A 57671-nucleotide genomic window follows, 5' to 3' on the forward strand; every position below is an offset into this window, starting at 1 on the left:
AACCCGCCCGGGTTCCATCGTTCGCGGTGTTGTTGTTGCTATCGACAAAGACGTAGTACTGGTTGACGCCGGTCTGAAATCTGAGTCCGCCATTCCGGCAGAGCAGTTCAAAAACGCCCAGGGCGAGCTGGAAATCCAGGTTGGCGACGAAGTTGACGTTGCTCTGGACGCAGTAGAAGACGGCTTCGGTGAAACCCTGCTTTCTCGTGAGAAAGCGAAACGTCACGAAGCTTGGATCACGCTGGAAAAAGCTTACGAAGAAGCTGAAACTGTGGTCGGTGTTATCAACGGCAAAGTTAAAGGTGGCTTCACTGTTGAGCTGAATGGTATTCGTGCGTTCCTGCCAGGTTCTCTGGTAGACGTTCGTCCAGTCCGTGACACCCTGCACCTGGAAGGCAAAGAGCTTGAGTTCAAAGTAATCAAGCTGGACCAGAAGCGTAACAACGTTGTTGTTTCCCGTCGTGCCGTTATCGAATCTGAAAACAGCGCAGAACGCGATCAGCTGCTGGAAAACCTGCAGGAAGGCATGGAAGTCAAAGGTATCGTTAAGAACCTCACTGACTACGGCGCATTCGTTGACCTGGGCGGCGTTGATGGCCTGCTGCACATCACCGACATGGCGTGGAAACGCGTTAAGCACCCAAGCGAAATCGTGAACGTGGGCGACGAAATCACTGTTAAAGTGCTGAAGTTCGACCGCGAGCGTACTCGTGTATCCCTCGGCCTGAAACAGCTGGGCGAAGATCCATGGGTAGCTATCGCTAAGCGTTACCCAGAAGGTACTAAACTGACTGGTCGCGTAACCAACCTGACTGACTACGGCTGCTTCGTTGAAATCGAAGAAGGCGTTGAAGGTCTGGTGCACGTTTCCGAAATGGACTGGACCAACAAAAACATCCACCCATCCAAAGTTGTTAACGTTGGTGATGTAGTGGAAGTGATGGTTCTGGATATCGACGAAGAACGTCGTCGTATCTCCCTGGGCCTGAAACAGTGCAAAAACAACCCATGGCAGCAGTTCGCGGAAACCCACAACAAAGGCGACCGTGTTGAAGGTAAAATCAAGTCTATCACTGACTTCGGTATCTTCATCGGCCTGGACGGCGGCATCGATGGCCTGGTTCATCTGTCTGACATCTCCTGGAACGTTGCAGGCGAAGAAGCAGTTCGTGAATACAAAAAAGGCGACGAAATCGCTGCAGTTGTTCTGCAGGTTGACGCAGAGCGTGAGCGTATCTCCCTGGGCGTTAAACAGCTCGCAGAAGATCCGTTCAACAACTGGGTTGCACTGAACAAGAAAGGCGCAATCGTAAACGGTAAAGTAACTGCAGTTGACGCTAAAGGCGCAACCGTAGAACTGGCTGACGGCGTTGAGGGTTACCTGCGCGCTTCTGAAGCTTCCCGTGACCGCGTTGAAGATGCCACTCTGGTTCTGAACGTAGGCGACGACGTTGAAGCTAAGTTCACCGGTGTTGACCGTAAGAACCGTGCAATCAGCCTGTCTGTTCGTGCTAAAGACGAAGCTGATGAGAAAGATGCAATCGCAACTGTTAACAAACAGGAAGATGCAAACTTCTCTAACAACGCAATGGCTGAAGCTTTCAAAGCAGCTAAAGGCGAGTAATATCAGGTTCTCAGCATCATTTGCGTTGTAACGCATTTACAGCGTGAAGGATGAGGAGCAAACTTGACAGATTGCAGGATTCGTCCTGTAATCAATAACAAAGGGCGGCTACGGCCGCCCTTGTTTAATGAGCTGTTCAGCTAATTGGTTTGAAAGGAACCGGAGGAATCATGACCAAGTCAGAATTGATTGAAAGACTTGCCAGTCAGCAACCGCATATCCCTGCCAAGGCAGTGGAAGATGCCGTAAAAGAGATGCTGGAGCATATGGCCTCCACTCTTGCCCAGGGCGAGCGCATTGAAATCCGCGGTTTCGGTAGTTTTTCTCTGCACTATCGTGCTCCACGTACCGGGCGTAACCCGAAAACTGGCGATAAAGTCGAGCTGGAAGGTAAGTACGTTCCACACTTTAAGCCGGGTAAAGAACTGCGCGATCGCGCCAATATTTACGGTAACTGAGTTTAGCCAGCCGGTTAAACTGGGTTCGAAAGAAAGCACCTGCGGGTGCTTTTTTTGTGTCTGTCGCTTTTATTCTGAAGATGTCCCGCATTTTCAGTTTCGTTTTCTGTAAGCCGATAAAAACAACACAGCGCGCGCTGCAAAACGCATTTTTCTCATCTGACATTTCGCACTGCTTGCATACATACTGCCGCTCTGAAACAGGGAGGTAGCAATGGGAATTCCCACGCTTAGTATCTGCGCCATTCTGGCGATAGCCCCGTTACTCTGGTTACCTGAACTGCCATCACCTTACACCGTGTGGGTCATGGTGGCTGGCGGGATAGTGCTTGCTGCATGGCAAAACCATCGAGTGAAGTATGCTGGTATTACGCTGTTATTTTGTGCGTGGGGCATTCTGGCCGCGCAGGAGAGCGTCTGGCCGATGCAGCATTTAACCACGGGGGCTGTGCAGGCTGAGGTAGAACTCACATCGACCGACGGCGCTACTCTGCATCAGGGAAACATTCGCAGCATTGATGGCAAGCGCTGGTGGGCTTCAACCGGCGTAACGCTGTATGGCAACTATCTGCCACAGAAAGCGTGTGCCGGTCAGCGCTGGACCATGGCGCTCAGGCTCAGGCCTGCCCATGGCGAACTGAACGACGGCGGTTATGATTCTCAGCGCAGCGCCTTTGCCCAACATCAAACGCTGAGTGGGCGCTTCACCCGTGCTGAACTCGTCGATGGGCGCTGCAGCCTTCGAGCGCAATACCTGATGTCACTGCAAAACCGACTTTCTGCTTACCGCTGGGGTGCAGTTATCCTCGGACTGGGGATGGGGGAACGTCTGGATGTTCCCCGGGAAATAAAAGACCTGATGCGTGAAACCGGGACGCTGCATTTGATGGCGATTTCGGGCCTGCATATCGCGCTGGCGGCATCCCTCGTCTGGTTACTTGCACGTGGACTCCAGTTTTTATTACCCAGCCATCGGGTCCACTGGCAAATGCCTCTCCTGGCTGGGTTATGCTTTGCCGCCTTCTATGCCTGGCTTACCGGTCTGCAACCTCCTGCGCTACGAACGGTCATCGCGCTTGCTGTGCTTGCAATGTTGCGGATCGCTGCCCGCCAATGGTCTCCCTGGCAGGTATGGGGATGCTGTATCGCAGCGATCCTGATAAGCGATCCCTTAGCCGTACTTTCGCAGAGTCTTGCCCTGTCCGCATTTGCCGTCGCCGCGCTGATTTTCTGGTTTCAGTGGCTGCCTCTTCCTGACTGGCAACGGGCTCGACGTATACGGCCGCTGCTGAACCTGCTCTCTCTGCAGGTCGGTATGCTGATGCTGCTGATGCCGTTACAGGTTCTGATTTTCCATGGCTTCAGCTTCACCTCACTGGTCGCGAATCTCTTTGCCGTTCCTCTGGTGACGTTTGTCTCCGTACCGCTGATCCTGCTCGGCATGCTGCTTCATCTGCTGCCGCTGGAAGCACTGGAAAGCGTTGTCTGGTTTGCAGCCGATAAGTCACTTGCGGGGCTATTCTGGATCCTCATGCGCCTGCCTGATGGCTGGCAGAGTGTAGATCAACGCTGGCAGTACATGACACTACTGCCCTGGCTTATCATCATTGGCTGGCGTTTTCGTGCCTGGAAAACCCTTCCCGCCGTTATTTTTGCAGGAAGTGTCTTACTGACATTTCCTCTCTGGAGAACGGAAAAAAGCGAGAGCTGGACTCTACATATGCTGGATGTGGGGCAGGGGCTGGCAATAGTCATTGAACGGCAGGGGAAAGCCATTCTCTATGATACCGGGCTCGCCTGGCCGGGCGGGGACAGCGGACAGCGGTTAATTATCCCGTGGCTTCGCTGGCATCACCTGCGGCCTGAAGGCGTTATTCTCAGTCATGAGCACCTCGACCATGCGGGAGGCCTCGCATCGTTGCAAAAAGCATGGCCTGACCTGTGGGTAAGAAGCCCATTGCGCCTGGCGGGGCATCACCCCTGTTTTCGCGGGGAGAGATGGAGATGGCAGGGACTCTCCTTCACCGTACACTGGCCCCCTGAAAATTACCCGGCTCAGGGAAACAACCATTCCTGCGTGGTAAAAATCGACGACGGTGAGCAGAGTGTTCTGCTAACAGGAGATATTGAAGCGCAGGCGGAACAGGCTATGCTTAGCCATTACTGGCGTTATCTGACCTCTACCCTCATACAGGTGCCCCATCATGGCAGCATTACTTCTTCTTCCTTGCCGCTGGTACAGCGCGTGGAAGGTAAAATCGCCCTGGATTCAGCGGCCCGCTATAACGCATGGCGATTCCCGTCAGCAAAAGTTGTCCGACGCTATCGAAAAGAGGGGTATATCTGGCACGATACCCCTCATTCTGGACAAATATCGGTGACATTCTCGCAACATCACTGGCAAATCCGGCGCTTGCGAGAGCAATTTTTACCCGTTTGGTATCATCAGTGGTTTGGCGCGCCCGTCGATAACGGGTAGAATATGCGGCTATTTCAACGAATGCTGGTTTTTTGAATGCATAACGACAAAGATCTCTCCACGTGGCAAACCTTCCGCCGTCTCTGGCCGATGATTGCGCCCTTTAAAACAGGCCTGATCGTGGCGGGAGTAGCGTTAATCCTCAACGCAGCCAGCGATACTTTTATGCTATCGCTTCTCAAACCGTTACTGGATGACGGTTTTGGTAAAACGGATCGCTCAGTGCTGCTATGGATGCCTCTGGTGGTTATCGGACTGATGATCTTACGCGGTATCACCAGCTACATCTCCAGTTACTGCATTTCCTGGGTATCCGGGAAAGTGGTGATGACCATGCGCCGTCGCCTGTTCAGCCACATGATGGGCATGCCGGTCTCGTTCTTTGACAAGCAGTCTACCGGGACGCTGCTATCGCGTATTACCTACGACTCCGAGCAGGTTGCCTCCTCGTCCTCAAGCGCACTGATCACCGTTGTGCGTGAGGGTGCGTCAATCATCGGCCTGTTCGTGATGATGTTCTATTACAGCTGGCAACTGTCGCTCATCCTTATCGTTCTGGCGCCGGTAGTTTCTATTGCCATCCGCGTCGTCTCAAAGCGCTTCCGCAATATTAGTAAGAATATGCAGAACACGATGGGGCAGGTTACCACTAGCGCGGAACAGATGCTGAAAGGGCATAAGGAAGTGTTGATCTTCGGCGGTCAGGAAGTCGAAACAAAACGCTTTGATAAAGTCAGCAACAAAATGCGTCTTCAGGGGATGAAAATGGTCTCAGCCTCTTCCATCTCTGACCCGATTATTCAGCTGATTGCGTCACTGGCGCTGGCATTCGTCCTGTATGCGGCAAGCTTCCCAAGCGTAATGGAGACGCTGACTGCAGGTACCATCACCGTGGTCTTCTCCTCAATGATCGCCCTGATGCGTCCGCTGAAATCCCTGACAAACGTCAACGCCCAGTTCCAGCGTGGGATGGCGGCCTGTCAGACCCTGTTCAGCATTCTGGATTCCGAGCAGGAAAAAGATGAAGGTAAGCGCGTCATTGAGCGTGCAAACGGCGACGTTGAGTTTCGCAATGTGACCTTTACCTACCCTGGCCGCGAAACACCGGCCCTGCGTAATATCAACCTGTCCATTCCGGCGGGTAAAACCGTGGCGCTGGTAGGCCGTTCCGGCTCGGGTAAATCGACCATTGCCAGTCTGATCACCCGTTTTTACGATATTAACGAAGGTGAGATCCTGTTAGACGGGCATGACCTGCGGGAGTATACCCTTCAGTCGCTGCGTAACCAGGTTGCTCTGGTTTCTCAGAACGTGCATCTGTTTAACGATACGGTCGCCAACAACATCGCTTACGCGCGCACTGATGAGTACAGCCGCGAGCAGATTGAGAACGCCGCGCGTATGGCCTACGCAATGGACTTTATTAATAAGATGGATAACGGTCTGGATACGATAATCGGTGAAAACGGGGTACTGCTCTCCGGTGGTCAGCGTCAGCGTATTGCCATTGCGCGTGCTCTACTGCGCGATAGCCCGATTCTGATTCTGGACGAAGCGACCTCTGCGCTGGATACGGAATCTGAACGTGCTATTCAGTCTGCGCTGGATGAGCTGCAAAAAAACCGTACCTCGCTGGTGATTGCACACCGTCTGTCGACTATCGAGCAGGCTGACGAAATCGTCGTGGTTGAGGACGGCATCATTGTTGAACGCGGGAGCCATGCTGACCTGCTGGAGCACCGCGGCGTTTACGCCCAGCTTCATAAGATGCAGTTTGGCGAATGATTGCACGCATCTGGTCCGGTGAATCCCCGCTGTGGCTGCTGCTTTTGCCGCTCTCCTGGCTATACGGCCTGGTGAGCGGCATTATCCGTCTGCTTTACCGTCTGGGGCTGAAGCGTGCCTGGCGCGCGCCGGTGCCGGTTGTGGTTGTCGGTAATCTTACGGCAGGCGGCAACGGTAAAACGCCGGTGGTGATCTGGCTGGTGGAGCAATTGCAAAAACGCGGCATCCGCCCCGGCGTGGTGTCGCGTGGGTATGGTGGTAAAGCGGCGCACTACCCATTGCTGCTGTCGGCGGAAACCACGACCGCAGAAGCGGGTGATGAGCCAGTATTGATTTTCCAGCGTACCGGCGCGCCGGTTGCGGTCTCCCCGGTGCGCAGCGACGCCGTGCAGGCCCTGCTTGCTAAACACGCGGCACAAATCATCATCACTGACGACGGCCTGCAGCATTACGCTCTGGCGCGTGATAAAGAGATTGTAGTTATCGACGGCGTTCGTCGTTTCGGCAACGGCTGGTGGCTGCCCGCTGGCCCCATGCGTGAACGTGCTTCGCGACTGAAGTCCGTTGATGCGGTGATTGTGAACGGTGGAGAGGCAAAATCGGGTGAAATCCCGATGCACCTGCAGCCGGGTCTGGCGGTCAACCTGGCGACGGGTGAACGCCGGTCGGTTGCTGAGCTACCTTCACCGGTGGCGATGGCGGGAATTGGTCATCCCCCGCGCTTCTTCGCGACGCTGGAGCAGTGTGGTGCCCGGCTTGAAAAACGCGTTCCGCTGGCCGACCACCAGGCGCTGGTGGAAGGGCAGATTGACGCCCTGACTGTGCCCGGACAGTCGCTGATCATGACCGAAAAAGATGCGGTAAAATGCCGTGCCTTTGCGAAAGATAACTGGTGGTATCTGCCGGTTGACGCTGAACTCAGCGGCGAGCAGCCGGAACACTTGCTCCAGGAACTGATTGCGTTGGTGCAGTAAAGGCTTACGCGGTTCCGGTGGCGCTTAGACTGACAGGAAAACGCATGTCATTACCGCAACTCTCGCTTTCAGCCGCACGTCATTTACACCTTGCCGCGCAGGGGCTGCTCAAAAAGCCCCGCCGCCGCGCACAGCCTGCCGATATTCTCTCTACCGTCCAGCGCATGTCGCTGCTTCAAATCGACACCATTAACATTGTGGCCCGTAGCCCTTACCTGGTCCTGTTTAGTCGACTGGGGAATTATCCTTTGCAGTGGCTGGATGAAGCGCTAAGCAAGGGGGAGTTAATGGAGTACTGGGCGCACGAAGCCTGTTTTCTGCCCCGCAGCGATTTTGCCCTGGTTCGTCACCGCATGCTCGCGCCGGAAAAGATGGGCTGGAAATACCGACAGGCGTGGATGCAGGAGCATGCGGCTGAAATTGAGCAGCTCATCGCGCATATTCAGGAAAACGGTCCCGTCCGCTCTGCCGATTTTGAACACCCGCGCAAAGGCACCAGCGGCTGGTGGGAGTGGAAGCCGCACAAACGTCATCTCGAAGGGCTGTTCACCTCAGGTAAAGTCATGGTGATTGAGCGGCGTAATTTTCAGCGCGTCTACGACCTGACGCATCGCGTGATGCCGCACTGGGACGACGAGCGTGACCTGCTTACCCAGGAGACTGCCGAGGCCATCATGCTGGAGAACAGCGCCCGCAGCCTGGGGATTTTCCGCCCACAATGGCTGGCAGACTATTACCGCCTTCGCCAGCCCGCGCTGAAACCGCTGCTGGACATCTGGCAACGCGAACAGCGCATCATCCCCGTCACGGTGGAAACGCTGGGCGAAATGTGGCTGCATGCGGATCTCCTCCCGCTGCTGCCTCTGGCCCTGGAGGGGAAACTTCAGGCAACCCACAGTGCGGTGCTGTCGCCTTTCGACCCAGTCGTCTGGGACAGAAAACGCGCCGAGCAGCTGTTCGATTTTAGCTACCGGCTGGAATGTTATACCCCGGCTCCAAAGCGCCAGTACGGCTATTTTGTTTTACCGCTGCTGCACAAGGGGCAACTGGTCGGGCGTATGGATGCCAAAATGCACCGCAAGACCGGAACGCTTGAAATCATTGCGCTTTATCTGCAAGAAGGCGTCAGGGTGACGGCGACCCTGGAAAAAGGGTTAACGTCCGCCATTAGCGAATTCGCGCGCTGGCAGGGTGCCCGCGACGTGACGCTGGGCCGGGTACCCGATGGATTGTTTACATCCTGTCGAAGTGGCTGGGAAACAGGCACGCCCTGAAAAGGGAATGTGTTAAGCTTTAGCGATTACCCATACGGAGGAACTATGGATCACCGTTTACTTGAAATTATTGCCTGCCCGGTATGCAACGGCAAACTCTACTACAGCCAGGACAAACAGGAGCTGATTTGCAAGCTGGACAGCCTGGCTTTCCCGCTGCGTGACGGCATTCCGGTACTGCTTGAAAATGAAGCCCGCTCCCTGGTAGCAGAAGAGAGCAAACCATGAGTTTTGTTGTCATTATCCCTGCGCGTTATGCCTCAACGCGTCTGCCGGGTAAACCGCTGGTGGATATCAACGGCAAGCCGATGATTGTGCATGTTCTTGAACGCGCGCGTGAATCCGGTGCCGATCGCGTGATTGTTGCTACCGACCATCCTGACGTCGCCCGTGCGGTTGAGGCAGCAGGCGGTGAGGTATGCATGACCCGCGCCGATCACCAGTCCGGCACCGAACGTCTGGCGGAAGTGGTTGAGAAATGTGGTTTCAGTGATGATACGGTCATCGTAAACGTGCAGGGTGACGAGCCGATGATCCCCGCTGTCATTATCCGTCAGGTGGCCGAAAACCTGGCCCAGCGTCAGGTCGGAATGGCCACGCTGGCGGTACCCATTCACCACGCTGAAGAGGCATTCAATCCGAATGCGGTGAAGGTCGTCATGGATGCGGAAGGCTATGCGCTCTATTTCTCCCGAGCTACGATTCCGTGGGATCGCGATCGCTTTGCGCTTTCTAAAGAGACCATCGGTGATACCTTCCTGCGTCATATTGGGATCTACGGCTATCGCGCCGGCTTTATTCGCCGCTATGTGGCCTGGGCGCCGAGCCCGCTGGAGCATATCGAAATGCTGGAGCAGCTTCGCGTGCTCTGGTATGGCGAGAAAATTCACGTTGCCGTTGCTGAGGAAGTTCCCGGCACGGGCGTAGACACCCCTGAAGATCTTGAGCGCGTTCGAGCCGAATTGCGTTAATCTTACCGGCATCTCTCCGCAGGGAGAGATGCACTCTCCGCTTTATTTTTCACTTTCTTTTTCCTGACTGATCTCTTCCGGGTGACATCTTCATTAAGGACGCTCATTATAAAAGCAGTAGTCTTAATGGGGGTAATCTCATATGGAACAGCTGCGTGCCGAACTTAGCCATCTGCTGGGTGAGAAATTAAGCCGGGTAGAATGCGTGAGTGAAAAGGCCGATACCGCGCTTTGGTCATTGTATGACAGTCAGGGCAACCCAATGCCGCTGATGGCCAGAAGTTTCACCTCGCCGGGAGTAGCCAGGCAGCTTGCATGGAAAATGTCGATGCTGGCGCGGGAGGGGACCGTCCGTATGCCGACGGTGTACGGCGTGATGACCCACGAGGAACACCCCGGCCCGGACGTGCTGCTGATTGAGCGTTTACGCGGTGTGTCCGTTGAAGCGCCTGCGCGCACGCCGGAACGCTGGGAGCAGTTAAAAGACCAGATTGTCGAGGCGCTGCTGGCCTGGCACCGTCAGGATAGCCGCGGGCTTGTTGGTCCGGTCGACAGCACTCAGGAAAACCTGTGGCCGCAGTGGTACCGCCAGCGGGTGGAAGTGCTCTGGGGGACGCTTAACCAGTTCAACAATACCGGTTTAACCATGCAGGACAAACGCATTTTGTTTCGCACCCGCGAATGCCTACCGGCACTGTTCGACGGCTTTAATGACAACTGCGTTTTGATCCACGGTAATTTCACCCTGCGCAGCATGCTCAAAGATGCCCGCAGCGATCAGCTTCTGGCGATGCTCGGGCCGGGGATCATGCTCTGGGCTCCGCGCGAATATGAGCTCTTCAGGCTCAGCGACAGCGGGGCGGCGGAAGGTTTACTGTGGCATTACCTTCAACGCGCCCCTGTTGCGGAAGCATTTCTCTGGCGGCGCTGGCTCTACCTGCTCTGGGACGAAGTCGCGCAGCTGGTGAACACCGGACGTTTTAATCGCGCAAACTTCGATCTGGCAACAAAATCACTGTTGCCCTGGCTCGCCTGACGATCCTTTCAGCCACTGCCAGAGGCGCCCAAGCGTCTCATAGCCGACGCGGTCGCTATGCATCAGCCACGCCGGGGAGGGGATAGCCCGCTCCCACGGGTTGAGCGGCGCGTCGACGGCCATCTGGTTTGCCGGCGCGGGAAGCGGGTGCAGGCCTTGCTTCTCAAAGAAAATCATCGCGCGCGGCAGGTGTGAGGCGGAGGTCACCAGTAAGAACGGGGCATCGCCAATCGCCTGCTTCACAGCGGCAGCCTCTTCTTCGGTATCTTTTGGGCTGTCGAGAGTGATTATTGAAGAACGCGGTACGCCGAGCGATTCCGCGACCCTGGCGCCCGCTTCAGCCGTGCTCACCGGGTTCGTTTTGGCCGCCGCGCCGGTGAAGATCATTCTTGATCCCGGATTCGCCAGCCAGAGGCGAATACCTTCGTTCAGCCGCGGCAGGCTGTTGTTGATCAGGTTTGAACTGGGGGCCCAGTCAGGATCCCAGGTATATCCGCCGCCCAGCACCACGATGTACGCCACTTTCTGCTTTCCCTGCCATGTCGGGTACTTGTTTTCGATGGGGCGTAGCAGACCATCCGCGACCGGTTGCAGGCTTAACAGCAGCAAGACTAACCAGCCGAGCGTGATAAGCGTTTTGCCACTTTTCTGAAAGCGACTGAACCACACCAGCGCCAGCCCCAGCGCGATGATGATGAGCAGCAGCGGAAGGGGAAGCATCATCCCTCCAATGTATTTCTTAAGGGTAAAAAGCATCCTTTTTGGTTCCTTTTTTGACCATATAGCAGGTGATTACCCGTGATATTACACCAGAGAGGTTCATTCTCCGCGCGGGTGTGACAAAATAGCGGTTTTGCAGTTAGCGAGTGGAACTCTCCCAATGCGGGATCGCAATTTTGATGACATCGCGGAAAAGTTTTCGCGCAACATTTATGGCACCACGAAAGGGCAGCTCCGTCAGACGATCCTCTGGCAGGATCTGGACACCATTCTGGCTACGTTCGGTGGTCAAACGTTGCGCGTGCTGGACGCCGGTGGCGGTGAAGGGCAGACGGCCATAAAAATGGCTGAACGCGGTCATCACGTCACGCTTTGCGATCTTTCTGCTGAAATGGTCGCCCGGGCGACGCGTGCGGCAGAAGAGAAAGGTGTGAGCGACAACATGCATTTCATACAATGCGCCGCTCAGGATATCGCACAGCATTTGGAAACCCAGGTTGATCTGATATTGTTTCATGCGGTGCTGGAGTGGGTTGCCGATCCGCAAAGCGTGTTACAAACCCTGTGGTCGATGTTGCGCCCGGGCGGCACGCTGTCGCTGATGTTCTACAATGCTAACGGCTTTCTGATGCACAACATGGTTGCAGGAAACTTCGACTATGTTCAGGTCGGGATGCCCAAAAAGAAAAAGCGCACGCTTTCCCCGGACTATCCGCGCGATCCACAGCAGGTTTATGGCTGGCTGGAAGCGATTGGCTGGCAGATAGTCGGGAAGACGGGCGTCAGGGTGTTTCATGATTATCTGCGTGAAAAACACAAACAGCGTGACTGTTTTGACACCTTAACAGAATTAGAAACGCGGTATTGCCGTCAGGAGCCTTTTATCAGCCTTGGCCGCTACATTCACGTCACCGCGCACAAGCCGCAGATGCAAGGATAACCTATGAGTGAATTTTCCCAGACAGTCCCCGAACTGGTTGCCTGGGCCAGGAAAAACGATTTCTCCATCTCGCTGCCGGTAGACAGACTCTCTTTCCTGCTGGCGGTTGCCACGCTGAACGGCGAACGGCTGGATGGTGAAATGAGCGAGGGTGAACTGGTGGATGCGTTCCGCCATGTCAGTGATGCGTTTGAGCAAACCAGCGAAACCATTAGCGTGCGTGCCAACAACGCAATCAACGATATGGTGCGTCAACGTCTGCTGAACCGCTTTACCAGCGAGCAGGCGGAAGGAAACGCCATCTATCGTCTGACGCCACTGGGCATCGGCATCACCGATTATTATATCCGCCAGCGTGAATTTTCCACGCTGCGTCTTTCCATGCAGCTCTCGATCGTGGCGGGTGAGCTTAAGCGCGCCGCCGACGCGGCGGATGAAAACGGTGACGAATTCCACTGGCACCGTAACGTCTACGCGCCGCTGAAATATTCGGTGGCCGAGATTTTCGACAGTATCGATCTCACCCAGCGCCTGATGGACGAGCAGCAGCAGCAGGTGAAAGACGATATCGCACAGCTGCTGAATAAAGACTGGCGAGCGGCCATCTCCAGCTGTGAACTTCTGCTGTCAGAAACCTCCGGCACGCTGCGTGAGCTCCAGGATACGCTGGAAGCCGCAGGGGATAAGCTTCAGGCGAACCTTCTGCGCATCCAGGATGCGACCCTGGCGCACGACGATCTGCACTTTATTGACCGTCTGGTGTTCGACCTGCAGAGCAAACTCGACCGTATTATCAGCTGGGGCCAGCAGTCGATCGACCTGTGGATCGGCTATGACCGACACGTGCATAAATTTATCCGTACCGCGATCGATATGGATAAAAACCGCGTGTTTGCTCAGCGTCTGCGTCAGTCGGTGCAGACCTATTTCGATGCGCCGTGGGCGTTGACCTACGCCAATGCCGATCGTCTGCTGGATATGCGTGACGAAGAGATGGCGCTGCGCGATGAAGAGGTGACCGGTGAACTGCCGCCGGATCTGGAATACGAAGAATTTAACGAAATTCGCGAGCAGCTTGCGGCGATGATCGAAGAACAGCTCGCGGTCTACAAAACCAGACAAGCTCCGCTGGATCTTGGACTCGTGGTGCGCGACTATCTGGCGCAATATCCTCGTGCGCGCCACTTCGACGTTGCCCGCATTGTGGTAGATCAGGCGGTGCGCCTGGGTATCGCGCAAGCAGATTTCACCGGACTGCCGCCGAAGTGGCAGCCAATTAACGATTACGGAGCCAAGGTACAGGCGCATGTCATTGACAAATATTGAACAAGTGATGCCGGTTAAGCTGGCACAGGCGCTGGCGAATCCGTTATTTCCGGCGCTGGACAGCCAGCTGCGTGCCGGTCGTCACATTGGCTTAGACGAGCTGGATAATCACGCCTTTTTGATGGACTTCCAGGAGTACCTGGAAGAATTTTACGCGCGCTACAACGTGGAGCTTATCCGAGCGCCGGAAGGGTTTTTCTACCTGCGCCCGCGCTCCACGACGCTGATTCCGCGTTCCGTGCTCTCCGAGCTGGATATGATGGTCGGCAAAATTCTTTGCTACCTCTACCTCAGCCCGGAACGTCTGGCGAATGAAGGGATCTTCACCCAGCAGGAACTTTACGACGAGCTGTTGACGCTGGCAGATGAGAGCAAGCTGCTCAAGCTGGTGAACAACCGTTCCACGGGTTCGGATCTTGACCGTCAGAAATTACAGGAAAAGGTTCGCTCTTCCCTGAACCGTCTGCGTCGTCTGGGAATGGTCTGGTTTATGGGCCATGACAGCAGCAAATTCCGCATTACGGAATCTGTCTTCCGCTTCGGCGCCGACGTGCGTGCGGGCGATGACGCGCGTGAAGCGCAGCTTCGCATGATCCGTGACGGTGAAGCGATGCCGGTGGAAAACCATTTGCAGCTCAATGATGAGCATGAAGAGAATCTGCCGGATAGCGGGGAGGAAGAGTAATGATTGAACGCGGTAAATTTCGCTCACTGACGCTGATTAACTGGAACGGCTTCTTTGCCCGAACGTTCGATCTGGATGAGCTGGTCACGACGCTCTCCGGCGGTAACGGGGCGGGTAAATCCACCACCATGGCGGCCTTTGTCACGGCGCTGATCCCTGACCTGACGCTGCTTCACTTCCGTAACACCACCGAAGCGGGGGCAACAAGCGGCTCCCGTGATAAAGGTCTGCACGGTAAGCTGAAGGCCGGCGTCTGTTATTCGGTTCTGGACGTCATTAACTCCCGCCATCAGCGTGTAGTCGTGGGCGTGCGCCTGCAGCAGGTCGCCGGCCGCGACCGTAAAGTGGATATCAAGCCGTTTGCGATTCAGGGCTTGCCGACCTCCGTGCAGCCGACGGCGCTGCTGACGGAAACTCTGAACGAACGCCAGGCGCGCGTGCTAACGCTGCAGGAGCTGAAAGATAAGCTCGAAGCGATCGAAGGCGTGCAGTTCAAGCAGTTCAACTCGATTACCGACTACCACTCGCTCATGTTCGATCTGGGCGTGGTGGCGCGTCGTCTGCGCACGGCATCAGACCGAAGCAAATACTATCGCCTGATTGAAGCGTCTCTGTACGGCGGTATCTCCAGCGCGATTACCCGCTCCCTGCGCGACTACCTGCTGCCGGAAAACAGCGGGGTGCGTAAGGCCTTCCAGGATATGGAAGCGGCGCTGCGTGAAAACCGTATGACGCTGGAAGCGATACGCGTTACCCAGTCCGATCGTGACCTGTTTAAACACCTGATCAGCGAAGCCACCAACTACGTGGCGGCGGACTACATGCGCCACGCCAACGAGCGCCGCGTCCACCTCGATCAGGCATTAGAATACCGTCGCGAGCTGTTTACCTCCCGTAAACAGCTGGTGGCCGAGCAGTACAAGCACGTCGAAATGGCGCGCGAACTCGGTGAGCACAACGGTGCCGAGGGCGACCTTGAAGCCGACTACCAGGCCGCCAGCGACCACCTGAACCTGGTGCAAACTGCGCTCCGTCAGCAGGAAAAAATCGAGCGCTATGAAGCGGACCTCGACGAGCTGCAGATCCGTCTCGAAGAGCAAAATGAAGTGGTGGCCGAAGCCGCCGACATGCAGGAAGAGAACGAAGCCCGCGCCGAAGCCGCCGAGCTGGAAGTGGATGAGCTGAAAAGCCAGCTTGCCGATTACCAGCAGGCGCTGGACGTGCAGCAGACGCGCGCGATTCAGTACACCCAGGCACTGCAGGCATTGCAGCGCGCGAAAGAGCTGTGCCATCTGCCTGACCTGACGCCGGAAAGCGCCGACGAGTGGCTGGATACCTTCCAGGCCAAAGAGCAGGAAGCCACCGAAAAACTGCTGTCCCTCGAACAGAAAATGAGCGTCGCGCAAACGGCGCACAGCCAGTTTGAGCAGGCTTATCAGTTAGTCGTTGCGATTAACGGCCCGCTGGCGCGTAGCGAAGCCTGGGACGTTGCCCGTGAGCTGCTGCGCGACGGCGTGAACCAGCGCCATCTGGCCGAGCAGGTTCAGCCGCTGCGTATGCGTCTGAACGAGCTGGAGCAGCGCCTGCGCGAGCAGCAGGAAGCCGAGCGTCTGCTGGCGGAATTCTGCAAGCGTCAGGGAAAAAATTACGATTTCGACGAGCTTGAGGCCCTGCATCAGGAGCTGGAAGCGCGTATCGCTGCGCTTTCAGACACGGTCTCCAGCGCCAGCGAACAGCGTATGACTCTGCGTCAGGAGCTGGAGCAGCTTCAGTCCCGTTCGAAGACGCTTCTGGAGCGGGCGCCGGTCTGGCTGGCGGCTCAAAGCAGCCTGAACCAGCTCAGCGAACAGTGCGGCGAGCAGTTCGAATCCAGTCAGGAAGTGACAGAATACCTGCAGCAGCTGCTGGAGCGCGAGCGCGAAGCCATTGTTGAGCGTGATGAAGTGGGCGCGCGCAAGCGTGACGTTGACGAAGAAATTGAACGCTTAAGCCAGCCGGGCGGGTCAGAAGATCCGCGCCTGAATGCACTCGCCGAGCGTTTTGGCGGCGTGCTGCTGTCCGAGATTTATGACGATGTAGGTCTTGATGATGCCCCGTACTTCTCCGCGCTGTACGGTCCATCCCGCAACGCGATAGTGGTCCCGGATCTGTCGCTGATTTCTGAGCAGCTTGCCGGCCTGGAAGATTGTCCGGAAGATCTCTACCTGATCGAAGGGGATCCGCAGTCGTTCGATGACAGCGTATTCAGCGTCGACGAGCTGGAAAAAGCGGTGGTGGTGAAAATCGCCGACCGTCAGTGGCGCTATTCCCGCTTCCCTGAGCTGCCGCTGTTTGGCCGCGCCGCGCGCGAAAGCCGCATCGAAAGCCTGCACGCCGAGCGTGAAACGCTGTCTGAACGTTTTGCGACCCTGTCGTTTGACGTGCAGAAAACCCAGCGCCTGCACCAGGCGTTCAGCCGCTTTATCGGCAGCCATCTCGCCGTGGCATTTGACGCGGATCCGGAAGCCGAAATCCGCAAGCTCAATACCCGCCGTGGCGAGCTTGAACGTGCGATTGCCAGCCATGAAAGCGACAACCAGCAGAGCCGCGTCCAGTTCGAGCAGGCGAAAGAGGGCGTCGCGGCCCTTAACCGCATTCTGCCGCGTCTGAATCTGCTGGCGGATGACACCCTGGCCGATCGCGTGGACGAGATCCAGGAGCGTCTGGATGAAGCGCAGGAAGCCGCGCGCTTCGTGCAGCAGCACGGCAATCAGCTGGCGAAGCTGGAGCCTGTTGTTTCTGTTCTGCAGAGCGACCCGGAGCAGTTTGAGCAGTTAAAAGAAGATTATGCCTGGTCACAGCAGGTGCAGCGCGAGGCGCGTCAGCAGGCGTTTGCCCTGACGGAGGTGGTGCAGCGTCGCGCCCACTTCGGCTACTCCGATTCGGCGGAAATGCTAAGCGGTAACAGTGACCTGAACGAAAAGCTGCGTCAGCGTCTTGAGCAGGCTGAAGCGGAACGTACTCGCGCCCGCGAAGCAATGCGCAGCCACTCCGCTCAGCTGAACCAGTACAACCAGGTGCTGGCCTCGCTGAAAAGCTCCTTCGACACCAAGAAAGAGCTGTTAAACGATCTGCAGAAAGAGCTTCAGGACATCGGCGTTCGTGCCGACAGCGGGGCAGAAGAGCGTGCGCGTATCCGTCGTGACGAACTGCATTCGCAGCTCAGCAATAACCGTGCGCGTCGTAATCAGCTGGAAAAAGCGCTGACCTTCTGCGAAGCCGAAATGGATAACCTGACCCGTCGCCTGCGCAAGCTGGAACGCGATTATCACGAAATGCGTGAGCAGGTCGTGACCGCCAAGGCGGGTTGGTGCGCGGTGATGCGCATGGTGAAAGATAATAACGTCGAGCGTCGTCTGCACCGTCGCGAGCTGGCATATCTCTCCGCCGATGAGCTGCGTTCCATGTCGGATAAGGCGTTGGGTGCCCTGCGTCTGGCGGTGGCGGATAACGAACACCTGCGCGATGTCCTGCGCATGTCAGAGGATCCGAAACGTCCTGAACGTAAAATCCAGTTCTTCGTGGCGGTTTACCAGCACCTGCGCGAGCGTATTCGCCAGGACATCATCCGTACTGACGATCCGGTCGAAGCCATCGAACAGATGGAAATCGAGCTGGGCCGTCTGACGGAAGAGCTGACCTCCCGCGAGCAGAAGCTGGCAATCAGCTCCCGCAGCGTAGCGAACATTATTCGTAAAACCATTCAGCGCGAGCAGAACCGTATCCGCCAGCTCAACCAGGGGCTGCAGAGCGTGTCGTTTGGTCAGGTGAACAGCGTGCGCCTCAACGTTAACGTGCGTGAAGCGCATGCCACCCTGCTGGAAGTGCTTTCTGAGCAGCACGAGCAGCATCAGGATCTGTTTAACAGTAACCGTCTGACCTTCTCCGAAGCGCTGGCGAAGCTCTATCAGCGCCTGAACCCGCAGATTGATATGGGGCAGCGTACGCCGCAAACCATCGGTGAAGAGCTGCTGGACTACCGTAACTATCTGGAAATGGAAGTTGAGGTAAACCGTGGCTCAGACGGCTGGCTGCGTGCGGAATCCGGAGCGCTCTCTACCGGTGAAGCGATCGGTACCGGTATGTCAATTCTGGTGATGGTGGTACAGAGCTGGGAAGACGAAGCGCGCCGCCTGCGCGGCAAAGACATCTCCCCATGCCGACTGCTGTTCCTTGATGAGGCTGCGCGTCTTGATGCGCGCTCCATTGCCACGCTTTTTGAGCTTTGCGAACGTCTCGATATGCAGCTCATCATTGCGGCACCTGAGAACATCAGTCCCGAAAAAGGGACAACCTACAAGCTGGTGCGTAAAGTGTTCCAGAACAGCGAACACGTTCACGTTGTTGGGCTGCGTGGCTTTGCGCCGCAGCCGCCAGAATCATTGCCTGAAACCACGGCGGACGCTTCCTGAAGCGTCTTCTGACCCGAAGCGGCGCCCTGGCGCCGCTTTTTTTTAAACTTAACTTGTGCTTAGGGCTGCGTTATCTTTAAACTTCTTTACATAAGGTAAGGCAACAGCTTAGCCGTCTACCTATAATGAAAGAAAGCCCCAACGTGATGGGCATGTCGTGAAAACAGGGGGCAAGGGATGTTGCTTAAGAAAGAATGTGGTCGTCAGCTGTCGGCGCTAAGTTTATGCCTGGCAGTGATGTTTGCTCCACTGTTAACCGCCCAGGCCGACGAGCCTGAAATTGTGCCGACTGACAGCTCGGCAACGACGGGCGTGCAGCCAACGTCGTTGTCCCAGCCTCTGGACCAGTCTCCGGCAACGGCTATCATGGCCGGTATTAAACCGCTGCCGGAAGGCATCGACGCCGAATCGCTCAGCCAGCAGCTGCAGTCGGGGCTGCCGTCCGGGTACGCGCCTGTCTATCTCAATCAGCTCACGCTCCTTTATGCTGCCCGCGATATGAAACCGATGTGGGAAAACCGCGATGCCGTTCGCGCCTTCCAGCAGCAGCTGGCGGAGGTTGCGATTGCAGGGTTTCAGCCGCAGTTTACAAAATGGGTTGAGCTGTTAACCGATCCTGCCGTCACCGGGCAGGCGCGGGACGTGGTGCTTTCCGATGCCATGATGGGCTACCTGCAGTTCGTGGCGGGTATTCCGGTCAACGGCAACCGTTGGCTTTACAGCGATAAGCCGTACAAGCTGGCGACGCCGGCACTGTCGGTGATTAACCAATGGCAGTTAGCGCTGGATAACGGCGAACTGCCGCGCTTTATCGCCAGCCTCGCACCGGCGCACCCACAATATGCCACTCTGCACCAGTCGCTCCTCGCGCTGGTGGGTGACTCGCGCCCATGGCCTCAGATGCGCGGCACCGCGACGCTGCGTCCGGGGCAGTGGAGCAGCGATGTGCCTGCCCTGCGCGAGATCCTGACTCGCTCCGGTCTTCTTGATGGCGGGCCACATATTGCGTTGCCAGGCGACGATCCGCAAAACGCGGCGGTCAGCCCGTCAGCTCCCGTGAAAGAGAAAAAAACGATTGCCGTCAGCAATAAACCCGCAGCATACGATCGCGAGCTGGTTGCGGCAGTGAAGCAATTCCAGAGCGCACAGGGGCTGGGGGCCGATGGCGTCATTGGCCAGACGACGCGAGACTGGCTGAACGTATCGCCTGCGCAGCGGGCAGGTGTGCTGGCGCTCAATATCCAGCGTTTGCGCCTGCTGCCTGGAACACTCTCTACCGGAATTATGGTTAACATTCCGGCTTATTCCCTGGTCTATTATCAGGACGGTAGCGAAAAACTGGCGTCGCGCGTGATTGTCGGACGTCCGGATCGTAAAACACCGATGATGAGCAGCGCGCTGAATAACGTGGTGGTTAACCCACCGTGGAACGTGCCGCCGACGCTGGCGAGAAAAGACATTCTGCCGAAGGTCTGGAACGATCCGGGGTATCTGGAACGTCATGGCTATACGGTGATGCGCGGATGGAACAGTAAAGAGGCCATCGATCCTTATATGGTCGACTGGTCGACAATTACGGCTTCTAATCTGCCGTTCCGTTTCCAGCAGGCACCCGGGGCGCATAACTCTTTAGGGCGTTACAAGTTCAATATGCCGAGTTCAGACGCTATCTATCTGCACGATACGCCGAACCACAACCTGTTCCAGAAAGATACTCGCGCGCTGAGTTCCGGCTGCGTACGCGTGAACAAAGCCTCGGAGCTGGCCAATATGCTATTGCAGGATGCGGGCTGGAACGATACGCGCATTTCGGATGCCCTGAAGCAGGGGGATACGCGTTACGTTAATATTCGACACAACATTCCGGTCAATCTCTACTATCTGACGGCGTTTGTTGGCGAAGACGGGCGTACTCAGTACCGTACAGATATTTACAATTATGATCTCACCGCGCGATCCGGCGCACAAATTTTGCCAAAAGCGGAACAATTAATCAGGTAAATGAAGCAGTTCGGGAAAAATGATTGTCGTAAGTTAGGGTGAATAAGGGGCAATATCGCTGTAAGCCGCGTATTCACTGGGGTTGGGCGCCTTGACGTACCCGGTTTTGCCAGTTAAGGTGCCCTTCGTGCGCTAAGCATATTACGATTTCTTTTACCTGTAGACCTGATTATCATGGACAAATTTGACGCTAATCGCCGCAAACTGCTGGCGTTAGGTGGTGTTGCGCTTGGCGCAGCGGCCATCTTGCCGACGCCAGCATTTGCCACCCTCTCGACACCTCGTCCGCGAGTTTTAACGCTCAACAATCTTCATACCGGTGAGTCGTTAAAAGCGGAGTTTTTCGATGGCAGAGGCTATATTCAGGATGAATTAGCAAGACTTAACCATTTTTTCCGTGATTTCCGCGCGAATAAAATAAAAGCCATCGATCCAGGACTGTTTGATCAGCTTTTCCGCCTTCAGGGCCTGCTGGGCACCAGCAAGCCGGTTCAGCTCATTTCTGGCTATCGCTCGATTGATACCAATAATGAACTGCGCGCCCACAGTCGCGGGGTAGCGAAAAAAAGCTATCACACGAAGGGACAGGCAATGGACTTCCATATTGAAGGCGTTTCGTTAGCCAATATTCGCAAAGCTGCGTTATCTATGCGCGCAGGTGGTGTAGGATATTACCCCAGCAGCAACTTTGTGCATATTGATACCGGTCCGGTTCGGCACTGGTAATAACGAAACACAGGAGCAGTATGAACTATCGTATTATTCCGGTTACCGCGTTCTCCCAGAATTGTTCATTGATCTGGTGCGAACAGACTAAACTGGCCGCGCTTGTCGATCCCGGCGGTGACGCTGAGAAGATCAAGCAGGAAGTCGCCGACAGCGGCGTGACGCTCATGCAGATTTTACTGACGCATGGTCACCTCGACCATGTGGGTGCAGCGGCTGAACTGGCTGAACACTACGGCGTGCCGATAGTCGGTCCGGAAAAAGAAGATGAGTTCTGGCTGCAGGGGTTACCCGCCCAAAGCCGCATGTTTGGCCTGGATGAGTGTCAGCCACTGACGCCCGATCGCTGGCTGAACGAAGGAGAGCGCGTTAGCATAGGGAATGTGACTTTACAGGTGTTGCATTGTCCTGGGCATACGCCAGGCCATATCGTCTTCTTTGATGACCAGTCCCGTCTGCTGATTTCCGGCGATGTGATTTTCAAAGGTGGCGTAGGACGCAGCGATTTTCCGCGCGGCGATCACGGTCAACTGATTCAGTCGATTAAACAGAAGTTATTGCCGCTGGGTGATGATGTAACGTTTATCCCTGGACACGGTCCGATGTCGACGCTGGGCTATGAACGGCTCCATAACCCGTTCCTTCAGGATGAAATGCCTGTCTGGTAACCCGAATAAAAAAAGCCTGCATAACGCAGGCTTTTTTATGGGCGCAAATTACAGTACGGCGACAATCGCTTCGCACAGTGGCGCCATGTTGTCAGGCGTCATGCCTGCAACGTTCACGCGGCCAGAGGCCACGGCGTACACGCCAAACTCTTCACGCAGACGCAGAACCTGCTCTTTGGTCAGGCCGCTGAATGAGAACATGCCGTTCTGTTTGATGATAAAGCTGAAGTCGCGATCCGCGCCTTTCTCAGCCAGGGTGTTCACAAACAGCAGGCGCATGCGCTGAATACGCTGACGCATATCGTTCAGCTCTTGTTCCCAGATAGCGCGCAGCGCATCGTTGCTCAGGATAGTCGCAACAACAGACGCACCGTGTGCCGGTGGGTTAGAGTAGTTAGCGCGGATAACCGATTTCATCTGGCTGAACGCACGATCGACGGTCTCTTCGTTAGCGGCAACCAGCGTACAGGCACCCACGCGCTCATTGTACAGACCAAAGTTCTTGGAGTAGGAGCTTGCGACAATCAGCTCCTGGTGCACGGCGGCGAACGCGCGCAGGCCTTCGGCATCTTCTTCCAGACCACGGGCGAAGCCCTGGTAGGCAAAATCAAACAGCGGCAGCCAGCCTTTCTCTACGGACAGCTTCGCCAGGTGTTGCCACTGCTCAAGCGTCGGGTCGATACCGGTTGGGTTGTGGCAGCAGCCGTGGAACAGCACCACGTCACCTGCCTGCGCCTCGCTCAGGCTCGCCAGCAGGCCGTCAAAGTCGAGAGAGTGGTTTGCCGCGTCGTAGTAGGCGTATTCACGCACTTCCAGACCCGCAGAGTTAAACACGCTCTTGTGGTTCGGCCAGCTTGGGTTGCTTACCCATACGCGCTTAACAGAAGTGTTTTTCGCAAGGAAATCCGCCGCCACGCGCAGCGCACCGGTACCGCCTGGGGTCTGTGCTGTGCGGGCACGTTTGTCACTCACAATTGCACTGCCTTTACCGAACAGCAGCTCCTGGGTGCAGCGACCAAATTCAGGGATACCATCAATACCGAGGTAGTTTTTGGTGGTTTCGTTTTCCAGCAGATACTGCTCAGCTTTCTTAACGCTGGTCAGTACCGGAGTTTTGCCGGTTTCATCTTTATATACACCAATACCCAGGTTGATTTTGCCAGGGCGGTCGTCGGCACGAAACAGATCGGCCAGGCCCAGAATCGGGTCGGCAGGAGCGGCGGTAATGTTCTCAAACATGACGAAGTTCCATTGTGATTACAGAAGTGAAATCCGCTATCAGGTTAACGGTAGATTTACAAAATGCCAACCGTTTGCGACGAAAAGCGTGCGGCTTTTCAAAAGTCGCCATTATTTTCTGTCAGGCATAAAAAAACAGGGCCGAAGCCCTGTTCATTAAGCATATAACAAAGTGGTGTTCTGATTAGAACTGGTAGGTTACGCCAACGGTAGCCTGGTTGTCAGAGCCAACCCAGCTGGTGGACGCATCTTTGTCGTCCAGCAGGTTGAAGCGGTAGTCACCGTACACGTTGAAGTTCTTGTTGAAGTAGTAAGTCGCACCAGTGGTGATGTATTTCGCCAGGTCACGGTCGCCGATGCCGTTCAGGTCTTTACCTTTGGACTGAACGTAAGAAACGGAAGGACGCAGGCCGAAGTCGAACTGGTACTGAGCGATAACTTCGAAGTTCTGAGTCTTGTTAGCAATGTTATAAACATTACCATCATCATTCGGAACATAGTTTTCGCCGCTGTTACCCAGGCGGCTCATGTTGCGAGTCTCTGCATAAACGGTCGCGAGGTAGATGTTGTTTGCGTCGTATTTCGCGCCAACAGCCCAGGATTCAGCTTTATCGCCTTTACCATCTTTTTTCTGCTCAAGCGTACGGTTAGCGGTGCTGTAGGCACCGATCAGACCGAAGCCTTCGCCGAACTCGTAGCCCAGTGACAGACCAACGCCGTCGCCGTTTGCTTCATTCAGGTTTTTACGATCGTTTTTACCCTGGTATTGAACGCCAAAGTTCAGACCATCAACCAGACCGAAGAAGTTGTTGTTACGGTAGGTCAGCAGGCCAGTAGAACGGCTGGTCATGTAGTTATCAACATAACCGCCACCCCAGGTTTCGCCAGAGAAGGATGGAGCCATATCGGTGTAGGATTCTACGTCATACACGATACCGTAGTTACGACCGTAGTCCAGAGAACCCGCGTCAGCGATTTTCAGGCCAGCGAAAGCCAGACGAGTTACGTTAGTCTGGTCACCTTCAGCTGCACCGGCGCGTGCACGGTATTCCCACTGGCCGTAACCGGTCAGCTGATCATTGATCTGAGTTTCGCCTTTGAAGCCGATCTGGCCATAAGAGGAGTCAGCGTTTTTGTGTACGCCAGAAGTGGTGAAGCCGTGTTCACCCACAACTTTACCGTAGAAGTCCAGCTTGTTGCCGTTCTTGTTATAGATTTCTGCAGCGTTAGCTGCACCGGCTACCAGCAGGGCAGGGATTACCACTGCCAGAATATTGCGCTTCATCATTATTTATTACCCTCATTGGTTTTTTTATGACACTCGCCACTGCCGTCAATAAATTCTGTCAATAAATATTTCCGGAACTATTGATGAGAGTTAGGTGTCTTTATGTATCTGACAGGCATCTTTCCATTCGCCGAAGCGTTTCGCTAGCCTGAAAGTGCTACAATTCTCAAGATTGAGTAACAGAAAGAAAATATGTGTAACTAAATATGTATTTTTGGGAACTTTGTGAACCACCTCAAACTTCAGAGTGCCCTGGCGAATTAAACAACAGAGCATATCCTATATATATGAATTCCTTATGATTAATTTGGATAAAGGCAATTCATATAAACAGACGCTAAACGACCCGTTTTTTCTTATGACTCCTGAAAGCCTTCTGGATGGCTGTAAAAATGGTTGAAATTTGTGCTATTACCCGATGGTGAAATAATCGCAATAAGAATAGGGTTTATTTTTTGTGGCTGGATGTTTCGCGGAAACAAAACGTAACAGGTAGTGGTTGTGACGGGGCGAAGGTTTAAAGACGCTGACTTTAAGCTGACGAAAACTGACAATACAGAATAAAATAATGGCCAGCATCTGCTGGCCATTTTAGTCTTTTAGCGATTAGAAGCTGGCGTTACGTGGAGTACGTGGGAACGGAATCACGTCGCGTACGTTCTGAACACCGGTCACGTAGGCAATCAGACGCTCGAAGCCCAGACCAAAACCGGCGTGCGGTACGGTACCGTAACGGCGTAGATCGCGGTACCAGCTGTAATCAGCTGGGTTGAGCCCCATCTCTTCCATACGCGCGTCCAGCACGTCAAGACGCTCTTCACGCTGAGAGCCACCGATGATTTCACCAATGCCCGGCGCCAGGACGTCCATCGCTGCCACGGTTTTACCGTCTTCGTTAAGGCGCATATAGAAGGCCTTAATGTCTTTCGGGTAGTTTTTAACGACAACCGGCGCTTTGAAATGCTTCTCGGCCAGATAGCGCTCGTGCTCAGACGCCAGGTCTACGCCCCAGTAAACCGGGTTCTCGAACTTCTCACCGCATTTCTCGAGGATCGCCACCGCGTCGGTGTAGTCCACCTTCGCAAAGTCGGCTGAGACAAAACGTTCCAGGCGCGCTACAGCATCGCTGTCTACGCGTTCTGCAAAGAATTTCATGTCGTCAGGACGCTCTTCAAGCACCGCTTTGAAGACGTACTTGAGCATCGCTTCCGCCAGGCCCGCAACATCGTCCAGGTTGGCGAACGCCACTTCAGGCTCCAGCATCCAGAATTCCGCCAGGTGACGGCTGGTGTTGGAGTTTTCGGCACGGAAGGTTGGGCCAAAGGTGTAGATCTTAGACAGCGCACAGGCGTACGTTTCGCCGTTGAGCTGACCGGATACGGTCAGGAAGGCCTCTTTACCAAAGAAGTCTTTGTCATAGTCCACTTTACCTTCCGGCGTGCGCGGCAGGTTTTCCATGTCCAGCGTCGAGACGCGGAACATCTCACCGGCACCTTCTGTGTCGGACGCAGTGATCAGCGGGGTAGACACCCAGAAGTAACCCTGTTCATCGAAGAAACGATGCAGCGCCTGCGCCAGCGTATGACGCACGCGCGCCACCGCACCAATCAGGTTGGTACGCGGACGCAGGTGGGCCACTTCACGCAGATATTCGATGCTGTGACGTTTAGCCGCCATCGGATAGGTATCCGGATCTTCAACCCAGCCGGTGACTTCAATGGCAGAAGCCTGAATTTCGAAGCTCTGGCCCTGACCCGGTGATGCTACAACCACGCCGGTGACAATAACGGAACAGCCCGTTGTCAGGTGCAGAACGTCATCATTGTAATTGGGCAGAGAATTATTAATGACGGCCTGTACAGGATCAAAGCAGGAACCGTCATAGACGGCGAGGAAGGAGATGCCAGCTTTAGAATCTCGGCGGGTACGCACCCATCCGCGCACGGTGACTTCCTGGTCAACGGCGACACGGCCCTGGAGTACGTCGGCTACAGGCACAACGCTCATAATATTCTCTCTGTTAATAGTCGGAAAAAATAAACACTTGTCCACCCTTATGGGGGGATATCTATGTTACCTGCCATCCGCTATCAGACAAGTAAATTTCGCAGTCAAAAGAGAAGAATTGAGAAATAAATAAGGGAAGGGAGCCATAAAGGCTCCCGTAAGCGCTTAACTGGCTTTTTTAATCAAGGGGAGATCGAACGCTTTGCGCAATGCGCGGACAAACGCTTTGTCATGGCAGATGGTTTTACCCGGACTGTCGGAGAGTTTCGCCACCGGCTTGCCGTTACATTCCACCAGCTTTATCACGATATTCAGAGGTTTTACCTGAGGAATGTCGCAGGTCAACCGGGTACCAATCCCGAAACTCAGGTTCACTCTGGTGTTGAAATGACGATAGAGTTCGACCGCTTTCGCCAGGTCGAGATTATCCGAGAAGACGAGCACTTTGCTCATCGGGTCAATGCCAAGTTTCTCGTAATGGGCAATCGCTTTCTCGCCCCACTCGATCGGATCCCCTGAATCGTGGCGTAACCCCTGATATCGCTCTGCAAATTCAGGTCCAAAGTCGCGAAGGAAGGCATCCATCGTAATGCAGTCGGTGAGGGCGATCCCGAGTTGATTCGGGTACTCCTCAAGCCATGCGGCCAGCGCCGCTCGCTGGCTGTTGGCCAGATCAGGGCTGATCTGCTGATGCGCCTGGAACCACTCGTGCGCCTGGGTGCCCATCGGCGTCAGGTTGAGGCGACGGGCCAGATCGTAGTTACTGGTGCCCACGAACCACGGCTCCTGCTGCAGACGTTTAACGATGGCCTCCTGTACGTCGCGCGAAAAACGGCGCCGCGTACCAAAGTCCATCAGGCGGAAGCGGGACATGTCCAGCCCTGCGGTCAGCGTGGAGAAGGCTGCGAGTTTGTTTTCCAGTGAGGAGACAGCCTGCGCTACGCCTTTTTCCGGCGAACGGTAGCGGTGAGCCAGTTCACTGATCACCGCCAGAAGCGGCACTTCCCACATGATCACTTCCCGCCACGGACCTTCAAGGCGAATATCCAGCTTGCCGTTATCGTTAAGCACGGTGACCTGCTCCGGCTTATAGCGGAAATCGCGCAGCCAGTTCAGATAGTCGGCTTTGAAGAAAGGCAGGCCAGAAAGCCACTGATATTCCTCGTCCTGCAGCGTCAGATGCTGCATAGCACCGACCTGTTCACGAATGGCGTCAGCATAGATACCGAGCAAGTCGTCGCCACGGCAGCGGAATTCCGCCGCGACGTGAACGTCATAGTAGTGGTGGAAAACGGCTTGCTGCATATGCAGTTTATACGCGTCGGTATCCAGCAACGTATGCAGAACTGGAGAAGCGAATTGAGTCATAGGTGCGCAGTAGCATCCTCTCACAGGAGCGTTTAGTACAATAAACAACTCCGGAGTATACCTTGTTTAGTGATTTATTGAACCCCGATCACAACATAAGCGCGTTTTATGGTCGAGGGCATTTTGTGCCCCGTGTTATACAAATGTAGCAAAAAAGGGTTTTGACCCTGAAAAGATGAACATTCTGCATAGCGCGATTTGCGCAACAGGAATATATTGAAACGTTACTCGACAAACGATGCATAAGGTTTTCTATGACACAACAGCCACAAGCCAAATACCGCCACGACTACCGTGCGCCGGATTACCTGATTAGCGAAATCGATCTGACTTTTGACCTGGATGCCACTAAAACCGTTGTTACGGCGGTGAGTCAGGTGACGCGCCACAGCGCAACTGCCGTGCCGCTGCGTCTGGATGGCGAAGACCTGACGCTGGTCTCCCTGCATATTAACGATGAAGCCTGGTCGGACTATAAAGAAGAAAACAACCAGCTGGTCATCGACAACCTGCCGGAACAGTTTACGCTGCGCATCGTGAATGAAATCAGCCCGGCCGCCAACACCGCGCTGGAAGGGCTTTACCAGTCTGGCGTGGCGCTGTGTACCCAGTGTGAAGCGGAAGGGTTCCGCCACATTACCTGGTATCTCGATCGCCCGGACGTCCTGGCGCGCTTCACCACCAAAATCATCGCCGATAAAACCCTGTATCCCTTCCTGCTCTCCAACGGCAACCGCGTAGGTGAAGGCGAGCTGGAGAATGGCCGTCACTGGGTTCAGTGGCAGGATCCGTTCCCGAAACCGTGCTACCTGTTTGCGCTGGTGGCGGGGGACTTCGACGTGCTGCGTGACACCTTCAAAACGCGCTCAGGCCGCGAGGTGGCGCTGGAGCTGTTCGTAGACCGCGGTAACCTTGACCGCGCGCCGTGGGCGATGACCTCGCTCATCAACTCCATGAAGTGGGACGAAGAGCGCTTCGGCCTCGAATATGACCTCGACATCTATATGATCGTCGCCGTTGATTTCTTCAACATGGGCGCAATGGAGAATAAAGGCCTCAACGTCTTTAACTCCAAATACGTGCTGGCGCGAACCGATACCGCTACCGATAAAGATTATCTCGATATCGAACGCGTCATCGGCCACGAATATTTCCACAACTGGACCGGTAACCGCGTCACCTGTCGCGACTGGTTCCAGCTGAGCCTGAAAGAGGGCCTGACCGTCTTCCGCGATCAGGAGTTCAGCTCCGATCTGGGTTCACGCGCGGTGAACCGCATCAACAACGTGCGTACCATGCGCGGCCTGCAGTTTGCGGAAGATGCCAGCCCAATGGCGCACCCGATCCGCCCGGATAAAGTCATCGAAATGAACAACTTCTACACCCTGACGGTGTATGAGAAGGGCGCAGAAATTATCCGCATGATCCACACCCTGCTGGGTGAAGAGAACTTCCAGAAAGGGATGCAGCTCTACTTCGAGCGTCATGACGGCAGCGCGGCCACCTGCGACGATTTCGTGCAGGCGATGGAAGATGCCTCTAATGTCGATCTTTCCCACTTCCGCCGCTGGTACAGCCAGGCCGGTACGCCAATTGTTACCGTCAAAGACGACTACAATCCGGAAACCGAGCAGTACACGCTGACCATCAGTCAGCGCACGCCGCCGACGGCAGAGCAGGAAGAGAAATACCCGCTGCATATTCCGTTCAGCATTGAGCTGTACGATAACGAAGGCAAAGTCATCCCACTGCAGAAGGGCGGCCACCCGGTACACCACGTATTGAACGTGACCCAGGCCGAGCAGACCTTTATCTTTGATAACGTCTACTTCCAGCCGGTGCCTGCTCTGCTGTGCGAATTCTCCGCGCCGGTGAAGCTGGAGTACAAGTGGAGCGATCAGCAGCTGACGTTCCTGATGCGTCACTCGCGCAACGATTTCTCCCGCTGGGATGCGGCGCAAAGCCTGCTGGCGACCTACATCAAGATCAACGTAAACCGTCACCAGCAGGGCCAGCCGCTGTCGCTGCCTGTGCACGTGGCTGACGCGTTCCGCGCGATCCTGCTGGATGAGAGGATTGACCCGGCGCTGGCCGCTGAAATTCTGACCCTGCCGTCAGCAACGGAAATCGCCGAGTTGTTCGAGATTATCGATCCGATCGCGATCGTGGCGGTGCGTGAAGCGCTGACCCGTACGCTGGCTGCTGAGCTGGCGGACGAGTTCCTCGCCATTTATAACGCCAACAAGCTTGATGCTTATCGCGTTGAGCACGCGGACATTGGTAAACGTTCTCTGCGTAATACCTGCCTGCGCTACCTGGCGTTTGGTGAAACCGAGCTGGCGAACACCCTAGTGAGCAAGCAGTATCATGAAGCGGATAACATGACCGACGCGCTGGCCGCGCTGGGTGCAAGCGTTGCCGCTGAGCTGCCGTGCCGCGACGCGCTGATGCAGGAGTACGACGACAAGTGGCATCAGGATGGCCTGGTGATGGACAAGTGGTTCATCCTGCAGGCGACCAGCCCGGCGGCCGATGCGCTCAGCAACGTGCGCAGCCTGCTGAAGCATCGTTCCTTTACACTGAGCAATCCGAACCGCGTGCGTTCGCTGATTGGCGCGTTTGCAAGCAGCAACCCGGCCGCGTTCCACGCCGAAGACGGCAGCGGTTATCAGTTCATGGTGGAAATGCTGACCGAGCTGAACAGCCGTAACCCGCAGGTGGCGTCGCGCCTGATTGAGCCGCTGATCCGTCTGAAACGCTACGATGCGAAGCGTCAGGCGAAAATGCGTGCCGCGCTTGAGCAGCTGAAAGGGCTGGAAAACCTGTCTGGCGATCTGTACGAGAAGATTGCTAAAGCCTTAGCGTAATAAAAGTTAACCCGGCCCTCTCCCTGTGGGAGAGGGCCGGGGTGAGGGCATCAGGCATTAGCCTTAGCTCGCTGTAACTCCGTACCTCCACGCTTCATCACCCGATCCAGCACTTCCGCTTCCAGCTCCGCCAGTCTTGCCGAGCCCACGCGACGAGGCCGCGGAAGATCTACCGTCAGATCCAGACCTATTTTGCCATCTTCTATTAACAGCACCCGGTCGGCCATTGCGACGGCTTCGCTCACGTCATGCGTCACCAGCAGTACCGTAAAGCCGTGTGCCTGCCAGAGAGATCCAATCAAATCCTGCATTTCGATTCGCGTCAGGGCGTCGAGCGCGCCCAGCGGTTCATCAAGCAACAGCAGGCCCGGACGGTGAATTAACGCGCGCGCCAGCGCCACGCGCTGCTTCTGCCCACCCGAAAGGGCTGCAGGCCATTCATCGGCTCGATTTTCCAGCCCAACGGCGGCCAGCGCCTGGCGGGCTTCATCCCGCCAGTTGCCCTTAAGACCGAGCCCGACATTATCGATAACCGATTTCCACGGCAGCAGGCGCGCGTCCTGGAACATCATGCGGGTATCGTCCTGGATATTCGAAAGCGGCGTTGTCCCTGCCAGAATGTCGCCGCCGTTGGGGGCTTCCAGTCCGGCCAGAAGCCGTAGCAGGGTACTCTTTCCGCCGCCGCTGCGCCCGACAACTGCCACAAACTGTCCGGCGGGAATATGCAGATCCAGCCCGTTAAGAATGGTGTTATCGCCGTAGCGTTTGGTGACGCCGTTCAGCAGTAGCGGTGTCCCCTGATTCAGTCGTGCAGTATTCATGCTTTCGCCTCCTGAAGGGTATAGGCCGGGTTCCAGCGCAGCCAGCTGCGCTCCAGCCACTGCGCGCTGACGTCGGCGAGTTTGCCGAGCAGGGCGTAAAGAATAATCGCAACCACCACCACGTCCGTTTGCAGGAATTCGCGGGCGTTCATCGCCAGGTAGCCAATCCCGGAGTTGGCCGAGATGGTTTCCGCCACAATCAGCGTTAGCCACATCAGGCCGAGCGCGAAACGCACCCCGACTATAATGGAGGGCAGGGCGCCCGGCAGGATCACGTGAATAAACAGGGAAAAACCGGACAAGCCGTAGCTACGCGCCATCTCGACCAGACCGCGATCGATATTGCGGATGCCGTGCCAGGTGTTGATGTAAATGGGGAACAGCGTGCCCAGCGCCACGAGGAAAATCTTGGCGCTCTCATCAATTCCAAACCACAGGATAACCAGCGGGATCAGCGCCAGATGCGGCACGTTGCGCAGCATCTGGATGGAGGTGTCCAGCAGCCGCTCGCCCCAGCGTGAAAGACCGCTGATCAGGCCCAGGACCAGACCGATGCTGCCGCCGATGGAAAACCCGATCGCCGCGCGCCAGGAGCTGATCGCCAGGTGCTGCCACAGCTCACCGCTGACGCTCAGCGACCAGAACGCTTCTACAACACCCTCCGGAGAGGGCAGAATGCGGCTCGACAGCCAGCCGGTGGACGACGCGAGCTGCCAGAGAGCCACAATGCCGACGGGTAAAAACCACGGCGCGGCGCGCAGCAGCCATTTTTGTGAGGTGGCAGACATGGTCACTCCTTAGCTCTGCGCGGCTTTGCGTGGAATAAACTCGTTCGCCACGGCTTCGCCCTGAAGCTGAAGCCGCTGCGGCTGTGGAATTTCCGGAATGGCGACATCCAGATGCGGGAATAACAGCTCGCCCACCTTGTACGCCTCTTCCAGATGCGGATAGCCGGAGAGAATGAAGCTGTCGATACCCAGCTCGGCGTATTCGTTGATACGTGCAGCTACGGTCGGTCCGTCGCCCACCAGCGCCGTGCCCGCACCGCCGCGCACCAGACCAACGCCTGCCCACAGGTTCGGGCTGATCTCCAGATTCTCGCGCTTGCCGTTGTGCAGGGATGCCATCCGGTGCTGCCCGACGGAGTCGGTTTTGGCAAATGCGGCCTGGGCTCTGGCGATCGTTTCATCATCCAGATGGGAGATCAGGCGGTCCGCCGCCTGCCAGGCTTCTTCACTGGTTTCGCGCACAATCACATGCAGGCGAATGCCGAAGCGCACCTTACGGCCATGGGCGGCCGCCTTAGCGCGTACCTGGGCAATTTTTTCTTTCACCAGCTCAGGCGGTTCGCCCCAGGTCAAATAGAGATCGACCTGTTCTGCCGCCAGATCCTGGGCTACATCCGACGATCCGCCAAAATAGAGCGGCGGTCGCGGCTGCTGTACCGGCGGGAAGTAGAGTTTCGCGTCACGAACGTGGATATGCTTGCCTTCAAAGGTAACGGTTTCACCTTCCAGCAGGCGTCGCCAGACGCGGGTGAACTCGGCGGAAGCTTCATAGCGTTCGGTATGGTCGAGGAACACGCCGTCGCCTGCCAGCTCCTGCGGATCGCTGCCCGTCACCAGGTTAAACAGGGCGCGGCCGTTGGATAGTCTGTCCAGCGTTGCCGCCTGGCGTGCCGCCACGGTAGGGGAGACGACGCTTGGACGTAACGCAACCAGGAACTTCAGACGCTGGGTGACCGGAATCATTGATGCGGCGACCAGCCAGGCATCTTCACATGAACGTCCGGTCGGGATGAGCACCCCAGTGAAACCGATTCGGTCCGCCGCCTGCGCAATCTGCTGCAGGTAGCCGTGGTCAACCGGGCGCGAGCCCTCTTCTGTACCAAGATAGTGTCCATCACCGTGGGTGGGTAAAAACCAGAAAAGATTCAGACTCATGATTTAGCTCCTTCTTTGCCTGCGGGCTGCCAGATGCGTTCGCGAATAGTGACCTGTTTTGGCACCAGGTGGTTTTGATAGAAAAGGTCAGCCGTTTGTTGCTGAAGCGCGGCGACGTGTGCGTCCACCGGGGTAATGGTGGTCGGCGGACGGTGGTTGAGATAGCTCGCGATCACCGGCTCAGGTAAGCCCATGGTTTTCGCCAGCAGGGAAATGCTCTCCTGACGCTGGGTCTGGGTCAGGGCATCGGCCTGGGTAAAGGTATCCAGCACGCCCTGAATAAATGCGCCGTTCTTTTCCGCATAAGGACGTGCGGCCAGATAGAACGAGCCGGTCTGCTTCAGCGTGGTACCGTCTTTCAGCACGCGAACGCCGCCCTGCAGCAATGCGGCGGAGTAGTACGGGTCCCAGATGGCCCAGGCATCAACGTTCTTCTGCTGGAACGCGGCGCGCGCGTCAGCGGGAGTCAGGTAGACGGGCTGAATGTCGGTGAACTTGAGTCCGGCCTCTTGCAGAGCTCGCAGCAAAAGGTTGTGTGAGCTGGAACCTTTCTGGAAAGCAACTTTATGTCCTCTAAGGTCGGCGACGCTTTTAATGTCGCTGTTTTCAGGCACCAGGATCACCTCGGCCTTCGGCTTGGGCGGCTCAACGCCTACATAGACGAGGTCCGCTCCCGCGGCCTGTGCGAAGATCGGCGGAATATCGCCCGTGCTGCCAAGATCGATACTGCCCACGTTAAGGGCCTCCAGCATCTGCGGGCCGGCAGGGAACTCCACCCAGGAGAATTTGGTGTCCGGGAAGCGTTTTTCCAGAAGCTGGTGGCTTTTCGCCAGCACCATGCTGACGCTGCCTTTCTGATACCCGATGCGTAAACTTTCCGGAGCCGTTTCTGCGGCATGGGCCAGCGAGGTAAGGGCCATCAGACCTGCCAGACCGATACGGGTGAACGTTTTAAACATGTGCGACTCCTTGAGGCTGACCAAACGCCGGGGCCTGGATATCCCTGCGGTGAAGGGCATGCCAGAACGTTTCCAGAGCGTTATCGAGGCGGGTTTGCAGGTTGGGCGTAAAGTGTGGTTTGTGTTGATAATCGATAACCTGGGAGTCATCGGCGAAAACGCCGTGGAGGATCTCCTGCGCTTTCAGCGCGTTCAGCACCGGCTTCAGGGCATAATCTACGGCCAGTAGATGGGCAACCGTACCGCCCGTTGCCAGCGGCAGCACGACTTTGCCGTCCAGGGCGCGTTCCGGAAGCAGATCGAGCAGGGTTTTCAGCGCGCCGGAAAAAGAGGCTTTATAAATGGGCGTTGCCACTATTAAGCCGTCTGCGCCGTTAAGCTGCTCGATGAGGGTTTTCAGCGCGGGGCTGTCGAAACGGGCGTAGAGCAAATCTTCAGGCTCGAAGTTATGCAGGTTCCAGTGGCACACTTCCACATCCAGAGCATTCAATTTTTCACGGGCATATTCCAGCAGGGCGCTGGAGCGCGATGGGAATCGTGGACTTCCGGCCAGGGTAATGACGCGCATACTTCCTCCTTATAACTAATTGTTTGCTTTTATCTAACATTCATAACAATTTTAAGGAGTGTGACACCGCACGTTTATTCCACTAAATGATTTATCTGCAATTAAAATGCGAAAAAGTGCATAAGAAATTGACGGGAAGGTAAACGATTGCGTTTTACGCTGATTTTTTGCCGCAGGTCAATTCCCTTTCGCGCCTGGATCGCCCATAATCCCCTCCCGGTTTGCACACCGGGAATCCAGGAGAGTTCATGTACTACCCCTTCGTTCGTAAAGCCCTTTTCCAGCTCGACCCTGAGCGCGCTCATGAATTTACATTCCAGCAATTACGTCGTATTACCGGAACGCCGCTGGCCGCTCTGGTGCGTCAGAATGTGCCGGTAAAACCTGTGCAGTGCATGGGGCTGACCTTTAAAAATCCGCTGGGTCTGGCGGCCGGTCTGGACAAAAATGGCGAGTGCATTGATGCCCTGGGCGCAATGGGCTTTGGCTCCATTGAAATCGGTACCGTCACCCCGCGCCCGCAGCCGGGAAATGACAAGCCGCGCCTGTTCCGACTGGTGGAAGCCGAAGGGCTGATCAACCGCATGGGCTTTAATAACCTCGGTGTTGATCACCTGGTTGAGAATGTAAAAAAAGCCCATTTTGACGGGATATTAGGCATCAATATCGGCAAAAATAAAGACACGCCGGTAGAGCAGGGTAAAGATGACTATCTGATTTGTATGGAAAAAGTCTACGCCTATGCCGGTTATATTGCGGTGAATATTTCTTCACCCAATACCCCGGGGCTGCGCTCTTTACAATATGGCGAAGCGCTGGACGATCTTCTGAGTGCCATTAAAAATAAACAAAATGAACTTCAGTCGATCCACCATAAATATGTTCCGGTCGCGGTTAAGATCGCCCCGGATCTTTCTCCCGAAGAATTGATCCAGGTTGCCGACAGTTTGGTTCGCCATAATATTGATGGTGTGATTGCAACCAATACCACCCTCGATCGTTCCCTCGTGCAGGGAATGAAAAACTGTGACGAAGCGGGTGGGTTAAGTGGCCGTCCGGTACAATTAAAAAGCACCGAAATTATTCGCGCCCTGTCTGCGGAATTAAAAGGTCGTCTGCCGATTATTGGCGTCGGCGGCATTGACTCCGTGATTGCTGCGCGCGAGAAAATGGCGGCGGGTGCGTCGCTGGTGCAGATCTATTCCGGCTTTATTTTTAAAGGACCGCCGCTGATTAAAGAAATCGTTACTCATATCTAATCTTTTCTCTTAATCAGACAACCAGGGCTTTATTTCCAGCCCTGGTTGTTTTATATTCCGTCACTGTTGCTTATTTAGTCATTATAGTCTTTTATTAATGGTGTTATAAACGAGGCGGCAAACAGGACATTTTTAGAACAGGACGTTTGGGGACGGGAGAGACACATGCGAATTAAACCTGACGATAACTGGCGCTGGTATTTTTGCGACGAGCATGACCGAATGATGCTCGACTTAGCCAATGGCATGTTGTTTCGTTCTCGTTTTGCCCGCCGAATGTTAACCCCGGATGCGTTTTCCCCGTCGGGCTTTTGCGTTGACGATGCTGCGCTTTATTTCTCCTTTGAGGAAAAATGCCGCGATCTGGTGCTCTCTAAAGAGCAGCGCGCTGAGCTGGTATTAAATGCGCTGGTGGCTATCCGTTTCCTGAAACCGCAAATGCCAAAGAGCTGGCATTTCCTGCCCCACGGCATGAACTGGACCCCGGCAACGGGCGATGCGGCGAGCGTAAATCTGAGCGATACCGCAGAAGAGGTGAGCCTGCTGGTGGTTGAGCCTGGCGAAAATGCTGCACTCTGTCTGCTGGCGCAGCCCGGCGTAACGATTGCCGGGCGGACGATGCAGCTTGGGGATGCTATTAAGGTCATGAACGACAGGCTGAAGCCCCAGCTTCGCGTGGATGCTTTCAGCCTCGAGCAGGCGGTTTAAGCTTCCAGCTGTACGGACGTTTTCGGGACGCAGCTACAGCACAGAATTGTGCCGTCACTTCCAATTGCTGATTTTTTCAGCGCACTCACTTCGCCATCCACCAGCCTGATGCGGCAGCAACCGCAAATTCCCGCGCGACAGGAATAGGGGATGCGGATCCCTGCTTGTTCCAGTTGCTCAAGCAATACCTGTTGGTTATTACCCCGGATCACGTTGCCCTGCCAGTGAATCTCTACCGCAGCGGCGACGTTTGTCTCCACGTCGACAAACTCCTCTTCCTGACCCGAGCCGTAAACCCTTGCTGGCCCACGGGCGAGCACTTCTACCTCATCACCGACGCGGATCGCGCCGCTGGAGCGCGGGATCAGGTTCTGGCCGAAATCCACATCGCCGTTGTCCTGCGCGGTACGGAATGACTGCAATGTCTTCAACGGTTCGCCGGAAGGGTGCTTCTGGCCTTTCTCCGGGCTTACCGTCGTGAAAATGCAGCGGCTGCACGGCTTCACCACGTCAAAAATGACGCTGCCAATGCGGATCACTTTCCAGGTGTCTTCATCCCAGGCGTCTGCGCCCGTTACTACCAGGTTCGGACGGAACTGTTCCATCTGAACGCTGGCTTTGCAGCGGCCTTGCAAATCACGCAGTGAAGCTTCGTTAGTCAGCAGGAACGGGAAGCCATCGGCGAAGGAGAGGGGAACGGCGTCGTGGCGCTTCACGCGACGCGTCAGTTCAGGCCCAACCCAGCGCAGCTGCACGTCGCGGGAGAAGAAGCCGCTCAGCCAGCGGTTAATCTCATCCGGTGCGATGCGCGCGGTAAAATGATTGCCCCACACTTCCGTCGGCGCATCGACGGGCGCAAAATCAGCAAAGCGAATCACCGCGCTGGAACCGTCCGGCGCGGTAAGGTGCAAACCGTCATGAAGCGGGGAAGGGGTAAAGCGAACCATCTGAGGGAACTGGCGTGCGGTAATGAACGTACCGTCAGGCTCGGTGACCATAAAAATACGATCGAAGGCAAATCCGCTCATATCGGCCAGCGCGTGAGAGACGCCGATGCCGCGCATGGATTTCACCGGATGAATAAAAAGCCTGGATAACGTCGCCACTGCACACTCCCTCGAATGAAAATAAGCCTTCAACTTTATGACATACACGTCATATTAGCTATAATGCGCGACAATTTTCTAAGAGTAAAAGTGACGATATGAATTCTCTGTTTGCCAGTACGGCCCGTGGGCTGGAAGAGCTGTTAAAAACTGAACTGGAAAGCCTGGGCGCGCAAGAGTGCCAGGTGGTTCAGGGTGGTGTCCATTTTGAGGGCGACACGCGGCTTATTTACCAGAGCCTGATGTGGAGCCGCCTGGCGTCGCGCATCATGCTGCCGATGAAGGAGTGCAAGGTCTATAGCGACCTTGATCTCTATACCGGCGTACAGATGATCGACTGGACAGAGATCTTCACCCCGAATGCTACCTTTGCGGTGCATTTCAACGGCGTGAACGACGAGATCCGCAACAGCCAGTACGGTGCCCTGCGCGTAAAAGACGCCATTGTGGACTGCTTCACCCGTAAAAATAAGGAACGTCCCAACGTCGATCGTGAAAACCCGGATCTGCGTATTAACGTCTGGCTGAACGGCGACACGGCAAGCATCTCTCTCGATCTGAGCGGCGCGGGCCTGCACCTGCGCGGCTACCGCGATCGTACCGGTATGGCACCCATCAAAGAGACCCTGGCGGCCGCCATTGTGATGCGCTCCGGCTGGCAGCCGGGCACGCCGCTGCTCGATCCGATGTGCGGTTCCGGTACGTTGCTGATTGAAGCGGCCATGCTGGCCACCGACCGCGCGCCGGGACTGCACCGCGGCCAGTGGGGCTTCAAAGGCTGGGCGCAGCACGATGAAGCGCTCTGGAAAGAGGTCAAAGACGACGCGCAGACCCGCGCACGTAAGGGGCTGGCGGAATATACCTCTCATTTCTACGGCTCCGATAGCGACCCGCGCGTCATTGAGCGCGCGCGCAGTAACGCCCGCCGTGCCGGTATCGGCGAACTGGTCACCTTCGAAGTGAAAGACGTGGCGAACCTGACCAACCCGCTGCCAAAAGGCCCGTACGGTACCGTGATCAGCAACCCGCCATATGGCGAACGTCTCGACAGCGAACCGGCGCTGATTGCCCTGCACAGCCTGCTGGGCCGCAACATGAAGGACCACTTTGGCGGCTGGAACCTGTCTCTGTTCAGCGCCTCGCCGGAACTGCTGAGCTGCCTGCAGCTGCGTGCCGATCGCCAGTTTAAGGCGAAAAACGGCCCGCTGGACTGCGTGCAGAAAAACTACCATCTGGCGGAGAAGGCGGCCGACAGCAAGCCGTCCGGCGTGGCGGAAGATTACGCTAACCGTCTGCGCAAGAACCTGAAGAAATTTGAGAAGTGGGCGAAGCAGGAGGGCATTGAATGCTACCGCCTGTATGATGCCGACCTGCCGGAGTACAACGTGGCGGTTGACCGCTACGCGGACTGGGTGGTGATTCAGGAATATGCGCCGCCGAAAACCATTGATGCGCAAAAAGCGCGTCAGCGCATGCTGGACGTCATTGCCGCCACCATCGCCGTGCTGGGTATTGCGCCAAACAAGCTGGTGCTGAAAACGCGTGAACGTCAGAAAGGCAAAAATCAGTACCAGAAGATGGGCGAGAAGGGCGACTTTATCGAAGTGGGCGAATACAACGCGCGCCTGTGGGTCAACCTGACCGACTATCTGGATACCGGTCTGTTCCTCGATCACCGTATCGCCCGCCGCATGCTGGGCCAGATGAGTAAAGGCAAGGACTTCCTGAATCTCTTCTCCTACACCGGCAGCGCCAGCGTGCATGCCGGTCTGGGTGGCGCGCGCAGCACTACCACGGTAGATATGTCCCGCACCTATCTGGAGTGGGCGGAGCGCAACCTGCGCCTTAACGGCTTAACCGGACGTCAGCATCGCCTGATGCAGGCCGACGTGCTGGGCTGGCTGCGCGATACCGACGAGCAGTTCGACCTGATCTTTATCGATCCGCCGACCTTCTCCAACTCCAAGCGTATGGAAGATAGCTTTGACGTTCAACGCGATCACCTGCGCCTGATGACCGACCTGAAGCGCCTGCTGCGCAAAGGCGGCACCATTATGTTCTCGAACAACAAACGCGGCTTCCGTATGGATCATGACGGCTTAGCAGCCCTGGGACTGAAAGCACAAGAAATCAGCCAAAAAACGCTGTCTCAGGACTTTGCCCGTAACCGTCAAATCCATAACTGCTGGTTGATTACCGCGGTCTGAAAGGAAAAATAAATGTCTTTAATTAGTATGCACGGCGCGTGGCTCTCTTTCAGCGACTCACCGCTTCTCGATAATGCAGAGCTGCACATCGAAGATAACGAGCGCGTCTGTCTGGTGGGCCGTAACGGCGCGGGTAAATCCACGCTGATGAAAATCCTTAACCGTGAACAGGGCCTGGATGACGGACGCATTGTTTACGAACAGGATCTGATCGTCTCCCGCCTCCAGCAGGACCCGCCGCGTCACGTGACCGGCAGCGTTTACGATTTCGTTGCGGAAGGGATCTCTGAGCAGGCCGAATACCTGAAGCGCTATCACGAGATTTCGCATCTGGTGATGACCGATCCGAGCGACAAAAACCTCAACGAACTTGCAAAAGTGCAGGAGATGCTCGATCACCACGGTCTGTGGCAGCTTGAAAACCGTATTAATGAAGTGCTGGCCCAGCTCGGTCTGGAACCCGATATGGAGCTGTCGGCGCTCTCCGGCGGCTGGCTGCGTAAGGCGGCCCTGGGCCGCGCGCTGGTTAGCGGGCCGAAGGTGCTGCTGCTGGACGAACCGACTAACCACCTGGATATCGAAGCGATCGACTGGCTGGAAGGCTTCCTGAAAACCTTCAGCGGCACCATTATTTTCATCTCACACGACCGTTCGTTTATCCGCAATATGGCGACGCGCATTGTCGATCTCGACCGCGGCAAGCTGGTCACCTATCCCGGCGATTACGACACCTATCTGCTGGAGAAAGAAGAAAACCTGCGCGTGGAAGAGCTGCAGAATGCCGAATTCGACCGCAAGCTGGCGCAGGAAGAGGTCTGGATCCGCCAGGGCATAAAAGCCCGCCGTACCCGTAACGAAGGCCGCGTGCGCGCCCTGAAGGCGATGCGTCGCGAGCGCAGCGAACGCCGTGAAGTGATGGGCAGCGCCAAAATGCAGGTGGAAGAGGCGTCCCGCTCCGGCAAGATTGTCTTCGAAATGGAAAACGTCAACTACCAGGTTGACGGTAAAGTGCTGGTGAAAGACTTCTCCGCACAGGTTCAGCGCGGCGACAAAATCGCCCTGATTGGCCCGAACGGCTGCGGTAAAACCACGCTGCTGAAGCTGATGCTGGGCCAGCTGCAGGCCGACAGCGGCCGCATTCACTGCGGGACCAAGCTGGAGGTCGCCTACTTCGACCAGCACCGCGCGGAGCTGGATCCGGACCGTACGGTGATGGATAACCTCGCTGAAGGTAAGCAGGAGGTGATGGTAAACGGCAAGCCGCGCCACGTGCTGGGCTACCTGCAGGACTTCCTGTTCCATCCGAAACGTGCCATGACGCCGGTGCGCGCGCTGTCAGGCGGTGAGCGCAACCGTCTTCTGCTGGCGCGCCTGTTCCTGAAGCCAAGTAACTTGTTGATTCTCGATGAACCAACGAACGACCTTGATGTCGAAACGCTGGAACTACTCGAAGAGCTGATCGACGGCTATCAGGGTACCGTGATGCTGGTTAGCCACGATCGTCAGTTCGTTGACAACACCGTGACCGAGTGCTGGATCTTCGAAGGTGAAGGGCGAATTGGTCAATACGTAGGCGGTTATCACGACGCAAAAGGGCAGCAGGCACAGTCGCTGGCGACGAAGCAGTCAAAGTCCAAAATTGGTCCTGAAGCTACTGTAACAAAAGCAGAAACTGTCAAGAAAACCTCGGCTAAACTAAGCTATAACCTGCAGCGCGAACTGGAGGGACTGCCGCAGCGTCTTGAAGAGCTGGAGGCCGCGCTTGAGGATCTGCAAAAACAGGTTGCTGATGCGTCATTCTTTACCCAATCGCATGACTATACTCAGAAAGTACTGTCAGAACTGTCCGCGGCTGAAAAAGCCCTGGAAGAAGCATTTGAGCGCTGGGAGTACCTTGAGTCTCTGAAAAACGGCGCATAAACAGGGATAACATATGTGTGACCAGCACCATGCCGACAGGCATATTTTATGCTCGCAATGCGATATGCTCGTGGCGTTGCCAGAGCTTGGTCACGGACATAAAGCCCTGTGTCCACGTTGCGGTGCGACGTTGACAACCGAGTGGGACGCGCCGCGGCAGCGTCCCACTGCTTACGCTCTTGCAGCACTTTTTATGCTGCTGCTCTCTAATCTCTTCCCCTTCATCTATATGAAGGTGGGTGGGATAACCAGCCAGGTGGATTTGCTTGAGATCCCGGGCGTGATGTTCTCAGAAGATTACGCTAGCCTCGGCACCTTTTTTCTCCTGTTTGTCCAGATAGTCCCGGCTTTTTGCCTGGTCGTAATCCTTTTACTGGTCAACCGCGTCAGGATGCCCGCATCACTGAAAATCCGGCTTGCGCGTATCCTTTTTCAGCTCAAAAGCTGGGGCATGGCCGAGATCTTTCTGGCGGGCATTCTGGTCAGTTTCGTGAAGCTGATGGCGTACGGCGACGTGGGGATCGGCAGCAGCTTTATTCCGTGGTGTCTGTACTGCGTCCTCCAGCTGCGTGCATTCCAGTGCGTTGACAGGCGCTGGGCGTGGGATGATATCGCCCCGGCACCGACGCTTGCGCAGACGGTGAAGGTCGGCGTACCCGGAATTCGTCAGGGGCTGCGTTCCTGCCCATGCTGTACCGCCGTGCTGCCCGCCGATCTCGACGTTTGTCCGCGCTGCGAAACGAAAGGGCACGTGCGGCGTAAAAATAGTCTTCAGTGGACGATGGCGCTGCTGGTCACGTCCATCATGCTGTATCTGCCTGCCAATATTCTGCCAATCATGATCACCGATTTGCTCGGTGACAAAATGCCCTCAACGATCCTGGCCGGGGTGATACTGCTTTGGGGCGAGGGTTCCTATCCGGTCGCTGGCGTTATCTTTATCGCCAGTATTATGGTGCCAACCTTAAAAATGATCGCCATCGCCTGGCTCTGTTGGGATGCGAAGGGCCATGGGAAGCGCGATAGCGAACGCATGCACCTGATTTATGAAGTGGTCGAGTTTGTTGGACGCTGGTCAATGATAGACGTGTTTGTCATCGCCGTTCTCTCTGCGCTGGTGCGGATGGGCGGTTTGATGAGTATTTATCCCGCGATGGGGGCTTTAATGTTTGCACTGGTCGTGATCATGACCATGTTTGCGGCCATGACCTTCGACCCTCGTTTATCGTGGGATCGTGAGCCTGAATCAAGCCATGAGGAAGAGTAAGAGCATGGAAAATAAGAGTGGAGAGGCGAAAGTGCAGAAGGTCAAAAACTGGTCACCGGTGTGGATTTTTCCCATCGTGACCGCGCTGATCGGTGCATGGATCCTGTTTTATCATTACAGCCATCAGGGACCGGAAGTCACGCTGATAACCACCAATGCCGAGGGGATTGAGGGCGGTAAAACGACCATCAAAAGCCGTAGCGTGGATGTGGGCGTGGTCGAAAGCGCAACCCTGACCGACGATTTAACTCATGTGGAGATTAAGGCGCGCCTTAATGCCGGCATGGAGAAATTGTTGCACGGCGATTCCGTTTTCTGGGTCGTTAAACCGCAGGTGGGGCGTGAAGGGATCAGCGGCTTAGGAACGCTCCTTTCGGGCGCCTACATAGAGCTGCAGCCCGGCGCTAAGGGTAACCAGCCTGCCAAATACCAGCTTCTGGATTCACCGCCGCTTGCGCCGCCTGATGCCAAGGGCATCCGCGTGATCCTCGACAGCAAAAAAGCAGGTCAGCTCACGGCCGGCGACCCGGTCCTGTTCCGCGGCTACCGCGTCGGGTCGGTTGAGAAAAGCACGTTCGATCCGCAGAAACGCGCAATTAGCTATCAGCTCTTCATCAATGCGCCAAACGATCGCCTGGTCACCAGCAACGTCCGTTTCTGGAAAGACAGCGGGATCGCGGTGGATCTGACCTCGGCAGGCATGCGCGTTGAAATGGGGTCGCTGACTACGCTGTTTGGCGGCGGCGTGAGTTTTGACGTGCCGGAAGGCTTGGATTTGGGGCAGCCGGTTGCAGAGAACACCGCTTTCCGCCTCTTTGACGATCAAAAAAGCATTCAGGACGCGCTCTATACCGATCACGTTGACTTCCTGATGTTCTTCAAAGACTCCGTTCGCGGCCTGCAGCCGGGGGCGCCCGTTGAGTTCCGCGGTATTCGCCTCGGTACGGTTGGGCAAGTGCCGTTCTTCGTCCCGGGTCTGAGCCAGATGCTGGATGATGACTATCGCATTCCGGTGCTGATCCGCATTGAACCAGAGCGTCTGCTTAACCAGATTGGTGAAAATCAGGATATCGCTACCCATATCACCCAACTGATGGAACGCGGTCTACGCGGGTCGCTGAAAACCGGCAACCTGGTAACCGGCGCGCTGTATGTGGATATGGACTTCTACCCGAAAGCACCGCCGATTACCGGTATCCGTGAATTCGGCGGCTACAAGATCATCCCAACGGTGAGCAGCGGTCTGGCGCAGATCCAGCAGCGTCTGATGGAGACGCTGGATAAGATCAACAATCTGCCACTGAATCCGATGATTGAAGCGGCGACAAACTCGCTGAGCGAAAGCCAGGCAACGATGCGCCGTCTGCAAACCACGCTGGATAACATTAACAAGATCACGGCGAGCCAGAGCATGCAGCAGCTGCCGCAGGACATGCAGAAAACGCTGCGTGAGCTGAACCGCAGTATGCAGGGCTTCCAGCCGGGATCTGCGGCCTATAACAAGATGGTGGCAGATATGCAGCGTCTTGATCAGGTCCTGCGTGAACTGCAGCCGGTGCTGAAAACGCTCAACGAGAAGAGCAATGCGCTGGTGTTCGAAGCGAAAGATAAAAAGGATCCTGAGCCGAAGAGGGCACAAGAATGAAAAAATGGCTATTAATGGTTGGCGCTCTGCTGTTAACGGCGTGCAGTTCAGGGGGGGATAATAAAAGTTATTATCAGCTGCCTGTGGCAACCCACAGCGGTGGGCAAAGCACGGCGAGTCAGGGAAACCGCCAGCTGTGGGTTGAGCAGGTCGCCGTGCCGGATTATCTGGCAGGAAACGGCGTGGTCTATCAGACCAGCGACGTTAAATACGTGATTGCGACCAACAACCTGTGGGCCAGCCCGCTGGATCAGCAGCTGCGCAACACGCTGGTGGCTAACCTGGGCAGCCAGCTTCCGGGCTGGGTAGTCGCGTCGCAGCCGCTGGGTAACGATCAGGATACGCTGAACGTCACCGTAACGGGCTTCCACGGCCGTTATGACGGTGCGGTGGTGATCAGCGGGGAGTGGTTGCTAAACCATCAGGGGCAGCTGATTAAGCGTCCTTTCCATCTGGAGCTGAAGCAGCAGAAGGATGGCTATGACGAAATGGTGAAAGTCCTGGCTCAGGGTTGGGCGCAGGAGTCGGCCAGTATCGCGAGGGAGATTTCCCGGCTGCCATAAGTAAAATTCATCATTAAAACCGCAGTTGGCCTGTCGCTGATTGCGGTTTTTTTTTCGTTTTCAACTCAGGTTGTTACTTGTGCCACGTCACAATTTTTGTACAAATGAACTTCCATGTAGCTCACAGATATGACACCCGTATGAATTTTGAACATTGACGATGCGACTAATTCGGGGTATTCGTTATCTGTGCCTGTGCAGATAGTGCAGACACTGTTTTCTTTCCACCAGACAAAAGAATGAGGGAAACGAGGCATGAAGAGACAGAAACGAGATCGCCTGGAACGGGCTCATCAACGTGGTTATCAGGCCGGCATCGCTGGACGTTCTAAAGAAATGTGTCCTTATCAGACGATAAATCAAAGGTCACAATGGCTTGGAGGCTGGCGAGAAGCCATCGGCGACAGGGCACTCATAGCCTGATAACGTCTCTTTCAAAAAAGAAACCTCCGCATTGCGGAGGTTTCGCCTTTCCGGGGTTCGAAAAGCACGATCAGAACGCAGAAGTGTCCTGGAACAGGCCAACCTTCAGGTCGCTTGCGCTATAGATCAGACGACCGTCGACCAGTACTTCACCATCTGCCAGGCCCATAATCAGGCGGCGGTTTACGATGCGCTTGAAGTGAATACGATAGGTCACTTTCTTCGCTGTAGGCAGAACCTGTCCAGTGAATTTCACTTCGCCCACGCCCAGTGCGCGGCCTTTACCTTCGCCACCCAGCCAGCCCAGATAGAAGCCAACCAGCTGCCACATCGCATCCAGGCCCAGACAGCCAGGCATTACCGGATCGCCAATAAAGTGGCAACCGAAGAACCACAGGTCCGGGTTGATATCGAGTTCTGCTTCTACGTAACCCTTATCGAAGTTGCCGCCGGTTTCGGTCATTTTCACGACACGGTCCATCATCAGCATGTTCGGGGCCGGCAACTGTGGGCCTTTTGCGCCAAACAGTTCGCCGCGACCAGAGGCAAGAAGATCTTCTTTTGTATAGGATTCGCGTTTATCTACCATGTTCTCAGTAAGCCTTATTTTAGTGAAGGACGCAGGATAGCTAACACGTGTACGCTGAACAAGTCCGATCAGTTCGAACTAAACCAGCCCAGCCAGCGTAACGGCCATGGATAACGGTGACGAGCATCCTGCTGTGTTGCCTGAGCAATGCGCTCCTGGATAGTCTGCATCAGGGTGGTTTGCCCTTCGCCATCCCATACCAGGTTTGTCAGTAAGGGTAGTGCATCCTCAATCCCTTCGATGGCCCAGATGGCGAACTGCTCTTGTTCAACCGCATCCAGAATCTCCTGGCTGAGGCTTAAATGGCGTGCGTTGGGAGCAGGAATAATCACACCCTGCTTGCCATTTAAACCGCGCTGCTGGCAGATAGAGAAGAAGCCTTCAATTTTTTCGTTGAGGCCGCCGACAGGCTGAGCACGACCGAATTGGTCCACCGAGCCGGTGATCGCGATGTTCTGATTGATGGGCACTTCCGCCAGGGCGCTGATTAAGGCGCACAGTTCAGCCATAGAGGCGCTATCGCCATCCACTTCGCTGTAGGACTGTTCAAACGTCAGCGAGGCCGAGAAGGGGAGCTGCTGCTCAAGCTGCAGCTCAGACATCAAAAACGCCTGCATGATCATCATGCCTTTGGCGTGAATGTTGCCGCCCAGCTCGGCTTTGCGTTCGATGTCGGTAAATTCGCCATCGCCAATATGCACAACGCAGCTGATACGGGACGGTTCCCCGAATGCGCGCGGATGGCCAGGAAATTCAATCACCGACAGGGCGTTGATCTGCCCGACGCGTTCGCCTTCGGTTTCCACCAGAATTTGTTCCAGCAGAATTTCATCCTGCATACGGTCAGCAAGATAGCCTTCTCGCCACTCTCGCTGAGCCAGCATCTGAGTGAGCTGCTCTCCGGTGAACGCACCGTTACCGCTAATCACACCCACTTCACGCAGCTGTTTACCTATCCAGAGCGGGCAGAGTGGCAGCGTTTCCTGGTCACCGGTATAGCGCACCGCTTCGCGTATCAGGCCTGGCCACGCGTCAGCCGCAGGCGTTGGCAGCGCAAAACGTTCTGCAACGGTCATCACCCACTGGCACCACTGCGCCATATCGTCGGCATCGGCAATCTGGATATTATCTTCGTATTCGCTATATACCGCCTGTTCAGCCAGTTCAGGCTCCATTTCCTGGAAGTCCGCCAGCGACTCACGGTCGCCCGTCAGCACGACGGTTAATGACAGCGGCATAGACGGAACCGAGACAGGCAGGGGACGAGACTCATCGTAGCCGACCCAGTCGAAACGCTGCTGATGCACGATGGTTTTCAGACGCATCCACAGCAGCGGCTGCGAGAGCAGGGTACGCAGTGAGATGATGAGAACACCGCCATTTGCGCGATGTACCAGCCCCGGCTGCAGCGAAAGTTCGCCGTTAAACTGGCGCAGACAACCAAAGAGTTGTTCCGCCTCGACCCAGTTAGCGGTAACCACTTCGCCCTTAGCGGCAAAAGCGCCATCGGCCTGCGCCGCAGGTTCGAAAGTGACATCATGTCCCCCAATACGATACTGCCCGCCAAAAACGGCGTTCGCTTCCGGCTTCAGCTGACGCACAGCATCACCGAGCAGCGTCAGGTATTCCGCTTCTTCCGGGGCTTTGAGCAGCATGAAGGGCGCAGTTGCCCAGGGGCTTAACACCTGCTCCAGCGCGTAATGCAAACGGGGCTGCGTATCGCTAAGGATGAATTCGTGTTCTTTTGCGAGATCTGGCTGTGCAAACAGTTCCTGGTAACTTTCGGTATCCGGAACAAGGTCACGCCATGCAAGTTTCGTAATGGTCAAAGTTGATGTTTTTTAGTCAGATGTAAAAGCGTGGAGTATACCGTAAGCGGGGGGCTGTACCCAAGCAGGATTGGGGATTTCGACAGGGCGAATGGCTGCATTCACTCACAGGATATGATTTCTTTTCAGCAGATTGCTAAAAAACTGATATTCTGAACAGAGTTACGTGGTAACACTGAGATCGCAATGAAATATCAACAACTGGAAAATCTCGAAAGCGGCTGGAAATGGAAATACCTGGTCAAAAAGCACCGTGAAGGGGAGCTGATCACCTGCTACATCGAAGCCAGCGCTGCGCAAGAAGCCGTGGATATTTTGCTGACCCTCGAAAATGAACCGGTACAGGTTAACGGGTGGATTGAGAAACACATCAATCCTGCGTTGTTAAACCGGATGAAGCAAACTATCCGTGCGCGACGCAAACGGCATTTTAATGCTGAGCATCAGCACACTCGCAAAAAATCAATCGACCTTGAGTTCGTTGTCTGGCAGCGCCTGGCCGGGCTGGCACAACGACGGGGAAAAACGCTGTCGGAAACCATCGTGCAGCTGATTGAGGATGCAGAACATAAAGAGAAGTACGCCAACCAGATGTCGACGCTGAAGAACGACCTTCAGGCTCTGTTGGGTAAAAAGTAGATTTTTTACTTTTCTTCAGACAATAAAAAACCCCGCATGGCGGGGTTTTTTTATAAGACGATAACTTATGCCGCTGGCTGAGTTACAACGTCTTTGATGCCTTTAACTTCGATCTCTACGCGACGATCTGGAGCCAGGCAGTCGATCAGTGCAGCGCGAGCTTTCACGTTGTCACAGGTGTTGCCAGTAACTGGGTTAGATTCGCCCATACCACGTGGGGAGATCTTGTTAGCTGGGATACCTTTAGAGATCAGGTAATCAACAACAGACTGAGCACGTTTCTCAGACAGTTTCTGGTTGTAAGCGTCAGAACCGATACGGTCGGTGAAGCCCAGAACCACTACAGAACCGTCTTTAGGATCCAGGTTGCTCAGCTGGGTGTACAGCTGATCCAGTGCCTGCTGACCTTCTGGTTTCAGAGTCGCTTTGTTGAAGTTGAACAGAACGTCAGACTTCAGAGTGAAGTGCTTGGTCTGTACTTCTGGAGCTGGAGCCGGCGCTGGAGCAACAACTGGTGCTGCTTCTTCCTGCTGGCCGAAACGGTAGGAAACACCTACGCTCAGCATGCCGTTGTCTGGACGAACACCAACGGTGTTGCCGTCGCCGATGTTGTTAACCCACTGGTATTCCAGACGGGTAGCGATGTCACGGGTCATAGCCCACTCAACGCCACCAGCGAATACTGGGGAAACACCGGTGTCATGGTTGTCGCCAGAAATGTTGTTGCTGGAGTCAGCACGCCATACCATGCCGCCCAGACGGGTGTACACGTCCAGATCGTCAGTGATTGGGTAGCCCAGTTTAGCGGTCAGTTGAACGCCCTGTGCTTTGAAAGCGCCGTTGATGGTGTCGCCTTTGTATGGCATACGACCTAACCAGTCGTAACCCATTTCAAAACCAACATACGGGTTAACCTGATAGCCACCGAACGCACCTGCACCAAGCTGGCTCTCGTGAGTTGGGCCATCATTGTTCAGGCTGCTGTTGTACCAGCCAGTGTCGTGGAACTGAGACCAGCCCAGTTTACCACCTGCATACCAGGTATTATCTTTCGGAGCGGCCTGCGCTACGGTAGCGAAGCCAGCCAGTGCCACTGCAATCGCGATAGCTGTCTTTTTCATTTTTTGCGCCTCGTTATCATCCAAAATTCGCCATGAAAGTCTCAAGAGAGAATCACGGTTAAATCCTTCACCGGGGGGCGTGGTCAAATATAAATCTACCGATATCTTCGGCTTAGGCCGAGCACCCCTGGCGATGTAAAGTCTACAACGTAGCTGAAAACTTACAAGTGTGAAGTCCGTCAGGCATATGAAAAAAAAAGTTCCGTATACCGATTATTTAACATTTTTCGAACGAATTTTGTGCAATAAAATTAAGGAGAACCGCACCAGACAAGCCTTGCCGCAATTTTTAGGTCGGGAACTTAAATCCCATCTTGCGGTCAAAAAAAATTCCAGGAAAAATCTTAATTTCACTCAATGATACAAATTTGAGTGAATTTTTAGCCCAGAAAGTTGTCCTCTGCAGTAAGAATCCGATCGAACCGGACGCATAATGAACCCGATCGCATTCCCTTCTTCAGCGGCTTCAGTCAGACGGAAATGTTCTTCTTCAGTCAATTCTTCCGGTAACCATCCAATCACCACGCTGTAATTCCCTGTGCGTAACGCGCGGATCATCGACTCAACGGTATCGCAAGGCGAGAGTTGATTAATTTGCATGACTTTCGTCAGCGGCAGGCCGGCGGACTGAACCCACTCACGGCTCAGCTTTTGCTGAGGCGTGAGCCAAAGCTGCCAGCGCGATTGCTGACCGAGCTGTTGTAATAACGGCAGTAACAGAAGTTGCGTTAACAAGGGCTGGTCTTCACGATAAACCACTTCACTGATAAGCCCCGTGGAAACACGCTCGATGGAATTCTGCGAGACATTGCCTGCAGCAGAAGAGAGAGAGGTAGCGCGATTTGCATAGCCTGAAGTGTGCATATTCATTCCAGCCCTGTAGTTACTGTATGGATATACAGTAACCCCTGTATGCCCAAAGATCAACCTCATTTTCGGAAAGCGACTCGCAAAATTCATTCAATCTTGATGCTCCTCGAAAAATCATCTTGCTCAACGACGTTAAGTTGCCTATTTTCCTGCTAACGGATCCGCTAGTAAGAAATTTAGCTGTTACTTTATGATTTTGAAGGGAAATATCATGAAAAAGATATCTTATGAACGGATTTATAAATCTCAGGAATACCTCTCCCCGTTGGGCGAGATTCATCACCGCGCGTTGTTTGGCGGCTATACCCTTGCGGTGGATGATGCTGTTTTTGCCATGGTCTCAGACGGCGAGCTTTACCTTCGCGCCTGTGAGGAGAGTGCCAAATACTGTGTAAAAAATGCCTCCTCTTTTTTGACGTTGATGAAGCGAGGCCGCCCGGTGCTGCTCAACTATTATCGTGTTGATGACGGATTATGGCAGGACAGGGAGCGGTTACTTCAGCTCTCCTCGTTTGCGCTCAGTGCGGCAAGAAAAGAGCGTTATCAGCGCCATCAACGAAACCGACTCAAGGATCTGCCTAACCTGACCTTTCAGCTTGAAGTCTTGCTCTTTGAAGCTGGCATCACCAATGAGGAAATGTTGCGGGAGCTTGGTGCCAGGGCGTGCTGGCTAAAGATGCGGGCAAAAAATAAAGCGCTGAGTATTAAAGTACTCTTCGCGTTGGAAGGGGCTATCGAGGGGATGCATGAAGCGGCACTCCCGGCAGATATTCGCCGGGAGCTCACGGAGTGGTTTAATGCGTTGACTGAGCCACAGGAGAATCACTCCTCCAGGTAGCGATGTGCTGTTGCAGCCGGCAAATTTCAGGCAGCAGAGCGATAAGCAGGCCTATCTGCTGAAGAACAAGCGGCGCTTTGCTGTCATTTCCTGGGTCAAGATGCGCAATGCGCTGAGCCAGTTCATCCAGCGCCTGTTGAACGCGCGGCTCATCGGCTGGTCGATGATGAAGCGCGTCATCGACATAACAGACGGCGTCATCAAGCAGGTTGAGAATACCCGAGTTGGTGAGTTTCTCACGGTGAGCACCCAGCGTCGAAATATAGCTGGTGAACGTATGGTTCAGGCAGAGCAGGCGGAACGCGGTCTCTCGAATATCCGCCGTGGCGCGAGGCTCCGTCGACATGTTAGAGACTACGGAGGCCAGTTCCGCATCACTGTTGTGCGCGTCGCGGCGGGCTATCCGGTAAGCCAGGCGGTTATCGCGGCCCTGATGATATTGCTCCAGGATCGCGTCAAGGTATCGACAGTTGGCGTTCATCGCCCTGTCTACCACGCGCGGCAAATTTCGGAAACGCCAGTCCGGCCAGATAAAGCTGACCGCGGCCCAGGCAATCGCACAGCCAATCAGGGTATCGATCACTCGCGGCAGGGCGACTTCAAACCCTTCACCCAGCAGGTTAAAGCAGAGCAGCACCAGCAGCGTGATGAACATGGTGGCATGGGCGTACTGCACGTTGCGAAACGCGAAGAACAACACGCCGGTGATAACGATCAGGATCAATTGACCTTCAACGGAGGGCACGAAATAGAGCACAGGAAGGCCAATCGCGACGCCAACCAGCGTGCCGATAATACGCAGCGCAAGACGATGTCGGGTGGCATTATAGTTCGGCTGGCAGACAAACAGGCTGGTCAGCAGGATCCAGTAGCCGTGATGCAGCCCGGTAATCTGGATAAAGGCATACCCCACGCACAGCACCAGCGACATTCGCACGGCGTGCCGAAAGAGAGCCGACTCCGGCGTAAAGTTGCGGCTCAGCCGTAGCCACATATCGCTAACGCTGTGTACGCTGTCATCAGCAAGCTGGTTTTCCACCTCACTGCCTGGCAGCGACATCGCTTGTTCGGACTCAATGGTTGCCAGCTGGGCATCAATCGCACGCAAGTTGTTAAGCAGAAAACCCAGCGCTTTGATGTGTTCCGGTGACGTTCCGCTGGCCTGAACGCGGTCGAGTGCCGCATCAAGATGGCTGAATACGCGTTCAAAGCGGGGGTCATGCTGATAGGGCGTGCGCAGCAGAATGGAGTGCGAGAGCTGTTGGCACGCCTGGGATTGCATGGACAGCAGACGCTGGAAGCGGAACATCACGTCGCTGTAGCGGAACTTCTCGCGCAGGGCGGCATACTGAACGTGCGAGGAGCTGGCGCGTTCATGAATGTCCTGGGCTGCAAAATAGTAGTGAAGCGTCCGTCGTGTTCCGCGCTGACCGCGATCGCCGCGCAGACGGGTAAGCAGGGAAGCTTTTGTCTGATTAAGGGTGGCGACCAGCTGGCCATTTGCCAGGGCCAGATCGTAGAGCGGTGCCTGGCTTTCTTCCTCGATGTCCGGGTCGAACAGCCGGGATTTCAGTTCCAGATAGCGGGCTAGCTGCTCAAAGCTGCGGGCAAGGTTATCCTGCAGCGGGCGAACCGGGAAAATCAGATGACCGGTTAGCGTCAGCAGGTTATACCAGATGGCGCCCAGCAACAGCAGAACCGGCTGCTGGTACCACTGGTCGTACAGGGAAACGCCCAGCATGGTGTAGATAGCGATCAGCAATGCACCAAACGCGATGGTGGCATAGCGCTGCCCAAGCCCGCCCAGCAAAATAAACCCGCTGGTTGAGAGCGTAAGGCCCAGGGCAAACAGCCAGGGCCACGGGAAAAGCAGCTCAACGGAAGCTGACGCAATAAAAAAGCAGACGAGCGTAATGACCAGGTTACGTAAACGCCCGGCCAGACGGTCGTCCAGATCCGCCAGCGCCCCGGCGACCACCCCAAGCGTGAGCGGAATGGTGAGCTTGACATCATTCAGCCACCAGGGCAGGGCAACCGTGCCGCAAAGCGCGATAAATATCCTGACGTTATAAAGCCAGGTGCTGTTCCAGGTATAACGGCGAAGCAGTGGGCTTAGCATAAACGCGGCCAGTCCTTATTTACTGAAAACGACGGCGAGCGTTTGCTTCGCGCGCCGCTCTGGCCACTTCTACCGGAACAACCCTGCGACCAACGGGCCAAAGGGCGATAGCGGCGATCTTAAAGTTTGCGATCCCCACAGGAATACCAATAATCGTGATGCACTGTGCAATACCGGCAAAAATATGCATGATGCACAGCCACCAGCCAAAGAAAATCAGCCACAGAATGTTAAGCAGGGTTCCGCCCGTATTCATCAGAGCGTTTTTGCTCTCCGGATTCAGCTCGTCAACGTGGATGGCTTCATTCCCGTAGGGGATTAAGGAGAGTTTTGTGATTTCCCAGCAGGAACGGGTCAGGGGAAGCGTGAAAATCAGGACGATGCTCACCAGCGTGGCAAAAAGCCAGGAAAGGGTGGTGGCAAAACCGCCCAGCACAAAATTCAACACATTCAGAACGGTACGCATAAACGCTCACTTCCTTTCGATATAATTAACGCCCAATGATTGTAACGTTTTTTTAGGCTGGAGCACCTTAAAACTGGCAGTTAAACTGTCAGGTAAATTATCTCTTCGTGGATTTGGCGGAACATGGAACTGAAAGCAACATCGCTGGGCAAACGCCTGGCACAACACCCTTACGACAGGGTTGTTCTCCTTAATGCCGGGGTGAAAGTCTCCGGGGAACGCCACGAATACCTTATTCCGTTTAATCAGCTTCTGGCTATTCATTGCAAACGCGGTCTGGTGTGGGGCGAGCTGGAGTTCGTTCTGCCTGACGATAAAGTCGTGCGCCTTCATGGCACCGAGTGGGCGGAAACCCAGCGTTTCCATCATCATCTGAACGCACTCTGGCAGCAGTGGAGCCAGGATATGAGCGTAATTGCCGCCCAGGTGCTGCAGCAGGTGCTGGACGATATCGCCCAGAGCAACGCGCAGCACGCGTGGCTGACCCGTCAGCAGACTGCCGGCCTGCAGCAAAAGATCCGGCAGGCACTCTCGGCGCTACCGCTCTCCGTGACGCGTCTCGACGAGTTTGACAACTGTCGCGACGCCTGGCGCCAGTGTCAGGCCTGGCTGAATGATAAGGATAAAAGCCGTCTCGCCCATAACCAGGCCTGGACGGATGCCATGCTTACCCAATACGCCGATTTTTTCAGTACGGTGGAATCTTCACCGCTCAATCCGGCTCAGGCGCGCGCGGTGGTCAACGGCGAGCAGTCGCTGCTGGTGCTGGCGGGAGCCGGTAGCGGAAAAACGTCGGTGCTGGTCGCGCGTGCCGGCTGGCTGCTGACGACCGGGGAAGCGGTTGCCGATCAAATCCTGCTTCTGGCCTTTGGCCGTAAGGCCGCGCAGGAGATGGACGAACGGATCCAGGAGCGCCTGCACACCCGGGATATCACGGCCAGAACCTTCCATGCCCTTGCGCTACATATTATTCAGCAGGGCAGTAAAAAAGTGCCTTCCATCAGTAAGCTGGAAAACGACGCGCAGGCGCGTCAGGCGCTGTTCATCAAAACGTGGCGCCAGCAGTGCAGCGAGAAAAAGGCGCAGGCGAAAGGGTGGCGTCAGTGGCTGGAAGAGGAACTCAACTGGGAGGTGCCTGAGGGCAGCTTCTGGCAGGATGACAAACTGGCGCGTCGGCTGGGTTCGCGACTTGACCGTTGGGTCAGCCTGATGCGAATGCACGGCGGATCGCAGGCTGAGATGATTGAAAGTGCGCCGGAGGCAATCCGCGAGCTGTTTTCGAAGCGGGTCAAGCTGATGGCTCCGCTGCTGAAGGCCTGGAAAACAGCATTGAAAGAAGAAAATGCGGTCGATTTCTCCGGTTTGATCCATCAAGCCATCATCATTCTTGAAAAGGGACGTTTTGTCAGCCCGTGGAAACATATTCTGGTGGATGAGTTCCAGGATATTTCTCCACAGCGTGCGTCTCTGCTCTCGGCGCTGCGGGCACAAAATAAACATACCTCGCTGTTCGCGGTGGGGGATGACTGGCAGGCCATCTATCGCTTCAGCGGGGCGAAGCTCTCCCTGACTACCGCGTTCCACCACTATTTTGGCGAAGGCGATCGCAGCGATCTGGACACGACCTACCGCTTCAATTCACGGATTGGTGAAATCGCAAACCGCTTTATTCAGCAGAACCCGCATCAGCTGGCGAAACCGCTCAATAGCCTGCGGCCTGGGGATAAAAAAGCAGTGACGCTGCTGGCGGACGATCAGCTGGAACCGCTGCTGGACAAGCTCAGCGGCTACGCGAAGCCCGATGAGCGTATCCTGGTGCTGGCACGCTACCATCACCTTAAACCTGAGGCGCTGGAAAAAGGCGCCACCCGCTGGCCGAAACTGCAGCTTGAATTTATGACGATTCATGCCAGCAAAGGGCAGCAGGCCGATTATGTGATCGTGGTGGGGCTGAAAGAGGGGAGCGACGGTTTCCCGGCCCCGGCCCGTGAGTCGGTGATGGAACAGGCCCTGCTGCCGGAGCCGGAAGATTTCCCGGATGCCGAAGAGCGGCGTTTGCTGTATGTGGCAATGACCCGCGCGCGCCATCGCGTGTGGCTGCTGTTCAATAAAGAGGAGCCATCCGTGTTTGTCGATATTTTGAAGAGTATAGATGTGCCGGTGGCGCGGAAGCCATAACGCCGCCGGGCAAGGATGGGTAGGCCGGGTAAGGCGTAGCCGCCACCCGGCTAAAAAAGCTACTTCAATCTCTCTGAAAGATAACGCTGATAGTCCGGAATAAGGATATCTACCGGTGAGTTAAACTGCGGCGATTCGATGATGAAATCCGCCGTCGAGAGGTTTGTCGCCACCGGAATATTCCACACCGTCGCCAGGCGCAGCAGCGCTTTGACATCCGGATCGTGCGGAACCGCGTTCAGCGGGTCCCAGAAGAAGATCAGCACATCAATCTTCCCTTCGGAAATCTGCGCGCCGACCTGCTGATCGCCGCCCATCGGGCCGCTCAGCATCGCATTCACCTGCAGACCCGTTTCGCGCTGGATCAGGTTACCGGTTGTACCGGTCGCCGACAGGGCGTGTTTTTCCAGCAAAGACTGATGGCGGCGAACCCAGTTAAGCAGCATTTGTTTACAGTGATCGTGCGCCACAAGAGCAATGTGTTTGCGCTCAGGTAGCGTGCGTGTTGTCAGTTCCATAATCATATCCATCAGGTTAACTGACTACACGATGACGGGAACCGTCTGACGCTGCAAGAGAAAGGCGTAAAAAATGTGGCTTATGATGAAGGTTGTTGTTTTGCCCACTGTAAAAAACGGGCCCGCGTGTCGGGATCGGCCTGCTGGAACCAGAACTTAAGGCGCTGTTCCGTCAGGGTCTGGGACTGGGGAGGAATGACGTCCAGTTCGGAGACGCCGGACAAAAGC

At 55.4% G+C, this 57671-nt stretch carries 47 protein-coding genes (2 of these 47 only partly in view); 28 read left to right on the forward strand and 19 right to left on the reverse strand.

What is annotated here, in order from left to right; all coding sequences use genetic code 11:
• The 9 genes from rpsA to PUP35_RS07280 all read left to right on the forward strand — a co-directional run.
• A protein-coding gene (gene rpsA / locus PUP35_RS07240; protein ID WP_008499966.1) for a 30S ribosomal protein S1 crosses the window boundary here: on the forward strand, positions 1–1624 show its 3' portion. Its footprint begins 50 nt before the window's first position; the window shows 1624 of its 1674 coding nt (coding positions 51–1674); the start codon falls outside the window, past its left edge; it ends in the stop codon at positions 1622–1624.
• A 170-nt stretch (positions 1625–1794) separates the two neighbouring features.
• Entirely contained in the window at positions 1795–2082 is a 288-nt protein-coding gene (ihfB, locus tag PUP35_RS07245) for an integration host factor subunit beta (protein WP_008499965.1), read from the forward strand.
• A 214-nt stretch (positions 2083–2296) separates the two neighbouring features.
• Positions 2297–4561 (forward strand): ComEC family protein, encoded by a 2265-nt coding sequence (locus PUP35_RS07250; protein WP_274242464.1) that lies wholly within the window; start codon positions 2297–2299, stop codon positions 4559–4561.
• 36 nt (positions 4562–4597) lie between these two features.
• Positions 4598–6346 carry a lipid A ABC transporter ATP-binding protein/permease MsbA gene (gene msbA / locus PUP35_RS07255; RefSeq protein ID WP_111964565.1) on the forward strand — a complete coding sequence of 583 codons (1749 nt, stop codon included), beginning with the start codon at positions 4598–4600 and terminating at the stop codon, positions 6344–6346.
• Complete coding sequence (lpxK, locus tag PUP35_RS07260; protein ID WP_274242465.1) at positions 6343–7320, forward strand: tetraacyldisaccharide 4'-kinase; 978 nt, start codon at positions 6343–6345, stop codon at positions 7318–7320. The genes msbA and lpxK overlap by 4 nt, the downstream gene beginning before the upstream one ends.
• 44 nt (positions 7321–7364) lie before the next feature.
• Positions 7365–8594 (forward strand): winged helix-turn-helix domain-containing protein, encoded by a 1230-nt coding sequence (locus PUP35_RS07265; protein WP_274242466.1) that lies wholly within the window; start codon positions 7365–7367, stop codon positions 8592–8594.
• Positions 8595–8639: 45 nt separating this feature from the next.
• Positions 8640–8822, forward strand: a complete 183-nt coding sequence (gene ycaR / locus PUP35_RS07270; protein WP_006174474.1) for a protein YcaR — start codon at positions 8640–8642, stop codon at positions 8820–8822.
• Positions 8819–9565 carry a 3-deoxy-manno-octulosonate cytidylyltransferase gene (kdsB, locus tag PUP35_RS07275; RefSeq protein ID WP_008499959.1) on the forward strand — a complete coding sequence of 249 codons (747 nt, stop codon included), beginning with the start codon at positions 8819–8821 and terminating at the stop codon, positions 9563–9565. The genes ycaR and kdsB overlap by 4 nt, the downstream gene beginning before the upstream one ends.
• Before the next feature lie 142 nt (positions 9566–9707).
• On the forward strand, positions 9708–10601 hold the full coding sequence (locus PUP35_RS07280) for a YcbJ family phosphotransferase (protein ID WP_111964561.1): 894 nt from the start codon (positions 9708–9710) through the stop codon (positions 10599–10601).
• Here the strand turns inward: PUP35_RS07280 and elyC are convergent.
• Positions 10578–11357, reverse strand: coding sequence for an envelope biogenesis factor ElyC (gene elyC / locus PUP35_RS07285; RefSeq protein ID WP_063408037.1), 780 nt, complete (start codon positions 11355–11357; stop codon positions 10578–10580). The two genes, PUP35_RS07280 and elyC, sit on opposite strands and share 24 nt — an antisense overlap.
• A 124-nt stretch (positions 11358–11481) precedes the next feature.
• Here elyC and cmoM point away from each other — a divergent pair, with 124 nt between their 5' ends.
• From cmoM to PUP35_RS07320, 7 genes are all read left to right on the forward strand, one after another.
• Entirely contained in the window at positions 11482–12261 is a 780-nt protein-coding gene (gene cmoM / locus PUP35_RS07290) for a tRNA uridine 5-oxyacetic acid(34) methyltransferase CmoM (RefSeq protein WP_023311004.1), read from the forward strand.
• A 3-nt stretch (positions 12262–12264) separates the two neighbouring features.
• Complete coding sequence (gene mukF, locus PUP35_RS07295) at positions 12265–13587, forward strand: chromosome partition protein MukF (RefSeq protein ID WP_041910621.1); 1323 nt, start codon at positions 12265–12267, stop codon at positions 13585–13587.
• Complete coding sequence (mukE, locus tag PUP35_RS07300; protein ID WP_008499954.1) at positions 13568–14272, forward strand: chromosome partition protein MukE; 705 nt, start codon at positions 13568–13570, stop codon at positions 14270–14272. The genes mukF and mukE overlap by 20 nt, the downstream gene beginning before the upstream one ends.
• The gene (gene mukB / locus PUP35_RS07305; RefSeq protein WP_133294105.1) at positions 14272–18723 is read left to right on the forward strand and encodes a chromosome partition protein MukB; all 4452 of its coding nucleotides are present in this window, start codon (positions 14272–14274) and stop codon (positions 18721–18723) included. Before mukE ends, mukB begins: the two co-directional genes overlap by 1 nt.
• A gap of 177 nt (positions 18724–18900) precedes the next feature.
• The gene (ldtD, locus tag PUP35_RS07310) at positions 18901–20724 is read left to right on the forward strand and encodes a L,D-transpeptidase (RefSeq protein ID WP_274242467.1); all 1824 of its coding nucleotides are present in this window, start codon (positions 18901–18903) and stop codon (positions 20722–20724) included.
• 174 nt (positions 20725–20898) lie between these two features.
• The gene (locus PUP35_RS07315; RefSeq protein WP_032639289.1) at positions 20899–21450 is read left to right on the forward strand and encodes a YcbK family protein; all 552 of its coding nucleotides are present in this window, start codon (positions 20899–20901) and stop codon (positions 21448–21450) included.
• A gap of 20 nt (positions 21451–21470) precedes the next feature.
• The gene (locus PUP35_RS07320) at positions 21471–22118 is read left to right on the forward strand and encodes an MBL fold metallo-hydrolase (RefSeq protein ID WP_008499950.1); all 648 of its coding nucleotides are present in this window, start codon (positions 21471–21473) and stop codon (positions 22116–22118) included.
• A 48-nt stretch (positions 22119–22166) separates the two neighbouring features.
• Here the strand turns inward: PUP35_RS07320 and aspC are convergent, their stop codons facing one another.
• The 4 genes from aspC to pncB form a co-directional block, all read right to left on the reverse strand.
• Entirely contained in the window at positions 22167–23357 is a 1191-nt protein-coding gene (aspC, locus tag PUP35_RS07325) for an aspartate transaminase (protein WP_033145106.1), read from the reverse strand.
• 184 nt (positions 23358–23541) lie between these two features.
• On the reverse strand, positions 23542–24645 hold the full coding sequence (locus PUP35_RS07330; RefSeq protein ID WP_047651295.1) for a porin: 1104 nt from the start codon (positions 24643–24645) through the stop codon (positions 23542–23544).
• 606 nt (positions 24646–25251) lie between these two features.
• Positions 25252–26652: an asparagine--tRNA ligase gene (gene asnS / locus PUP35_RS07335; RefSeq protein ID WP_274242468.1), complete on the reverse strand. Its 1401-nt coding sequence runs from the start codon at positions 26650–26652 to the stop codon at positions 25252–25254.
• 165 nt (positions 26653–26817) lie between these two features.
• The gene (gene pncB, locus PUP35_RS07340) at positions 26818–28020 is read right to left on the reverse strand and encodes a nicotinate phosphoribosyltransferase (protein WP_274242469.1); all 1203 of its coding nucleotides are present in this window, start codon (positions 28018–28020) and stop codon (positions 26818–26820) included.
• A 254-nt stretch (positions 28021–28274) separates the two neighbouring features.
• Between pncB and pepN the strand changes: the two genes are divergently transcribed.
• Positions 28275–30887 carry an aminopeptidase N gene (gene pepN / locus PUP35_RS07345; protein WP_274242470.1) on the forward strand — a complete coding sequence of 871 codons (2613 nt, stop codon included), beginning with the start codon at positions 28275–28277 and terminating at the stop codon, positions 30885–30887.
• A gap of 50 nt (positions 30888–30937) precedes the next feature.
• Here the strand turns inward: pepN and ssuB are convergent, their stop codons facing one another.
• The 5 genes from ssuB to ssuE are packed head-to-tail and all read right to left on the reverse strand — an operon-like array spanning position 30938 to position 35178.
• Positions 30938–31708 carry an aliphatic sulfonates ABC transporter ATP-binding protein gene (ssuB, locus tag PUP35_RS07350; protein WP_133294108.1) on the reverse strand — a complete coding sequence of 257 codons (771 nt, stop codon included), beginning with the start codon at positions 31706–31708 and terminating at the stop codon, positions 30938–30940.
• The gene (gene ssuC / locus PUP35_RS07355) at positions 31705–32496 is read right to left on the reverse strand and encodes an aliphatic sulfonate ABC transporter permease SsuC (RefSeq protein WP_274242471.1); all 792 of its coding nucleotides are present in this window, start codon (positions 32494–32496) and stop codon (positions 31705–31707) included. Before ssuC ends, ssuB begins: the two co-directional genes overlap by 4 nt.
• 9 nt (positions 32497–32505) lie before the next feature.
• On the reverse strand, positions 32506–33651 hold the full coding sequence (gene ssuD / locus PUP35_RS07360; protein ID WP_111964550.1) for an FMNH2-dependent alkanesulfonate monooxygenase: 1146 nt from the start codon (positions 33649–33651) through the stop codon (positions 32506–32508).
• Positions 33648–34610: a sulfonate ABC transporter substrate-binding protein gene (locus tag PUP35_RS07365; RefSeq protein WP_136194627.1), complete on the reverse strand. Its 963-nt coding sequence runs from the start codon at positions 34608–34610 to the stop codon at positions 33648–33650. Before PUP35_RS07365 ends, ssuD begins: the two co-directional genes overlap by 4 nt.
• Positions 34603–35178 (reverse strand): NADPH-dependent FMN reductase, encoded by a 576-nt coding sequence (gene ssuE / locus PUP35_RS07370; RefSeq protein ID WP_008499940.1) that lies wholly within the window; start codon positions 35176–35178, stop codon positions 34603–34605. Before ssuE ends, PUP35_RS07365 begins: the two co-directional genes overlap by 8 nt.
• A gap of 248 nt (positions 35179–35426) precedes the next feature.
• Here ssuE and pyrD point away from each other — a divergent pair, with 248 nt between their 5' ends.
• Together pyrD and zapC are read left to right on the forward strand one after the other, a co-directional pair.
• Positions 35427–36437, forward strand: a complete 1011-nt coding sequence (pyrD, locus tag PUP35_RS07375) for a quinone-dependent dihydroorotate dehydrogenase (RefSeq protein WP_111964548.1) — start codon at positions 35427–35429, stop codon at positions 36435–36437.
• A 165-nt stretch (positions 36438–36602) separates the two neighbouring features.
• Complete coding sequence (gene zapC, locus PUP35_RS07380; protein WP_032651189.1) at positions 36603–37145, forward strand: cell division protein ZapC; 543 nt, start codon at positions 36603–36605, stop codon at positions 37143–37145.
• On the opposite strand, the gene PUP35_RS07385 is transcribed toward zapC, so the two are convergent.
• Positions 37142–38251 (reverse strand): YcbX family protein, encoded by a 1110-nt coding sequence (locus PUP35_RS07385; RefSeq protein ID WP_274242472.1) that lies wholly within the window; start codon positions 38249–38251, stop codon positions 37142–37144. The two genes, zapC and PUP35_RS07385, sit on opposite strands and share 4 nt — an antisense overlap.
• 98 nt (positions 38252–38349) lie before the next feature.
• On the opposite strand from PUP35_RS07385, the gene rlmKL reads away from it, so the two are divergent.
• The 6 genes from rlmKL (at position 38350) to rmf (ending at position 46276) form a co-directional block, all read left to right on the forward strand.
• Positions 38350–40458, forward strand: coding sequence for a bifunctional 23S rRNA (guanine(2069)-N(7))-methyltransferase RlmK/23S rRNA (guanine(2445)-N(2))-methyltransferase RlmL (gene rlmKL / locus PUP35_RS07390; protein WP_021240859.1), 2109 nt, complete (start codon positions 38350–38352; stop codon positions 40456–40458).
• 12 nt (positions 40459–40470) lie between these two features.
• Complete coding sequence (locus tag PUP35_RS07395; RefSeq protein ID WP_127730291.1) at positions 40471–42378, forward strand: ABC transporter ATP-binding protein; 1908 nt, start codon at positions 40471–40473, stop codon at positions 42376–42378.
• A gap of 13 nt (positions 42379–42391) precedes the next feature.
• Entirely contained in the window at positions 42392–43645 is a 1254-nt protein-coding gene (gene pqiA / locus PUP35_RS07400; RefSeq protein ID WP_023335152.1) for a membrane integrity-associated transporter subunit PqiA, read from the forward strand.
• 4 nt (positions 43646–43649) lie between these two features.
• Positions 43650–45290 (forward strand): intermembrane transport protein PqiB, encoded by a 1641-nt coding sequence (gene pqiB, locus PUP35_RS07405; protein ID WP_274242473.1) that lies wholly within the window; start codon positions 43650–43652, stop codon positions 45288–45290.
• A complete protein-coding gene (pqiC, locus tag PUP35_RS07410) occupies positions 45287–45853 on the forward strand; it encodes a membrane integrity-associated transporter subunit PqiC (RefSeq protein WP_008499932.1) in 567 nt (188 codons plus the stop codon). Before pqiB ends, pqiC begins: the two co-directional genes overlap by 4 nt.
• A 255-nt stretch (positions 45854–46108) precedes the next feature.
• Positions 46109–46276, forward strand: coding sequence for a ribosome modulation factor (rmf, locus tag PUP35_RS07415; RefSeq protein ID WP_013097261.1), 168 nt, complete (start codon positions 46109–46111; stop codon positions 46274–46276).
• A gap of 70 nt (positions 46277–46346) precedes the next feature.
• Here the strand turns inward: rmf and fabA are convergent, their stop codons facing one another.
• Positions 46347–46865, reverse strand: coding sequence for a 3-hydroxyacyl-[acyl-carrier-protein] dehydratase FabA (fabA, locus tag PUP35_RS07420; RefSeq protein WP_008499931.1), 519 nt, complete (start codon positions 46863–46865; stop codon positions 46347–46349).
• A gap of 68 nt (positions 46866–46933) precedes the next feature.
• Positions 46934–48694, reverse strand: coding sequence for a Lon protease family protein (locus PUP35_RS07425; protein ID WP_274242474.1), 1761 nt, complete (start codon positions 48692–48694; stop codon positions 46934–46936).
• Positions 48695–48880: 186 nt separating this feature from the next.
• Between PUP35_RS07425 and matP the strand changes: the two genes are divergently transcribed.
• Positions 48881–49333 carry a macrodomain Ter protein MatP gene (matP, locus tag PUP35_RS07430; protein WP_008499929.1) on the forward strand — a complete coding sequence of 151 codons (453 nt, stop codon included), beginning with the start codon at positions 48881–48883 and terminating at the stop codon, positions 49331–49333.
• Between the two features lie 65 nt (positions 49334–49398).
• Here the strand turns inward: matP and ompA are convergent, their stop codons facing one another.
• Positions 49399–50454, reverse strand: a complete 1056-nt coding sequence (ompA, locus tag PUP35_RS07435; protein WP_023311028.1) for a porin OmpA — start codon at positions 50452–50454, stop codon at positions 49399–49401.
• Between the two features lie 354 nt (positions 50455–50808).
• A complete protein-coding gene (sulA, locus tag PUP35_RS07440) occupies positions 50809–51318 on the reverse strand; it encodes an SOS-induced cell division inhibitor SulA (RefSeq protein WP_274243241.1) in 510 nt (169 codons plus the stop codon).
• Between the two features lie 217 nt (positions 51319–51535).
• Here sulA and PUP35_RS07445 point away from each other — a divergent pair, with 217 nt between their 5' ends.
• The gene (locus PUP35_RS07445; protein ID WP_115874652.1) at positions 51536–52162 is read left to right on the forward strand and encodes a TfoX/Sxy family DNA transformation protein; all 627 of its coding nucleotides are present in this window, start codon (positions 51536–51538) and stop codon (positions 52160–52162) included.
• On the opposite strand, the gene yccS is transcribed toward PUP35_RS07445, so the two are convergent.
• A complete protein-coding gene (gene yccS, locus PUP35_RS07450; protein ID WP_115874653.1) occupies positions 52119–54281 on the reverse strand; it encodes a YccS family putative transporter in 2163 nt (720 codons plus the stop codon). The genes PUP35_RS07445 and yccS overlap by 44 nt on opposite strands.
• A 19-nt stretch (positions 54282–54300) precedes the next feature.
• Entirely contained in the window at positions 54301–54747 is a 447-nt protein-coding gene (locus PUP35_RS07455; protein ID WP_111964540.1) for a YccF domain-containing protein, read from the reverse strand.
• A gap of 123 nt (positions 54748–54870) precedes the next feature.
• Here PUP35_RS07455 and helD point away from each other — a divergent pair, with 123 nt between their 5' ends.
• Positions 54871–56925: a DNA helicase IV gene (gene helD / locus PUP35_RS07460; RefSeq protein ID WP_274242475.1), complete on the forward strand. Its 2055-nt coding sequence runs from the start codon at positions 54871–54873 to the stop codon at positions 56923–56925.
• 59 nt (positions 56926–56984) lie between these two features.
• Here the strand turns inward: helD and mgsA are convergent, their stop codons facing one another.
• Positions 56985–57443: a methylglyoxal synthase gene (gene mgsA / locus PUP35_RS07465; RefSeq protein WP_045330803.1), complete on the reverse strand. Its 459-nt coding sequence runs from the start codon at positions 57441–57443 to the stop codon at positions 56985–56987.
• A gap of 80 nt (positions 57444–57523) precedes the next feature.
• A protein-coding gene (csgI, locus tag PUP35_RS07470) for a curli synthesis inhibitor (RefSeq protein WP_096150519.1) crosses the window boundary here: on the reverse strand, positions 57524–57671 show its end. Its footprint extends 515 nt past the window's final position; the window shows 148 of its 663 coding nt (coding positions 516–663); its start codon lies off the right edge, out of view; it ends in the stop codon at positions 57524–57526.

The organism is Enterobacter sp. S-33 (assembly GCF_028735835.1).
In the GTDB taxonomy this organism is placed as follows: domain Bacteria; phylum Pseudomonadota; class Gammaproteobacteria; order Enterobacterales; family Enterobacteriaceae; genus Enterobacter; species Enterobacter vonholyi.

What these genes read in the sequence shown, in the direction of transcription:
- ihfB (WP_008499965.1), top strand. Translation starts at nt 1,795, where the DNA reads ATGACCAAGTCAGAATTGATTGAAAGACTTGCCAGTCAGCAACCGCAT.
- PUP35_RS07250 (WP_274242464.1), top strand. Translation starts at nt 2,297, where the DNA reads ATGGGAATTCCCACGCTTAGTATCTGCGCCATTCTGGCGATAGCCCCG.
- msbA (WP_111964565.1), top strand. Translation starts at nt 4,598, where the DNA reads ATGCATAACGACAAAGATCTCTCCACGTGGCAAACCTTCCGCCGTCTC.
- lpxK (WP_274242465.1), top strand. Translation starts at nt 6,343, where the DNA reads ATGATTGCACGCATCTGGTCCGGTGAATCCCCGCTGTGGCTGCTGCTT.
- PUP35_RS07265 (WP_274242466.1), top strand. Translation starts at nt 7,365, where the DNA reads ATGTCATTACCGCAACTCTCGCTTTCAGCCGCACGTCATTTACACCTT.
- ycaR (WP_006174474.1), top strand. Translation starts at nt 8,640, where the DNA reads ATGGATCACCGTTTACTTGAAATTATTGCCTGCCCGGTATGCAACGGC.
- kdsB (WP_008499959.1), top strand. Translation starts at nt 8,819, where the DNA reads ATGAGTTTTGTTGTCATTATCCCTGCGCGTTATGCCTCAACGCGTCTG.
- PUP35_RS07280 (WP_111964561.1), top strand. Translation starts at nt 9,708, where the DNA reads ATGGAACAGCTGCGTGCCGAACTTAGCCATCTGCTGGGTGAGAAATTA.
- elyC (WP_063408037.1), bottom strand. Translation starts at nt 11,357, where the DNA reads ATGCTTTTTACCCTTAAGAAATACATTGGAGGGATGATGCTTCCCCTT.
- cmoM (WP_023311004.1), top strand. Translation starts at nt 11,482, where the DNA reads ATGCGGGATCGCAATTTTGATGACATCGCGGAAAAGTTTTCGCGCAAC.
- mukF (WP_041910621.1), top strand. Translation starts at nt 12,265, where the DNA reads ATGAGTGAATTTTCCCAGACAGTCCCCGAACTGGTTGCCTGGGCCAGG.
- mukE (WP_008499954.1), top strand. Translation starts at nt 13,568, where the DNA reads ATGTCATTGACAAATATTGAACAAGTGATGCCGGTTAAGCTGGCACAG.
- mukB (WP_133294105.1), top strand. Translation starts at nt 14,272, where the DNA reads ATGATTGAACGCGGTAAATTTCGCTCACTGACGCTGATTAACTGGAAC.
- ldtD (WP_274242467.1), top strand. Translation starts at nt 18,901, where the DNA reads ATGTTGCTTAAGAAAGAATGTGGTCGTCAGCTGTCGGCGCTAAGTTTA.
- PUP35_RS07315 (WP_032639289.1), top strand. Translation starts at nt 20,899, where the DNA reads ATGGACAAATTTGACGCTAATCGCCGCAAACTGCTGGCGTTAGGTGGT.
- PUP35_RS07320 (WP_008499950.1), top strand. Translation starts at nt 21,471, where the DNA reads ATGAACTATCGTATTATTCCGGTTACCGCGTTCTCCCAGAATTGTTCA.
- aspC (WP_033145106.1), bottom strand. Translation starts at nt 23,357, where the DNA reads ATGTTTGAGAACATTACCGCCGCTCCTGCCGACCCGATTCTGGGCCTG.
- PUP35_RS07330 (WP_047651295.1), bottom strand. Translation starts at nt 24,645, where the DNA reads ATGATGAAGCGCAATATTCTGGCAGTGGTAATCCCTGCCCTGCTGGTA.
- asnS (WP_274242468.1), bottom strand. Translation starts at nt 26,652, where the DNA reads ATGAGCGTTGTGCCTGTAGCCGACGTACTCCAGGGCCGTGTCGCCGTT.
- pncB (WP_274242469.1), bottom strand. Translation starts at nt 28,020, where the DNA reads ATGACTCAATTCGCTTCTCCAGTTCTGCATACGTTGCTGGATACCGAC.
- pepN (WP_274242470.1), top strand. Translation starts at nt 28,275, where the DNA reads ATGACACAACAGCCACAAGCCAAATACCGCCACGACTACCGTGCGCCG.
- ssuB (WP_133294108.1), bottom strand. Translation starts at nt 31,708, where the DNA reads ATGAATACTGCACGACTGAATCAGGGGACACCGCTACTGCTGAACGGC.
- ssuC (WP_274242471.1), bottom strand. Translation starts at nt 32,496, where the DNA reads ATGTCTGCCACCTCACAAAAATGGCTGCTGCGCGCCGCGCCGTGGTTT.
- ssuD (WP_111964550.1), bottom strand. Translation starts at nt 33,651, where the DNA reads ATGAGTCTGAATCTTTTCTGGTTTTTACCCACCCACGGTGATGGACAC.
- PUP35_RS07365 (WP_136194627.1), bottom strand. Translation starts at nt 34,610, where the DNA reads ATGTTTAAAACGTTCACCCGTATCGGTCTGGCAGGTCTGATGGCCCTT.
- ssuE (WP_008499940.1), bottom strand. Translation starts at nt 35,178, where the DNA reads ATGCGCGTCATTACCCTGGCCGGAAGTCCACGATTCCCATCGCGCTCC.
- pyrD (WP_111964548.1), top strand. Translation starts at nt 35,427, where the DNA reads ATGTACTACCCCTTCGTTCGTAAAGCCCTTTTCCAGCTCGACCCTGAG.
- zapC (WP_032651189.1), top strand. Translation starts at nt 36,603, where the DNA reads ATGCGAATTAAACCTGACGATAACTGGCGCTGGTATTTTTGCGACGAG.
- rlmKL (WP_021240859.1), top strand. Translation starts at nt 38,350, where the DNA reads ATGAATTCTCTGTTTGCCAGTACGGCCCGTGGGCTGGAAGAGCTGTTA.
- PUP35_RS07395 (WP_127730291.1), top strand. Translation starts at nt 40,471, where the DNA reads ATGTCTTTAATTAGTATGCACGGCGCGTGGCTCTCTTTCAGCGACTCA.
- pqiA (WP_023335152.1), top strand. Translation starts at nt 42,392, where the DNA reads ATGTGTGACCAGCACCATGCCGACAGGCATATTTTATGCTCGCAATGC.
- pqiB (WP_274242473.1), top strand. Translation starts at nt 43,650, where the DNA reads ATGGAAAATAAGAGTGGAGAGGCGAAAGTGCAGAAGGTCAAAAACTGG.
- pqiC (WP_008499932.1), top strand. Translation starts at nt 45,287, where the DNA reads ATGAAAAAATGGCTATTAATGGTTGGCGCTCTGCTGTTAACGGCGTGC.
- rmf (WP_013097261.1), top strand. Translation starts at nt 46,109, where the DNA reads ATGAAGAGACAGAAACGAGATCGCCTGGAACGGGCTCATCAACGTGGT.
- fabA (WP_008499931.1), bottom strand. Translation starts at nt 46,865, where the DNA reads ATGGTAGATAAACGCGAATCCTATACAAAAGAAGATCTTCTTGCCTCT.
- matP (WP_008499929.1), top strand. Translation starts at nt 48,881, where the DNA reads ATGAAATATCAACAACTGGAAAATCTCGAAAGCGGCTGGAAATGGAAA.
- ompA (WP_023311028.1), bottom strand. Translation starts at nt 50,454, where the DNA reads ATGAAAAAGACAGCTATCGCGATTGCAGTGGCACTGGCTGGCTTCGCT.
- sulA (WP_274243241.1), bottom strand. Translation starts at nt 51,318, where the DNA reads ATGCACACTTCAGGCTATGCAAATCGCGCTACCTCTCTCTCTTCTGCT.
- PUP35_RS07445 (WP_115874652.1), top strand. Translation starts at nt 51,536, where the DNA reads ATGAAAAAGATATCTTATGAACGGATTTATAAATCTCAGGAATACCTC.
- yccS (WP_115874653.1), bottom strand. Translation starts at nt 54,281, where the DNA reads ATGCTAAGCCCACTGCTTCGCCGTTATACCTGGAACAGCACCTGGCTT.
- PUP35_RS07455 (WP_111964540.1), bottom strand. Translation starts at nt 54,747, where the DNA reads ATGCGTACCGTTCTGAATGTGTTGAATTTTGTGCTGGGCGGTTTTGCC.
- helD (WP_274242475.1), top strand. Translation starts at nt 54,871, where the DNA reads ATGGAACTGAAAGCAACATCGCTGGGCAAACGCCTGGCACAACACCCT.
- mgsA (WP_045330803.1), bottom strand. Translation starts at nt 57,443, where the DNA reads ATGGAACTGACAACACGCACGCTACCTGAGCGCAAACACATTGCTCTT.